At 71.3% G+C, this 56,755-nt stretch carries 48 protein-coding genes and 3 pseudogenes (1 of these 51 cut by a window edge); 19 read left to right on the plus strand and 32 right to left on the minus strand.

Going from position 1 to position 56,755, the window contains the following annotated elements; all coding sequences use genetic code 11:
* Positions 1 to 81: 81 nt before the first annotated feature.
* The 5 genes from ACIRVK_RS15590 to ACIRVK_RS15610 all read right to left on the minus strand — a co-directional run bounded on the left by ACIRVK_RS15590 (position 82) and on the right by ACIRVK_RS15610 (position 3,228).
* A complete protein-coding gene (locus ACIRVK_RS15590; RefSeq protein WP_404247128.1) occupies positions 82 to 732 on the minus strand; it encodes a GGDEF domain-containing protein in 651 nt (216 codons plus the stop codon).
* Entirely contained in the window at positions 729 to 1,730 is a 1,002-nt protein-coding gene (locus ACIRVK_RS15595; protein ID WP_404247130.1) for a DUF2637 domain-containing protein, read from the minus strand. The genes ACIRVK_RS15590 and ACIRVK_RS15595 overlap by 4 nt, the downstream gene beginning before the upstream one ends.
* Entirely contained in the window at positions 1,727 to 2,074 is a 348-nt protein-coding gene (locus tag ACIRVK_RS15600; RefSeq protein WP_404247132.1) for a hypothetical protein, read from the minus strand. Before ACIRVK_RS15600 ends, ACIRVK_RS15595 begins: the two co-directional genes overlap by 4 nt.
* A complete protein-coding gene (locus ACIRVK_RS15605; protein ID WP_404247134.1) occupies positions 2,071 to 2,364 on the minus strand; it encodes a hypothetical protein in 294 nt (97 codons plus the stop codon). The genes ACIRVK_RS15600 and ACIRVK_RS15605 overlap by 4 nt, the downstream gene beginning before the upstream one ends.
* 99 nt (positions 2,365 to 2,463) lie before the next feature.
* The gene (locus tag ACIRVK_RS15610; RefSeq protein ID WP_404247136.1) at positions 2,464 to 3,228 is read right to left on the minus strand and encodes a DUF4097 family beta strand repeat-containing protein; all 765 of its coding nucleotides are present in this window, start codon (positions 3,226 to 3,228) and stop codon (positions 2,464 to 2,466) included.
* Positions 3,229 to 3,727: 499 nt separating this feature from the next.
* Between ACIRVK_RS15610 and ACIRVK_RS15615 the strand changes: the two genes are divergently transcribed.
* Both ACIRVK_RS15615 and ACIRVK_RS15620 read left to right on the plus strand, forming a co-directional pair.
* A complete protein-coding gene (locus ACIRVK_RS15615) occupies positions 3,728 to 4,063 on the plus strand; it encodes a winged helix-turn-helix domain-containing protein (RefSeq protein ID WP_387862559.1) in 336 nt (111 codons plus the stop codon).
* Between the two features lie 158 nt (positions 4,064 to 4,221).
* Positions 4,222 to 5,469: an XRE family transcriptional regulator gene (locus ACIRVK_RS15620; RefSeq protein ID WP_404247138.1), complete on the plus strand. Its 1,248-nt coding sequence runs from the start codon at positions 4,222 to 4,224 to the stop codon at positions 5,467 to 5,469.
* A 56-nt stretch (positions 5,470 to 5,525) separates the two neighbouring features.
* On the opposite strand, the gene ACIRVK_RS15625 is transcribed toward ACIRVK_RS15620, so the two are convergent.
* Together ACIRVK_RS15625 and ACIRVK_RS15630 are read right to left on the minus strand one after the other, a co-directional pair.
* A complete protein-coding gene (locus ACIRVK_RS15625) occupies positions 5,526 to 6,779 on the minus strand; it encodes a helix-turn-helix domain-containing protein (RefSeq protein WP_404247140.1) in 1,254 nt (417 codons plus the stop codon).
* Positions 6,667 to 7,299, minus strand: a complete 633-nt coding sequence (locus ACIRVK_RS15630; protein WP_404247142.1) for a hypothetical protein — start codon at positions 7,297 to 7,299, stop codon at positions 6,667 to 6,669. The genes ACIRVK_RS15625 and ACIRVK_RS15630 overlap by 113 nt, the downstream gene beginning before the upstream one ends.
* A 521-nt stretch (positions 7,300 to 7,820) precedes the next feature.
* Between ACIRVK_RS15630 and ACIRVK_RS15635 the strand changes: the two are divergent.
* The 6 genes and pseudogenes from ACIRVK_RS15635 to ACIRVK_RS15660 all read left to right on the plus strand — a co-directional run.
* Positions 7,821 to 8,045 (plus strand): annotated as a pseudogene (locus ACIRVK_RS15635) (restriction endonuclease); the annotation flags it as partial.
* A gap of 2 nt (positions 8,046 to 8,047) precedes the next feature.
* Entirely contained in the window at positions 8,048 to 8,326 is a 279-nt protein-coding gene (locus ACIRVK_RS15640) for a CopG family transcriptional regulator (protein WP_404247144.1), read from the plus strand.
* The gene (locus ACIRVK_RS15645) at positions 8,323 to 8,748 is read left to right on the plus strand and encodes a PIN domain-containing protein (protein WP_404247146.1); all 426 of its coding nucleotides are present in this window, start codon (positions 8,323 to 8,325) and stop codon (positions 8,746 to 8,748) included. The genes ACIRVK_RS15640 and ACIRVK_RS15645 overlap by 4 nt, the downstream gene beginning before the upstream one ends.
* 122 nt (positions 8,749 to 8,870) lie before the next feature.
* Positions 8,871 to 9,248, plus strand: a complete 378-nt coding sequence (locus tag ACIRVK_RS15650) for a nuclear transport factor 2 family protein (protein ID WP_404247148.1) — start codon at positions 8,871 to 8,873, stop codon at positions 9,246 to 9,248.
* 90 nt (positions 9,249 to 9,338) lie between these two features.
* Positions 9,339 to 9,503: pseudogene (locus ACIRVK_RS15655) on the plus strand (transcriptional regulator); the annotation flags it as partial.
* Positions 9,504 to 9,875: 372 nt separating this feature from the next.
* Positions 9,876 to 10,832, plus strand: a complete 957-nt coding sequence (locus tag ACIRVK_RS15660; protein ID WP_404247150.1) for a hypothetical protein — start codon at positions 9,876 to 9,878, stop codon at positions 10,830 to 10,832.
* Here the strand turns inward: ACIRVK_RS15660 and ACIRVK_RS15665 are convergent.
* From ACIRVK_RS15665 to ACIRVK_RS15705, 9 genes are all read right to left on the minus strand, one after another.
* The gene (locus ACIRVK_RS15665; protein ID WP_404247152.1) at positions 10,722 to 11,945 is read right to left on the minus strand and encodes a serine hydrolase domain-containing protein; all 1,224 of its coding nucleotides are present in this window, start codon (positions 11,943 to 11,945) and stop codon (positions 10,722 to 10,724) included. The two genes, ACIRVK_RS15660 and ACIRVK_RS15665, sit on opposite strands and share 111 nt — an antisense overlap.
* A 143-nt stretch (positions 11,946 to 12,088) precedes the next feature.
* Positions 12,089 to 13,306: an MFS transporter gene (locus ACIRVK_RS15670; RefSeq protein WP_404247154.1), complete on the minus strand. Its 1,218-nt coding sequence runs from the start codon at positions 13,304 to 13,306 to the stop codon at positions 12,089 to 12,091.
* A gap of 62 nt (positions 13,307 to 13,368) precedes the next feature.
* The gene (locus ACIRVK_RS15675; protein WP_404247156.1) at positions 13,369 to 14,760 is read right to left on the minus strand and encodes a sensor histidine kinase; all 1,392 of its coding nucleotides are present in this window, start codon (positions 14,758 to 14,760) and stop codon (positions 13,369 to 13,371) included.
* Positions 14,757 to 15,494 carry a response regulator transcription factor gene (locus ACIRVK_RS15680; RefSeq protein WP_404247608.1) on the minus strand — a complete coding sequence of 246 codons (738 nt, stop codon included), beginning with the start codon at positions 15,492 to 15,494 and terminating at the stop codon, positions 14,757 to 14,759. Before ACIRVK_RS15680 ends, ACIRVK_RS15675 begins: the two co-directional genes overlap by 4 nt.
* 102 nt (positions 15,495 to 15,596) lie before the next feature.
* Positions 15,597 to 16,142, minus strand: coding sequence for a hypothetical protein (locus tag ACIRVK_RS15685; protein ID WP_404247158.1), 546 nt, complete (start codon positions 16,140 to 16,142; stop codon positions 15,597 to 15,599).
* Positions 16,143 to 16,176: 34 nt separating this feature from the next.
* Positions 16,177 to 16,590, minus strand: coding sequence for a PepSY domain-containing protein (locus ACIRVK_RS15690; protein WP_404247160.1), 414 nt, complete (start codon positions 16,588 to 16,590; stop codon positions 16,177 to 16,179).
* Between the two features lie 156 nt (positions 16,591 to 16,746).
* Positions 16,747 to 21,633: a DNA repair ATPase gene (locus ACIRVK_RS15695; protein WP_404247162.1), complete on the minus strand. Its 4,887-nt coding sequence runs from the start codon at positions 21,631 to 21,633 to the stop codon at positions 16,747 to 16,749.
* Positions 21,634 to 21,731: 98 nt separating this feature from the next.
* On the minus strand, positions 21,732 to 23,810 hold the full coding sequence (locus ACIRVK_RS15700) for a flotillin family protein (protein ID WP_404247164.1): 2,079 nt from the start codon (positions 23,808 to 23,810) through the stop codon (positions 21,732 to 21,734).
* Positions 23,811 to 23,852: 42 nt separating this feature from the next.
* Entirely contained in the window at positions 23,853 to 24,485 is a 633-nt protein-coding gene (locus tag ACIRVK_RS15705; protein WP_404247166.1) for a hypothetical protein, read from the minus strand.
* 211 nt (positions 24,486 to 24,696) lie between these two features.
* Here ACIRVK_RS15705 and ACIRVK_RS15710 point away from each other — a divergent pair, with 211 nt between their 5' ends.
* The 3 genes from ACIRVK_RS15710 (at position 24,697) to fxsT (ending at position 31,806) form a co-directional block, all read left to right on the plus strand.
* Positions 24,697 to 25,755, plus strand: a complete 1,059-nt coding sequence (locus ACIRVK_RS15710) for a PucR family transcriptional regulator (RefSeq protein WP_404247168.1) — start codon at positions 24,697 to 24,699, stop codon at positions 25,753 to 25,755.
* A 273-nt stretch (positions 25,756 to 26,028) separates the two neighbouring features.
* Positions 26,029 to 27,513: a hypothetical protein gene (locus ACIRVK_RS15715; RefSeq protein ID WP_404247170.1), complete on the plus strand. Its 1,485-nt coding sequence runs from the start codon at positions 26,029 to 26,031 to the stop codon at positions 27,511 to 27,513.
* A 351-nt stretch (positions 27,514 to 27,864) separates the two neighbouring features.
* On the plus strand, positions 27,865 to 31,806 hold the full coding sequence (gene fxsT / locus ACIRVK_RS15720) for an FxSxx-COOH system tetratricopeptide repeat protein (protein ID WP_404247172.1): 3,942 nt from the start codon (positions 27,865 to 27,867) through the stop codon (positions 31,804 to 31,806).
* Positions 31,807 to 31,832: 26 nt separating this feature from the next.
* Here the strand turns inward: fxsT and ACIRVK_RS15725 are convergent, their stop codons facing one another.
* The 5 genes from ACIRVK_RS15725 to ACIRVK_RS15745 all read right to left on the minus strand — a co-directional run bounded on the left by ACIRVK_RS15725 (position 31,833) and on the right by ACIRVK_RS15745 (position 37,031).
* Positions 31,833 to 33,689 (minus strand): HEXXH motif domain-containing protein, encoded by a 1,857-nt coding sequence (locus ACIRVK_RS15725; protein ID WP_404247174.1) that lies wholly within the window; start codon positions 33,687 to 33,689, stop codon positions 31,833 to 31,835.
* A 38-nt stretch (positions 33,690 to 33,727) separates the two neighbouring features.
* Positions 33,728 to 33,892 carry a hypothetical protein gene (locus tag ACIRVK_RS15730; RefSeq protein ID WP_404247176.1) on the minus strand — a complete coding sequence of 55 codons (165 nt, stop codon included), beginning with the start codon at positions 33,890 to 33,892 and terminating at the stop codon, positions 33,728 to 33,730.
* A gap of 147 nt (positions 33,893 to 34,039) precedes the next feature.
* The gene (locus tag ACIRVK_RS15735) at positions 34,040 to 35,098 is read right to left on the minus strand and encodes a trypsin-like peptidase domain-containing protein (protein ID WP_404247178.1); all 1,059 of its coding nucleotides are present in this window, start codon (positions 35,096 to 35,098) and stop codon (positions 34,040 to 34,042) included.
* A 44-nt stretch (positions 35,099 to 35,142) separates the two neighbouring features.
* Positions 35,143 to 35,931, minus strand: a complete 789-nt coding sequence (locus ACIRVK_RS15740; RefSeq protein WP_404247180.1) for a TIGR03943 family putative permease subunit — start codon at positions 35,929 to 35,931, stop codon at positions 35,143 to 35,145.
* Positions 35,928 to 37,031 carry a permease gene (locus ACIRVK_RS15745; RefSeq protein ID WP_404247182.1) on the minus strand — a complete coding sequence of 368 codons (1,104 nt, stop codon included), beginning with the start codon at positions 37,029 to 37,031 and terminating at the stop codon, positions 35,928 to 35,930. Before ACIRVK_RS15745 ends, ACIRVK_RS15740 begins: the two co-directional genes overlap by 4 nt.
* Before the next feature lie 184 nt (positions 37,032 to 37,215).
* Here ACIRVK_RS15745 and ACIRVK_RS15750 point away from each other — a divergent pair, with 184 nt between their 5' ends.
* Complete coding sequence (locus tag ACIRVK_RS15750) at positions 37,216 to 39,129, plus strand: potassium channel family protein (protein WP_404247610.1); 1,914 nt, start codon at positions 37,216 to 37,218, stop codon at positions 39,127 to 39,129.
* A 149-nt stretch (positions 39,130 to 39,278) separates the two neighbouring features.
* On the opposite strand, the gene ACIRVK_RS15755 is transcribed toward ACIRVK_RS15750, so the two are convergent.
* Positions 39,279 to 41,102: a prolyl oligopeptidase family serine peptidase gene (locus tag ACIRVK_RS15755; RefSeq protein WP_404247184.1), complete on the minus strand. Its 1,824-nt coding sequence runs from the start codon at positions 41,100 to 41,102 to the stop codon at positions 39,279 to 39,281.
* A gap of 114 nt (positions 41,103 to 41,216) precedes the next feature.
* Here ACIRVK_RS15755 and ACIRVK_RS15760 point away from each other — a divergent pair, with 114 nt between their 5' ends.
* A complete protein-coding gene (locus ACIRVK_RS15760; protein ID WP_404247186.1) occupies positions 41,217 to 42,080 on the plus strand; it encodes a class I SAM-dependent methyltransferase in 864 nt (287 codons plus the stop codon).
* A 55-nt stretch (positions 42,081 to 42,135) separates the two neighbouring features.
* Positions 42,136 to 42,942, plus strand: coding sequence for an SURF1 family protein (locus tag ACIRVK_RS15765; protein WP_404247188.1), 807 nt, complete (start codon positions 42,136 to 42,138; stop codon positions 42,940 to 42,942).
* Here the strand turns inward: ACIRVK_RS15765 and ACIRVK_RS15770 are convergent.
* The 4 genes from ACIRVK_RS15770 to ACIRVK_RS15785 all read right to left on the minus strand — a co-directional run bounded on the left by ACIRVK_RS15770 (position 42,915) and on the right by ACIRVK_RS15785 (position 47,544).
* A complete protein-coding gene (locus ACIRVK_RS15770) occupies positions 42,915 to 43,958 on the minus strand; it encodes a hypothetical protein (RefSeq protein ID WP_404247190.1) in 1,044 nt (347 codons plus the stop codon). The two genes, ACIRVK_RS15765 and ACIRVK_RS15770, sit on opposite strands and share 28 nt — an antisense overlap.
* Before the next feature lie 125 nt (positions 43,959 to 44,083).
* Positions 44,084 to 44,659 (minus strand): SigE family RNA polymerase sigma factor, encoded by a 576-nt coding sequence (locus ACIRVK_RS15775; RefSeq protein WP_404247612.1) that lies wholly within the window; start codon positions 44,657 to 44,659, stop codon positions 44,084 to 44,086.
* A gap of 549 nt (positions 44,660 to 45,208) precedes the next feature.
* Positions 45,209 to 46,267, minus strand: a complete 1,059-nt coding sequence (locus ACIRVK_RS15780; RefSeq protein WP_404247192.1) for an aspartate-semialdehyde dehydrogenase — start codon at positions 46,265 to 46,267, stop codon at positions 45,209 to 45,211.
* The gene (locus ACIRVK_RS15785; RefSeq protein ID WP_404247194.1) at positions 46,267 to 47,544 is read right to left on the minus strand and encodes an aspartate kinase; all 1,278 of its coding nucleotides are present in this window, start codon (positions 47,542 to 47,544) and stop codon (positions 46,267 to 46,269) included. Before ACIRVK_RS15785 ends, ACIRVK_RS15780 begins: the two co-directional genes overlap by 1 nt.
* Before the next feature lie 152 nt (positions 47,545 to 47,696).
* Between ACIRVK_RS15785 and ACIRVK_RS15790 the strand changes: the two are divergent.
* The 3 genes and pseudogenes from ACIRVK_RS15790 to ACIRVK_RS15800 all read left to right on the plus strand — a co-directional run.
* Positions 47,697 to 47,903, plus strand: a pseudogene (locus tag ACIRVK_RS15790) (response regulator); the annotation flags it as partial.
* Between the two features lie 110 nt (positions 47,904 to 48,013).
* Positions 48,014 to 48,781 (plus strand): sulfite exporter TauE/SafE family protein, encoded by a 768-nt coding sequence (locus ACIRVK_RS15795; RefSeq protein WP_404247196.1) that lies wholly within the window; start codon positions 48,014 to 48,016, stop codon positions 48,779 to 48,781.
* A 40-nt stretch (positions 48,782 to 48,821) separates the two neighbouring features.
* Positions 48,822 to 49,658: a PhzF family phenazine biosynthesis protein gene (locus ACIRVK_RS15800; RefSeq protein ID WP_404247198.1), complete on the plus strand. Its 837-nt coding sequence runs from the start codon at positions 48,822 to 48,824 to the stop codon at positions 49,656 to 49,658.
* A gap of 2 nt (positions 49,659 to 49,660) precedes the next feature.
* Here ACIRVK_RS15800 and ACIRVK_RS15805 read toward each other — a convergent pair whose 3' ends face one another.
* The 3 genes from ACIRVK_RS15805 to ACIRVK_RS15815 all read right to left on the minus strand — a co-directional run bounded on the left by ACIRVK_RS15805 (position 49,661) and on the right by ACIRVK_RS15815 (position 51,348).
* Positions 49,661 to 50,323, minus strand: a complete 663-nt coding sequence (locus ACIRVK_RS15805; RefSeq protein ID WP_404247200.1) for a DUF5063 domain-containing protein — start codon at positions 50,321 to 50,323, stop codon at positions 49,661 to 49,663.
* Entirely contained in the window at positions 50,316 to 50,915 is a 600-nt protein-coding gene (recR, locus tag ACIRVK_RS15810) for a recombination mediator RecR (protein WP_404247202.1), read from the minus strand. The genes ACIRVK_RS15805 and recR overlap by 8 nt, the downstream gene beginning before the upstream one ends.
* 88 nt (positions 50,916 to 51,003) lie before the next feature.
* A complete protein-coding gene (locus tag ACIRVK_RS15815; protein ID WP_404247204.1) occupies positions 51,004 to 51,348 on the minus strand; it encodes a YbaB/EbfC family nucleoid-associated protein in 345 nt (114 codons plus the stop codon).
* 272 nt (positions 51,349 to 51,620) lie between these two features.
* Here ACIRVK_RS15815 and ACIRVK_RS15820 point away from each other — a divergent pair, with 272 nt between their 5' ends.
* Positions 51,621 to 52,376 carry an SLATT domain-containing protein gene (locus ACIRVK_RS15820; protein ID WP_404247205.1) on the plus strand — a complete coding sequence of 252 codons (756 nt, stop codon included), beginning with the start codon at positions 51,621 to 51,623 and terminating at the stop codon, positions 52,374 to 52,376.
* A gap of 3 nt (positions 52,377 to 52,379) precedes the next feature.
* Here ACIRVK_RS15820 and ACIRVK_RS15825 read toward each other — a convergent pair whose 3' ends face one another.
* The 3 genes from ACIRVK_RS15825 to ACIRVK_RS15835 form a co-directional block, all read right to left on the minus strand.
* Positions 52,380 to 54,275, minus strand: a complete 1,896-nt coding sequence (locus ACIRVK_RS15825) for a protein kinase (RefSeq protein ID WP_404247207.1) — start codon at positions 54,273 to 54,275, stop codon at positions 52,380 to 52,382.
* 87 nt (positions 54,276 to 54,362) lie between these two features.
* The gene (locus ACIRVK_RS15830; RefSeq protein WP_404247209.1) at positions 54,363 to 54,851 is read right to left on the minus strand and encodes a MarR family winged helix-turn-helix transcriptional regulator; all 489 of its coding nucleotides are present in this window, start codon (positions 54,849 to 54,851) and stop codon (positions 54,363 to 54,365) included.
* A complete protein-coding gene (locus ACIRVK_RS15835) occupies positions 54,848 to 55,453 on the minus strand; it encodes a type 1 glutamine amidotransferase family protein (RefSeq protein ID WP_404247210.1) in 606 nt (201 codons plus the stop codon). Before ACIRVK_RS15835 ends, ACIRVK_RS15830 begins: the two co-directional genes overlap by 4 nt.
* A gap of 169 nt (positions 55,454 to 55,622) precedes the next feature.
* On the opposite strand from ACIRVK_RS15835, the gene ACIRVK_RS15840 reads away from it, so the two are divergent.
* On the plus strand, positions 55,623 to 56,755 hold the 5' portion of the coding sequence (locus tag ACIRVK_RS15840) for an aspartate aminotransferase family protein (RefSeq protein WP_404247211.1). 223 nt of this gene lie beyond the right edge of the window; 1,133 of the gene's 1,356 nt are visible here — the first part of the coding sequence; the start codon lies at positions 55,623 to 55,625; the stop codon falls past the right edge of the window.

Raw genomic sequence — 56,755 nt, forward strand, 5'->3', positions numbered from 1 at the left:
CAACGTCCTCTACGCCATCCTCCGCGACCGCCAGCCCTACCAGGCCCGGCCGCCCCTGCATCTCGTGGCTTGACAACAGCATTAGGCAGCCACCCCCACCAAGGGCGCGTCGGTGCGGGAGCCCATTCGGCCGGCACGCCGTCCGGTGACGGTGGCGAACAGCCAGCCGAGCCCGGCACGGCGCATTCCGGCGCGAGCCTGCTTGGCCGCGTACATCGCCTCATCCGCGCGCCGCAGCAGGCCGGACAGGTCATCGGCGGGGAAGTCCGCGGCGCGCACCCAGCCCAGCGAGACCGTGGTGCGCACGTCCGGGTTCTGGCCGTCGACTGGCCGGGCGAGCACGCCGTGCAGCACGGCGAGCAGATCAGCCGCACTGCCGTGGTCGTCGATGAGGACGGCGGCGAACTCATCGCCCCCGAGCCGCCCGGCGACCCCGCTACGGCCGACGTGGTGGGCCAGTCGTTCGGCGGTCGCCTTCAACAGGGCGTCCCCGGCCGCGTGCCCGTGGGTGTCATTGATCTGCTTGAACTTGTCGACGTCGGCCAGCACCACGACCGCGCGCGGGTCCTTGAGCAGGGCCGTGGCGCGGCGGGTGAAGCCGTCGCGAGTGCGTAACCCGGTCAGCGGGTCACGCCGGGCGGTGTTCAGGCAGCCTCGCAGCCACCACACATGAACCGCCCAACCCCCGACGAGCGGCAGCGCGGACAGCAGGACCGTGGCCAGGGTGTTCACGCTGCCACCCCCTCGGCGCCGTCGCCGGACGCGTCCGGCTCGGGGTTGTCGACGGGGCGCAGGGCGCGCCCGTCAGCCCGCTCGGCGAGCAGGGCGTCACGCACCTGCCGGGCAGGGCCGGAGCCACAGTGCAGCTCCTTGCGCAGCGCCTCGGCGTTGATCGCGGCGTCCGTCCAGTCAGCCGCGATCGTGCGCGCTGCGGCAAGCAGTTCGGCCGTCGTGCGCTGCGCCGTCTTGGCCTTACCGGTCGTCGGCCGCTTGCGCGGCGGCTTCGACGCCTCCCGCTTCGGCTCCTCCGGGGTTTGCGGCGGCTCCGGGACGGCGGGCACGTCAGCGCCAGCGGGGGCGAGTTCGCCCATGCGCAGCAGCACCCGCTCACGCCGCGGGGTCCTCCACCGCCACGCCACAGGGCCGAACCGCTCATGCAAGTCCGCACGGGCCAACAGCCGCTCACGCTCGCAGGCGAGGGCGTCGGTGTAGGAGGTGACCTCCCACAGCGTCATGCGCCGCCACAGCGCGAACGTGGACAGCGGCGCCAGCAGCCAGCGCGACCACCGGATCTTGTCCATGCGCCGACCTGTGACGGCACCGATGCGGACGGCGTAGACGTGGGCGCCGATCTCGGAGAACACCACCCACAGCAGCGGCATCGTTCCGTGTGCCACCTTCGCGGACAGGACGTGCCCGGCCGCGACGTTCAGCCAGCACGTGACCAGCGTCAGCACCCAGGGGACGAACCGCACCCACGCAAGCGCCATGTCCAGCCGGATCAACAGCAGGTTGGCCAGGGTGAACACCGGGATGGCGATGTCGATTGCGATGGGCAGGGTGTGCGGGTTGCTGAATCCCCACCGGGCCGCGGCCAGGGACACCGCGTCGAAGGACGAGTACAGGCCCAAGGCGCCGACCGCGGCGGCGGCGAGCGCACCGACCGCAGCAAGCCACACCTCAGGGAACGTCAGCTTCGGCACTGACCGTGCCGTCTCGATGCCGCTCACGCTGCGCCCACCGCCTCAAACAACCGCAGGTCGGCGGGAACGGGCATGTATCCGGTCAGCTCGATGTCGGCACCGCCATAGGAGATCTGCGCCTGCATCACGCCGGTCCGGCCGTCGCACTGCACGTGGAAGCCGACCGCGTCCGGGTCGATGCCGAGCGCGGCCCGCCACGCCTCGAACGCGGCGAACCCGCCGTTGAATTCGTGCCACGCCAGGGCCAGCCGGTTCGGGTAAATCGGGTTCACGTCGGCGTTCGGAGCCGGGAGTCCCGGGAAGTCCACCGCCAGCAGCCGCAGCGCAGCCAGCGGCGCCGACAGATTGGCCAGCGAGAGCACCGTGCTCATGCCGCTGCCCCCTTCTGGGAGGGCCGACGGCGCCCGGCCGGGCGGGTCAGCGGGACGACGTTGAACAGCTCCGGGGCGTGCGCCTCGATCACCTCGGCGGCGATGCGGGCCACGTCGTCCGGGAGTTCCGGGTTGTCGGCGAGGATGTCGCACGCCGCGTCCTTGCGGGCGGCGCGCTCTTCCTCGCTCTCGCCCTCCTCCCCCAGCCACAGCTCCGGCGGGGTGCCCAGGGCAAGTTCGATGAAGTCGTTGACGGAGACGGCCTGATGGCCGCCGATGTACGTGCGCATGGCAAGGCTCCTGAATTGGAGGGACAGAGAGCCGGAGCAGCCGCAGGCGTGTGGTGAGACGGCGACTGCTCCGGGAGAAACGGGCGATGGTGCGGGAGGTCAGCGGCGGACGCGGCCGGAGACGCTGTCGGCGGACACGCTCAGGTGGCGGGCGCCGGAGATCCGGACGTTGCCGGAGATGCTGTGCGCGCTCATGTGCCCGGAGGCGGCGCCGGTGGCCTGTACCTCGATGTCTCCCGAGGTGGTGTTCAGGGTGGCCGCGGTGCCGTCGTACAGGCGTACCTCGATATCACCGGAGACCGAGTGCGCGGTGACGCGCTCGGTGACGCGGCCGACGTTGATGTCTCCGGAGGTGGTGTTGGCGGTGAGCTGCCGGACGCCGTCGGCGTCCAGGTCGCCGGAGACGGAGCGGAACTCCATCCGGTCGACGTAGCCGAACACCTCGGCGTCCGCGGACGTGCCGGCGAGTCCGAAGGACGATCCGGCGGGCAGGGAGACGACGGCTTCGATGGGGCTGATGGTCGGCATGTTGCCCATGCCGCCGGAGACCACCCGGCCGTTGATGCGGACCGTGCCGCCGACGATGCTCATGTTGCCGACGCTCTGAATCACCGTGCCGCGGTTGCCTCGCACGATCACACCGTTCGGCATCTCCGGCACCTCGATGCCGAGCACCTGGCCGTTCTGCTCGCTGCGGGCCCGGTTGACCGCGTCGGCCGCGGGCCCCGTGCTGTCGTCGGTACGCAGCGTCACGCGGGCGGTGATCAGGCTCTCGATGATCTGAACGCGAACGCTGCCGACCGGCAGCGACAGGCCCAGCACGATCGGGCCGGAGGTCTTGGAGTCAAAGGTGCGCTCGGTCATGGGGTTGCTCCCAGGTCGTTGGAGTGGGACACGAAGTGCGCGAAGAGCGGGACGGCCGCGGCAGTGAAGTGGTGAGACGGCGCCGTCCCGCAGCGCCCCGGCCGGGAGTCGAACCAGGCCTACGACCATCGGGGCGGTTTGGGGGCGGGCGGGTCGACGGCATGAAGCGCCAGGTCAGGCCCGCCCGCAGGATCAAGTGCGCGGGTCGTGCTCCGCGCGGACCGCCTTCTTGGTGCTGAGGACAGGCGGTAGATCCTCGGTCCACTGTTCAGTTCTCAATGTGCGATCAGCGCGGGGCCCGTGGCGCGCGGCAGAAGCCGCCTTCCGACCACCGCAAGCGGTAGCCATACGGGCAATCCCGAGCCATTCGTGCAGCTCAAGCGGTTGTCGCCCCGAGGTTCGGGATGACCGCTCGTCGACTAGCTTGCACTAGTCTGCTGTGGTGCACAACCCCTGTGAGTGATGCGCCCTAGTTCGCTGTGGTGGGTACGCTCAGAGCATGACTGTCACAGGAGGGCCAAAGCCGAAAGCGGCGCAGGTCGCGGACGCACTTCGCGACGACATCAAGAAGATGAAGCCGGGGGAGAAGCTCCCGTCACAGCGCGAGTTGATGGACCGGTTCGGCTTCGCGAGCCAGACCATCCAAAACGGCTTGGCCGCACTCCGAGCCGAAGGGCTCATCGTCTCGGCCGGGAACCTCGGCAACTTCGTCAGCGACGGGGCTGCCCCCACCAGCGACGTGCGCGACGACATCAAGGAAATCCGCTCCCAGATTCAGGCGTTGGCTGAACGGGTCGCAGCGCTCGAAGAGCGTTCCGCCCCGGGTGGTGCGTGATCTGCAACCAGCATGCGAGGAACAGAAGGTGTGACGTAAGTGACAGCCAGGGGACGGCGGAGCGGAGGTGGGGACATGTCCAGTGACACCCCTGTGTCCCCTTCCCTGTCCCCCCGGCGCGCGGGTGAGACTCGGAGTAGGCACTCGGAGGAGGGCACATGACCGACGACAGGCCCGCATGGGCGCGGCGCATCGCTGCCGAACGAATGGCGCGCGACTGGTCGCAGCGTCAGGCAGTGAGGGCACTGCGGGCGCACGCTCCCACGGAGCTGCCCGCGGAAGACAGCATGATTCGCCAGTGGAAGCGCTGGGAGTCAGGCCAGATGCCGAACGACTTCTACCAACCGATCATCGCGGCCCTCTTCGGCACCGTGACGCACGCGCTCTTCCCGGCGCCCTCACGTCGGGATGGAGACAGGGAGATCTTGGCAGCGTCCGGCATGGAGACGCTGGAGATCGTGAGCCGCCTCAACCGGTCTGACGTCGACAACGCCACGCTTGACGCCCTGCGGATCACGTTGGATCGGCTCGCCTCTGAGTACCCGTTCATGCCGAGCGAACAGCTCCTCATCGAGGGGCGGCAGTGGCTCCGCCGCGTCGTCGAGCTTCACACGAAGAGCCTCACGCTCGCGCAGCACCGCGAGGTGCTCGCACTGTCTGGTTGGCTCGCGCTACTCGTCGGCTGTGTCGAGTACGACACGGGCGCACGCCACGCGGCTGAGTCGACGCGACAGGCGGCGCTCTCGCTCGCGACCGAAGCGGACCATGCGGAAGTCGCCGGGTGGGCGCACGAGATGCGGGCATGGTTCGCCCTCACGACCGGCGACTATCGCGGCGTCATCGCGGCGGCGCAGGCCGGAGCCGAGACGGCACAGCACCACGGCGTGGCCGTGCAGCTCGCAGCCCAGGAAGCCAAGGCGTGGGCTCGGATCGGGGACCGCCGGCAAGTCGAGGTGGCCTTGGACAAGGGGCGGCGGTTGCTCGAAGGAATGCCGTACCCCGAGAACCTGGACAACCACTTCGTGGTTGACCCAGCCAAGTTCGACTTCTACGCGATGGACTGTTACCGCCTGGTCGGCGAAGACAAGCTTGCGCGCACGCTCGCCGAAGAGGTGCTGAGGGCGGGAACCGACTTCGACGGCACCGAGCGATCACCGATGCGCAACGCGGAAGCGCGGGTCACGCTCGGAGTCACGGCGGCGCGTGAGGGCGACTTGGAGCAGGCCCTCATCATGGGTGACCGAGCTCTCGAAGGAGACCGTCAGTCTGTCCCGTCGCTCATCATGACCAGCCGCGAACTCGCTGCCGAGATGAGGCGCCGGTACAGCTCAGAGCCTGCGGCGCAGGACTACCTGGCACGGCTTCACTCGCTCGCTGAACAAAAGCCAGGATTTATGCCTCGCTAGTTCACATTCCACTGTCGCAGAAGAAATGTGGGCCCGCTCCGCGAGCGGGCCCACATTTATAAGGCTTTGAGGCGTGCGACACGCTGACGACGCTCACCTAGACTAATCACATTGGCATCTTTTTTCGGAGCCGGATTAGCAGCATTTTCGGGGGCAAGCGACCTCATTAGGACAGGATGAATACCCAGGTCCTCTGATGCTTGGAGAACAGCGGGTGGCTCGTTGTAGCGGCGAGCCAACATTGCTCTCATCAACGATGGCTGCTCAGGATGGACAGCAACAGGCTCATTAGTGCGCCACCCGCGAGCACCAATCTGCTTATATAGGCTTTCCCTGCGATCATTATCAACGTATCCGAGGTCGTAAGCTCGCTGGATCAGCGCCTGGATAGAGACACCCCAACGCTTCTTAAGTGCAGCGAAGTCTCGAAGCATTAGAGGACCGGAGAACGCCTCGTCAGCCCGCACACGGGGGAGCAAGAAGGCTCCAGCGAACCGATGAGCTTCCGCCTCCGCCTCCTTCGGGGAAAGCCCTGCTCTCCTTGCCGGGTGCAACACCAGATGACCGAGCTCATGAGCCACTGTGAATCTCTGCCGATCGCCACTGCCAGCCGAAAAGTAGCTGATGAGCGATGGCTCTGCCTGACCCCGCCAGCAGGAGACTCCCGAGTGCCCGACAACGATATCTTCCCCGTGCCCCTGAGCGTCGACAAGCACAAGGGGTACGACGGGAATTCCCGCTCGCTCACAGGATCGGATAACGTGCCCAAGAACACCATCCTGGGCAATACCCAACGCATCTCGCGTTGCAGAGGCAAGGTCCTCAATGGCGTCAGGAGAGATTTTCCCCTCTGCCCTAGGCAAAGTTGTTCGGCGCACCCGCGTCTCGGTGAGGAGTCGTGCCGCAACCCGATAAGCCTCACGAACAGTCGCTTCGACCCGACCAACCTCACGAACTGATGCGCTTGCCTTCTTACGGAACAGAAGGGTGTCAGTCGGCAGGTCAGTCGGGTCGACATCGAAGAATGAGCGTGGTGTTCCCGTTGCCTCAGCGATCCGCCCCAACAGGTCGTCAGTGACACCCTTGGTGCCCTTCTGGATCTGCGAGATCATCGGCTGAGACACGCCTGCGGCCTGTGCCAACTCCCCCTGGGTCAACCCCATGAGGAGCCGGAGCGTCCGGATCCGCTCCGCAGGATCATGCACCACTTCCTTCACCCTCTTCGCGCTCGTCTTCGTCGAACTCGAAGGGCAGCACAATGCCCTTGTCGTCCGGCACGAACTCCCAGTCCGTGAACGCTTCAGTCTCACGCGGCAGCTCGAAATCGAGGTCGAACTTCGGCGGCCGACCGGGCTTCCATTCCCCGATCGGACGCACGATGCGCACAGAGATCTCCCCACCCTCTTCGCGGGGTGACAGCCAAACGGCCAGGAGGTTGCTCGCTTCGACACCGAACAGGTCAACCGCTCGATTGTAGTAGTAGCTGATGCGAGCCTTGTTCCGCCCCGGGGCAGGGACCAGGTCGTAGGGCGTTGCATGCAGGATGCGCAGAGTGAGCATGCCGTTGCGCAGGTGGAACCGCCCGCTGGAACCGTTGATCGGCTCCCACCCACCGAGGTGCTTCCGATCACCGTGGAGACGCTCCACGTACCGACGCGCATGGTCCCGCGCGAGGTCGGTTCGCCCCTTCGAGTACCCGTCTCCCACCATGCCGTGCTCGTCGAAGTGCGCGTGCGCGGCGGTGTAGCCGTCGTCAAGCGCAGCGTAGAGAGGTTCGGAGAGGCCCTCGGTTGCGGCCGTGATGAATGACGCGTCTTCAGGTGTGAGCATAGCGGTTATTTTATAACCGCCGATCACACACCTGCAACGACCTTGGGCCGCGTGGCCCAGGAAAGTTGGCGGGGAGAGTGCTGAAGACAGACCGTGCGGGAGAGGGCCCTTGAAGCGCGCAGCGGGGGGCCAAACAGGGGGCCAAACGGTGCGACCGAACCTAGACCGCCCCGGACGCTAGTGGACGATGCCGGAGCCGAGATGGGCACGCCAGTGCCCCCATAGCAAGGTCGCGAGGGGCCCCATCGCGTTCGGGACGAAGAGGTCGTGGGTTCAAATCCCGCCACCCCGACGCTGGTCAGAAGCCACTGGGTAATTTGCCCAGTGGCTTCTTTCGCGCCCGGGGGCACCGGCTCGTGCGACTGCGCCTACTACGTCGAGGTCGCGCACTTCATGCCCGGTCTTCCGCTTCCCAAGCACACCACGCGAGCGCGGTGGTGTCCGGGCGCCGTCTGGGAGTCGACCCGCTCCCCAAGCCCCTTCGAAACCACCGCACCCCAACGCCACTACGATCGCCGGTCATGGACTGGCTGGAGCGCACCGCGAAGCTGAGGCAGTGGAGCAGAAGCGGGACCCGCGCTCCGCACAAGCCACTGTTGTTCCTGTACGCGCTCGGCCGGTTCCAGCAGGATGCCGCCGGCGAACTGCGGTACAGCGCCGTGGAGAACGACCTCAGCCGGTTGCTGGCCGAGTACGGACCGCCCATGCCACTGGTAAGGAGTGTGATACCAGGAGTATGGTCGCTTGTATGGCGACCAAGAAGGTGACCGTGACAATTCCCGAGGACCTCCTGGACGAGATCCGCGCGGAAGCGGCAGAGCGGGGCCTGTCGGCGTACGTCGCCGAAGCGCTGCGCTTCAAACTCGACCGGGACCGGCTCCGGGAACTGATCGACTGGCTGCAGGAAGAGCACGGTCCCGTCACCGAGGACGAGCATGCGGCAGCGCTAGACGCGTTGGAGGAACTCGACGCCGAACACGAGCGGCGTCGAACCGCCGGAAAGCATAACGCCGGAGAGGCTGCGTGAAGCAGCGGGCTGGTGAGCATGGACAGCGGCCCCTTCGTGTCTTCGTACTGGACTGTGAAGCCCTGTCCCTGGCGGTCCGCGGCGACCGGAAGATGATCGCCTGGCTGGACCTGGCGGCACGAGGGGAAGCCGAGGTGGTGACGTCCCCGATGACACTGGTCGAGGCGTACGACGGCAGAACGACCGAGCAGCGCTGGGACTGGGTACTGTCCCGGCTCCAGGTCGTCGACATCGGGAAGGACGAAGCCCGCCAGGCGCGTCGACTCCTGGCCGACGCCAAGTTGCACGGCCACAAGTACGCGATCGACGCCGTGCTCGCCGTCATCGCGCGACAGCAGCAGGGGCAGGTCACCGTCTTCACCTCGGACGTCGACGACCTGGAGAAGCTGGTCCCGGACACGATCGTCGTCAAAAAGGTGTGACCCGACCCGCGCCTCTCCGGCGCCCACACCAGGCTGACTCTTCTCCAGCACCATCCAGGCAGCAGACTTGGGAGCCATCGGGGAGCCACCTGCTCCCGCGAAACGGCTGGTATTACTGGGGCATGCAGGAAGAGATTGCACGCTCCGCGATCGACACGTTCATCTCCGCGTTCAACGCCTCGGACGACAGCTATGTGACTGCCCTGCTCTCCCAGGCTCTGACCTCGGACGTGGTCCTCTGGGGACCGTTGGGTCGCAGCGAAGGAATCGCGGCGGTCGAGCGTTTCGTGCTGGACATCCGGCGCCACCCGGCGGGGACCGGCACGATGGTGCGCTGCTCGGCGGTCGACATGCCTGACGAATGGGCCCGGTACCAGTGGGTGTTCACCACGCCGGACGGAGGTCCCGCCCTGGCGGGAACAGACGTCGTCCATCTGCGGCGGAGCCTCATCGACCAGGTCATCGTCTTCGCGGGGGACATCGAAGCGTCCGCCTCCTGAGACATTCCGCTGTCGCTGTCCTTCTCGCCGCGCTCGCCGTCGGCGACATGCCCTCTGGCTGTGGCTGTGCTTCACCGCGTTCGGCACCTCACGGAAGGGGCGCACCACGGCCAACTCGTCGATGATCGGGACGAGTTCAAGCATCATTCGCTGGCCTACGATCGGCTGCGGGCGGAGGCCCTTCCCCCACTCATGTCACTCGACACGATCCGATCCGTGCCGGAGGACAACCGCCGTGGCTCGAATCTCCCGTCATAGGGCCCGCACGGTCCGGCGCTGTGTTTCGAAGCCGCCGCCTGGGCCGCCTTCATAGGCGAGTTGAAGGCTGACGACCACCGTCGCTGAGTCCGCCGGGCGCTGGTCGCCGTCCATGTCCCGGGCACGCCGGACCCCCGTCCGCGAGGCCCCGGCAGGCCGCCGGCCTCCTCAAAGAACCGGGGGAAAGAACTACCCGCCCACCCACCCTCCTCGGCCGCGAAGGCCTCGTCACCCGTCCGAGTGACTGGCTTGCAGACGCGGGATGCGGGCGGTTACGTTCGCCGCGACAACCGCACACAGACATCGGCCCCCGGCCGGGACGGCAATCCCGATCGAGGGCCTGACCGATCAGGAAGCGAACCCTTCCCGATGGCTGACTCGCAGTCTAACGCGCCCCTGCGCGCCGACGCCGGAGCACCGACCTCCGGTGTGATCCACGTCCGCACCCGCCTCACCGCCGACTTCACCGTGATCTCCAACGCCCTCGCGCAACGGCGCGGCAGCGCGGTCACGGTCGGTGTCGCGGCGTACATCGCCTCCGTGCCCGACAACTCCTCCGTGACCATCGCCGCCCTGTGCGACCACTTCAGCGAGGGCGAGATCCTTATCTCGCGGGCCCTCAGAGAACTGGAGGAGGCCGGGTACCTGGAGCGTCGACGCGAGCGGACGCCGACCGGGCAGGTCCGTACCCGCACGTACTTCTACGACGTTCCCGGCGGCGAGCCCGAACCCGACCCGGAGAACCCGTCCAGGCGGTCCCCATCGCGTCGACCCCGCAAGCGGCCCACCACTCCCGCGCTCACGCCCGCACCAGCGACCGGGCAGAAAGCGGCGCAAACCCCCGCCCCGGCGAAGACGGAGACGGAGACGGAGACACCGGTCCAGGTCCACCACGCCGACCTCGACCCCAAAGCCGTCGCCGTGCTCGCCGCCCTGCGCCGGGTCGACCCCCGCCTTGTCCTCTCCGAGCAGGATGCCGCCCGCCTCGCTCCGGGCGTCAGCCGTTGGCTCACGGCGGGCCTCCTGCCCACCCAGATCACGGACCACCTCACCGCAGGCCTTCCCGACCGGCTCCTGACCCGCCCGGCCGGCATCCTCGCCTACCGGCTCAAGGCGACTCCCCTGCACCACGCACCGGCCGGAAGCACAGCACCTCCGGAAGCTCCGGCCATCGCACCCATGCAGAACTGCGACGGTTGCGACCGGGGATTCCGCTCACCGGCGCCCGGCATCTGCCGCGACTGCCGCCGTCAGCAGGCGGTTGGCCAGCGGGGTCGGAGTCCCGAAGTCGAGGCTCAGGTTGGAGACCGAGTAGATGCCGCGTAGGGACAGGTCACGCGTCGCGAACATGCCGTTGGCGTAGCCGAGGTCGTGACCGGTCTTGCCCCAGAGGAGGCCCCCGTTGGGCAGCGGGGTGGACATGAGGGCGGCGCCGAAGCATGCCACCTTCTGGCAACTGGTGCCGATGAACGGGACGGGCTTGCCGTCGTCGCCCTTGGGCAGCGTGAACATCTCGTCAAGTTGCCCGGGGGGCAGTAGGCGGCCCTGGAACAGGGCGGTGATGAAGCGGTCCAGATCAGCCGGGGTGGAGATCATGTTGGACGGGTCGCCGCCCTGCTCGCTGACGTCCACCGCCCTCCCGTGGCTGTCGGTCACGTATCCGTGGAGGTAGGGCCGGGGCATGACGGGGTCGTCTTCGGGCACCGAGGTCTGTTCGAGTCGCAGCGGCCTGAGGATGCGTTTGGTGACCTCCTCCTTGAAGGAGTGGCCGGCGATCTGTTCGATGAGCCTGCCCGCTATCCGGAAACCGAGGGAGTTGTACTCCTGCTCGGTTCCGGGCGCGAAGTGCGGACCGGGCCAAGGGCGGTGGGCGGGGCGCAGGGTGCTCCGGATGATCTCGTCGAAGGTGCGGTACTCGTAGCGGTTGATGATCGTTTCGTCGGCGCTCGGTGCGGGCTTGCCCTCGTCCACGTCCGGAAGCCCGCTGGTGTAGTTGACGAGTTCGCGGACGGTGATCGGCTGGAAGGTGTGCGGGAGCAGACCGGGCATGTACTGCTGAACGGTCCGGTTCAGGTCGAGCCGGCCTTCGGCGGCGAGTTGCAGGACGACGGTGGTCTCGAAGACCTTCGAGATGCTGCCGACGTGGAAGTGCGCGTTCGCCGGGATTTTCCGCCCGGTCTGGCTGTCGACGGTCGACCCCTTCCACAACTGGCCCGGCTCACCGACTCTGGCGATCGCACCGGAGGCACCGTCGGTCGGCCGGGTCTCGATGGCGGCTTGGAGCGCGGGCGGGTCCAGCGACGGTAATACGTTTGTGATGTCGGGACGAGCGTCACTCACGGCGAGAGCCTGCGCGGTAGAACCGGCACCGATGCCGATGCCGAGGAGAGCGGAACCGACGAGGCCCAGGGCGGTGGCGCGGCGAGCCAGCATCTTCATCTGAGACTCCGTGAGATTCGTTGCGGAGATGGGAGATTGGTCTGTGTCGACCCGATCAATCCTGCTCGGCCGCCGACCGACCAGGCATCGGGATCAACCCTGATCCGACCCTGAGCTCACCCCGAGTCGACCCTCGACCACCGCTACCGCCGACCGGCTCTCGTCGCCCACAGCAGCACCAGCGCCAGTGCCTGGATGACGACCACCGTCGTGATCAGGGCCGGGATCGAGTAGCCGTACAGGCCGCCCGTCAGGGCGCCGCCGGTCAGGCTTGCCGCGCCGATCACGCCGGCGAACAGGCCGTAGGCCGTGGCTCGGCGGCCGCTGGGGACCAGGTCGGCGACCGTGGCGCGGAGGGTGGATTCCTGGATGCCCATGGCGGCGCCCCAGACGAGGGAACCGGCCACCGCTACGGCGAGGGTGTTGGTGAAGGCCAGGGCGGCGACGGCCGCAGTGAGGAGGGGGAGGGCGATCAGGACGCGGGGGCCGTGGTGGTCGTAGAGCCAGCCGGTGGCCAGGGCGGCGAGGGCGTCGACGGCCATCGCGGCCGCGTACAGGACGGGGACCCAGGCGGCGGTCAGCAGGTGCCGTTCGACCAGGTGGTAGGAGAGGACGCCGAAGGTGGCGAAGCCGGTCGTCGTGGCGGCCGTGAAGGCGGCGTAGGTCCAGAAGGCTCTGGGGAGGGGGGTGGGGTGGGGCGGCTCCTGGGTGGGCGGGACCGCACCGGTCACCTCGCGTTCGTAGGTCTCCGGGTCGGGGACTCGGGACTTCAGCCAGAACAGGAGGAGCAGGACGGCTGCTCCCGGGGCGGCCAGTACGCCCAGGGCGGCGGCGTAGTCGTTGCCGGTCAGGGCCAGGACGCCGGCCACCACCAGGGGGCCGACCAGGGCTCCGATCTGGTCCATCGCCTCGTGGACGGCGAAGCCGCGGCCCCGTCCGGTGGCAGCCGTGGCGTGCGAGAGCAGCGTGTCCTTCGCCGGGGAGCGCACCGCCTTGCCGACCCGTTCGGCGACCACCAGCGCGCACGCCGCCCACAGCACGCCCACCACGCCGAGCAGCGGTACGGACACGACGGTGAGGGCGTACCCGGCGATCGCCAGCCCCCAGAAGCGACGTGTCCGGTCCGCCAGCGGGCCCGACACGAGCCGCAGCCCCAGGGCGGCCGCCTCGCCGGCACCGGTGACCACGCCGACGACCAGGGCGGACGCGCCCAGTGACGCCAGCAGCGGGCCGGTGATCGAGCGGGCACCCTCGTACACGAAGTCGGCGAGCAGGCTGACCGTGCCGAACCAGACGACGAACCGCCACGGTCCCATCGCCGTCGGCCGTCCGCCCGTGCCGGGCCCCTTCCCGTCGTCCACAGCGCCTCCGTCAAGGTGGCGTAATCACGCCGCCGGTGTCAGCCTAGCGGGGGCGTCTGGGGTCAGAGTGCCGTCACTCTGGCGCGTGGCCTGCGGGGGGATCGAGGGCCGGTTCCTGGTGCGGGGCGCAGGATGATGCGGGCGTCGAGGCCGCCGCCCGGTGCGGTGTCCAGGGTGATCTCGCCGCCGGAGGCGCGGACGAGATGGCGGACGATGGGCAGGCCGAGGCCGGTGCCGTCGTGGTGGGAGGTGGACGCCCGCCAGAAGCGGTCGAAGGCACGGGCGCGGTCGGTCTCGGACATGCCCGGTCCCTGGTCGACGACGTGCAGTTCGGGGCCCGGCGCGCGGGCCAGGACGATGGTGGTGCCGGGCGGGGAGACCCGCAGGGCGTTGGCGAGCAGGTTGTCGACGATCTGCTCCAACGCCCCCGGGATCGCCCAGACCCGGCCGGCGGCCGGCCCGGTGACGGCGAGGGCGACGTGCTGTTCGGCCGCGAGCGGCTCCCACATGGTGGCCCGTTCGGCGAGCACGGCGTCCAGGTCGACCGGTTCGGCCGTGGTGGCGCTGTTCTCCAGGCGGGCCAGCGCGAGCAGCCCCTGCACCATGCGGCCGAGGCGTTCGACCTCGCCGATGCTCTCCTCCAGGCTGGCGTGGGCGCGCGGGTCGAGGTAGGGCTCGAAGTTCTCCAGGCGCAGGCGCAGGCCGGTCAGCGGGGTCTTCAGCTGGTGGGAGGCCTCGGCGGCGAAGGCGTGCTGCGCCTGGAGCAGGTGCTGGAGCCGGGTGGCCGTACGGGTGAACGAGGCTGCCAGGCGGCGCAGTTCGGGCGGGCCGATGGTGTCGTCCGGCGGGCTCGCCAGCCGGCCGTCGGCGAGCTCGGCGGTGGCGGCCTCCAGGGTGCGCAGCGGGCGGGTGATCCAACGGGCGAGCGTGAAGGCGACCAGCGCGACCGCGACGAGGACGCAGACGCCGGCGAGTGCCAGGGCGCCCCAGACGCGGTGCACCCGGGCGGTGACCTCGGCCATGGGGTACGTCAGTCGCAGGGCGGCGCGCACGGTCGTACCGGAGGCGCCGGGCATGGTCGCCGACAGCGCCTCGGCGCCGGTGGCCACGGTGGGCCGGTTGCGCAGGGCGCGGGCGACGTCCGGCTCGGCGGACAGGTCCGTGCCGGTGGTACGGCCCCCGGAGTCGGCGAGGACGACGCCCCGGCGGTCGGTGACGACGACCCGGCCGCCGGTGCGGGTGGCGTAGTCGCCGACCACGTCGGGCAGCGCGGCGAGGTCGCCCTGCTCGATCTTCTCCTCGGTGACCTCGGCGAGCATCGAGGCGTCGCGCTCGACGCCGCGCGTGGCGCGGGTGACCTCGCCGCGGGCGTAGATCCAGCCGAGCGGGATCTCCAGGCCGGCCAGCACGAGGAGGGCCAGGCCGAGGTAGCTCAGCAGCAGGCGGCGGGTCATCCGGTCCCCTCGGGTCCGGTGTCCGGACCGGGGACGGTGAGGCGGAAGCCGACGCCGCGGGCCGTGGTGATCCAGGCGGGGTCGCCGAGTTTGCGGCGCAGGGCGGCGACATGGGCGTCGAGGGTCTTGGTGGGGCCGAAGAAGTGCGGGTCCCACACCGTGTCCATGATCTGCTGGCGGGAGTACACGGCCTCGGGGTCCTGGGCGAGGTAGGCGAGCAGGTCGAACTCCCGCGGTGTCAGGGCCAGTTCGTGGCCGTCGAGGTGGACCTGGCGGGTCCGGCGGTTGATCTCCAGCGGGCCCAGCCGCTGCGCGGGAGCGGGCGGTCTCGCGGCCTGAACGGGTGCCTCCGGGTGCTCGGACCCGGTGTAGGGCAGGGCGCTGGTGCGCCGGGTGACCGCGCGGATACGGGCCACCAACTCCCGTACGCCGAAGGGCTTGGCGAGGTAGTCGTCGGCGCCGAGTTCGAGGCCGACGATGCGGTCGGCCTCCTCGCCGCGCGCGGTGATCATGATGATGGGGACGGCGGAACGGGCGCGCAGGCTGCGGCAGACGTCCAGGCCGTCCATGTCCGGCAGGCCGAGGTCGAGCAGCACCATGTCCGGGGAGCCGGTCGCGTCGGCCAGGCCCGCGGCGCCGGAACGGACGTGGTCCACGGTGAAGCCGTAACGCCCCAGTCCCTCGGTGAGCGGGCCGGCGATGCGGTCGTCGTCTTCGATGAGCAGCAGACGCATGGCGCCAGGCTCGCACAGCTGTGCCACATGGGTCGGGGTGTTCATGAGAAGCCGCCTGGGGCTGAGGAGCTCACGGTCGCGACCGGGGGTGCGGAGGGGTGGTCAGTGGTCGTCGGCGCCCTTGCCGTCGTCGCGGGCCCGGTCGTCGCGCGCCCGGTGCTCGTCGTCGTGACGGTCGTCGGGGACGGTGCTGGTCGGCGTCGGTGCGACGGTCACGCCCGTGTTCGGGGGCGGTGAGGCGGTGGGCGGCAGGGGGTCGGTGGACGGGGGCTTCGGCGCCGGCACCTTGGCGGTGCCGGCGGGGCGCGGGTCGGAGGTGACCGTGCTGCTGACCGCCGACAGGGCGAAGCCGAAGCCGCCGAGCGCCACCAGCGCTGCGGCGACCGCGAGGACCGGCCGGTACGGGAGGAGCGGCCCGTGTCGCAGGGCCGCCCGTTTCCGGCCGCTCGGCTCACCGGAGCCACCCGACTCGCCCGACCGGGGCACGGATTCATCCGGCTCGACGCGCGGCGGCGTCTCCGCGGCGGACCACGGTTCGGTGGCGGGCGGTGTGGTGGGGTAGTCGAAGGCGTCCTCGTCGAAGCGGCCTCCGTAACCGTCCTCCTCCCGACTGCTCTGCCCTCGGCGCCGATCCGGATCGGTCGGCATCGGGTCGTCCCTTCGGCGGTCGTTCGTTCGACGGTCAGCCGGCGTTCTTGCCCTCCTCCGTGCCCTCCTGCTTGGTGCCGGTGACGGTGTAGGACTTGTCGAGGTACACCTCCACCGACGTGCCGTCGGCCTTCTTGACCTCGACGGCGTACATGCCGGGCTTCTCGGCGTCCTCCTCGGACTTCACGACCGTGCCCGGGTACTTCGCCAGTGCCGCGGCCTCCGCCTTCTGCTTGATGTCACCGGTCAGCGGCGGCTCCTTCTTCTTGTCGGCGTCCTGGCCTGCGCCCGCGGCCTGCGCACCGCCGGCGTTCTCGGCCTGCTGGGTGTCCGCGGCCTTCGAGGCACCGGACCCGGAGTCGGAGCCGCCGCCGCACGCGGTCAGCGCGAACAGCAGGGCGGCGGCGGGAGCGGCGGCGGCCAGGGCACGGCGGGGCAGAACACGCATCGGGTCGTCTCCAGACACTGGGGAGTTCGGAGGTCCGGGGAGCCGGACTTCCGGGGGACGACGACGAATCTAGGGAGCCGACCTCAAGAGCCCGCCCAGCAGAAGGAGAGAGCGGGACCAGCAGACGGCCAATCTTTCGCCACCGCCACCGGAGACTCAGCTCCGCTCCCCCGCCTCCCTGATCGCCGCCTCCACCGCCCCCAACCGTTCCGCCAGCAGGCCGAGGGCCGCGACCGCGCGGGCGAGCGCGTCGGTGTCCGGGCCGCCGAGGGCCTGGGTGCGGACGTACGTGTTCCGCACCTCCCGCCAGCGGTCCGCCTGTTCCGACGTCAACCTGCCCCGCATCTCCGCCAGTTTGAGCAGGTTCGCCTCCGCGCCCGTCGCCAACGTCTGGGCCTCGGCGCGGTAGTGGTCGTCCACGAGGGCCGCCAGTTCCTCGGCGTTCATGGCGGGGCGGATGCGCTGGGCGATGCGGTTCAGGTTGCGGTAGGAGCCCTGGAGGCGGAAGGGCGGCTCGGTGCGGTCGCTGTCCGAGCGGCCCGCGGAGTCCCGGTACGCCGCGTTCACGGCGAGCACCGTGTCGCGGGCCGCGAGGAGATGGCGCAGGACCGCGAGGATCTGGGTGAGTTCGGCGGGGACGTAGGGGTGGGTGAGGCGGTCCGGGCGGGCCGTGGGATCGCCCTCGGCGAGGCGGATCAGCAGGTCCAGGTCGGTGCGGTCGCGGCCCGCGAGGGGGGCCAGGACCGGGTTGGCGGTCAGCGCGTTCTCGACGAAGCTGACGGCGAACTGCTCGCCCTTGCCCGCCAGTACGTCGCCCAGGTTCCAGACGTCGGCGCGGTTGGCCAGCATGTCGGGGACGTGGAAGCCGGTGCCGGACTCGGTGTACGGGTTGCCGGCGAGGCAGACGGCGAAGCGTTTGCCGCGCAGGTCGTAGGTGTGGGGTTCGCCCGACCTGACGCCCTCCACCCGGCGCGTGCTGTCGCACAACGGGACGAACTTCTGCAGGAGTTCGGGGTTGGTGTGCTGGATGTCGTCCAGGTACAGGAGGGTGTTGTTGCCCGCGGCCAGGGCGAAGTTGATCTTCTCCACCTCCTGGCGGGCGGTGGCGTTCGGGGCCTCGGCCGGGTCCAGGGAGGTGACCGAGCGGCCGAGCGCCGGGCCGTCGGCCTTCACCAGGAGGAGGCCGAGGCGGTCGGCGACGTACTCCATGAGGGTCGTCTTGCCGTAGCCCGGCGGGGAGAGGAGCAGGAGCAGGCCGCCGGTCGCGGGGTGGCCCTCCGGGCCGGTCGTGCCGAGCTGTTTGGCGAGGCTGTCGCCGATCAGGGGCAGGTGGACCTCGTCGACCAGGCGGTTGCGGACGAACGTCGTCATCACCCGCGGACGGTGGTCGTCCAGGCGTATGCGGGTGCGTTCGGCGGTCAGCAGGGCGGCCCGGCGACGCTGGTAGGCGCGGTGGGCGGGGACGGAGCGGGTTCTGAATTCCTCGGTGCGGGCCAGGAATTCGTCGATGCGGAGGGTGAGGCGGCCGGCGGTGACGCGGGGGTGCGTGCCGAGGAGCCCGTCGACCGTCGCGGTCAGCGGGGCGTGCGAGGTGTAGCGCGGCAGACCGGGGCAGAGTTCGGCGGCCACCGCCTCCGCCAGGTCGCCGGGGGCCAGGTCCGAGGCTCCGCTCGCGGTGGCGTAGGCGGACAGCCAGGCCTCCACCAGTTGGGTGCGGGCGGCCGGGTCGTCGAGGGTGGCGAGATCGTCGTCGTAGGCGGAGATTCCGGCCGTGCGGCGGAACTTGTCGAGGAACTCGCGGGTGCCCGCGTTGATCACGAAGCCGTCCGGGTCGGTGGTCAGCTCCTCGAAGAGGTACGCCGCCGCCCCGGACGCCACCTTGTCATCGTCCGTCGGTGCGGAGTCGGCGGTGCTGATCGCCGTCGCGAGTTCGGCGAGGAAGTCGCCGACGGCGGGCGGGAGTCCGAACGTCTCCCTCGCCCGGGACAGCGAACGGGCGCGGCGGGTCCAGGTCTGGCGGGTGTCGGCCGTGGTGCCGTGCGTCCAGAAGAGCTGGGCGGCCGCGCGGGCGGCGGGTCGGTGGCGCAGGGGGCCGGCGGAGGCGTGCAGGCGCAGCAGGGCGGTGAGGAGGGCGGTCGCGTCGTGGTCGTGGACGCCGCGTTCGTAGCCCTCGTCGTACGAGTCCTCGGCCGCGCGGCGGACCAGGGGTGCGAGGTCCGTGCCGGTCAGGGCGGCGGGGCCGTGTTCGTGCAGGAGGCGGGCGGCGAGGTGTTCGGCGCGGTAGACCTCGGGGGACTCCGAGGGCAGCGGGCGGTCCCAGTGGGGGCGGGTGGCGGCGAAGTCGGGGTCGGTGACCGGGGCCCGGTAGTCGGTGCCGGTGACGGCGAAGGCCAGGCCGTCGGTGCCGTCCGGGACCAGGGTGAGGGCCGGGGGCTCGGTGTTGACGGCGAAGCGGTGGCGGCCCAGGCGCAGGGTGCGGCCGGCGTCGGCGTACAGGTCGGTGCGGTCGCGCAGTGCGCGGGCGGCCTCCTGGCGGGCGGCGGCGAGACGTCCCGCCAGTTCCTCGGCACGGGCCTGGTCCCCGAGGGCGCGCAGGGCGTCGGCGGTGCGGTGGACCTTGGCGACCAGGGGGTCGGAGGCGAAGTACGCGCCGATCGCGTCGGCGTCCGCGAGGGTGGCCGCGCGCCGGGTCACCGTCTGAAGGACGCGCTGGGCGGAGACGGCCAACTGCTCGGCGCGGCGGGCGCGTTCGTCGGTGAGGGCCTGTTTGCGGTCGGCGAAGGTCTCGTGGATCCCGGCGCGCTGGTCGGCCAGTCGGACGAGGACGTCGTCGAAGTCGGCGAAGCGGGCCTCGAGGTTCTCCAACCGGACCAGCAGCCGGGTGAGTTGGGTGTCGCAGGCGTCGGGGTCGACGCTCGCGGCGAGCGCGCCGGTGACCGACTGGGCCAGCAGGGCCAGCTCGGCGGCGAACTCCGCCCGGCCTTCGCTGTCCCTCAGTTCCCGGCGGCGGCCCTCCAGCACCGCCCGGGCGCGGTTGACGCCGCCCAGCGCCTCGGCGGCCCGTTCCAGCACGGACGTACGGACGGTGGCGTCGGCGATGTCGAGGTCGGTCACGACGTCGGTGACCGTGCGCAGCTGCTCGGCCAGCTCGTCCAGGCGCACGGCGAGGGGCGCCGCGCTCGCGGCCCTCGTCAGCGCGCCGGCCTCGGTGACCAGGGCGTCGATGTCCGCCCGGTAGCCGGCGAAGGCGTCCTCGCGGGCCAGCGCGGCGACCGTGCGCTGACCGAAGGCGGCGAGGTCCGCCTCGACGTCCACCGCCAGGGCATTGACGCGGGCGGTGTCCGCGTACCGCAGCTCCTTCAGGGTGAGCAACCGGCCCTGCGCCCGGCGTAGTTCGGTCAGGCCGCCGACCCAGCCGGCGGCGTCGCGCGGGGCCTCGCCGCGCAGGCGGCGGACGAGGGCGGTGACCTGGTCGGCCGCCGCCGTCACTTCCTCGGCGGCCAGGCGGGTCAGCTCCTGGACGGTCGCGAACTCGGCCAGCACCTGCTCGGCGGTGTCCCGTACGGCGTCCAAGGGGGCGCGCAGGTCGCCGAGTTCGGGGTCGCCGAGCCAGTGGTGGGTGTCGGCCGCCCGGACACAGGCGGCGACCAGCGCCTCGTACACCTCGGCGGTGGGGGTCATGTCCGCCGCCGCGGCCGTGAGGGACAGACAGTCGGAGATGCCGCGCACGAGGTCGGCGTTGCCGACGCGGGCCAGCGGGCCGGTGCCGGCGGGGCACGCGGCGGCGTACGTGTCGGAGACGTACGGGGAGCTCCACCGCTGCACCGGGTGCACACGCGCGGGGTCGTCAGCGTCCCCGCGCAGGACCACCAGCGCGCCGTCCTCGGACAGCGCCCAGCCGTGGCAGGGCAGCGGGGTCGCCACCTCCGTGCGGACCAGGTTGTACGACAGCAGCAGGGCGCGGCCGCTGACGCGCGCCCGGAAGGCGAACAGGAGGTCCTCGCCGTTCGGCGAACGCACCGTCCGCTCGAACTCCAGGTCACCGCTGTCCACACCGTCGAAGATCTTGTAGGCGCCCGTGGCGAGGCAGTAACCGCCGGGGAAGACGATGCCCTGGTCCTCGGGCAGCCGGCGGCAGGACCGACCGACGCCGTCGAGGCGGACGACTGTCCTGGTCAGCGTGTTGAAGACCAGATGGCGGTGGGTGTCCTCGTTGTAGGGCCGCACGCGCAGCAGGATCAGGGCGCCCACGCGCGCGTGGGCGATCTCCGCGTCGGCGAGGGACTGCAGCGGCTCGTGGACGGGCTCGCTGTGGACGCCGTCGGCGGTCTCGGTGTCGTTCTCGGTCTTCACGGTGAGGGCGCCGCCGGTCGTGCCGACGAACACCTCGCCCTTAACGGAGACGTGTGGATGGCGGCCGAGGACGTGGTCCTCGCGGGTCGTCTGAGTCCAGGTGAAGTCGTGGGCGGGCGGCAGGACGTGGTCGCGTTCGCCGCGCGCGTCCAGGAAGGACACCCGGCCGTCCGTCGCGAGCGCCCAGCGCAGGACGCGGAGGTCGTCCGCCTGCTCGCCGATGCGGAACACCGCCAGCAACCTGCCTTCCACGAGCCGCAGTTGGAGCAGGCGCGCGTCGCGGTAGTAGCGGTGGAGCTCGGTGAACTCCCGCACGAAGGACGGGTCGTCGAGCAGGCCCGGTACCGCGTCCTCGGGCAGGCGGTTCAGGTCGCGGTCGTGGAGGGTGAAGACGTCGGGGACCGTCACCTCGGCGGTGTGGCCCGGGGGTGGGGCGCAACCGAGGAGCAGGGCGTCGCCCACGGCGACGAGGTCGCGGGGCAGCCTGCTGTGCTCGGTGCGCAGCTGGCCGGTGCCGGTGAGCTCCAGCCGTACCGAACCGAACTCCTCGGCGCGACGGGTGTTCAACTCCTCAGCACGGCGGGCGAGTTCGGCGGCCTGGTAGGCGAGGCGGTCGCGCAGCACCTCGTACGTGCCGTCGCGCGGGCCTTCCTGGGAAACGGGCGTACCGGTGTCCGGGCCGGTGGTCATGGATGCCTCTCAGCGGGTCGGAAAGGGACCCGGAGCCGCCGTCCCCTGTGCGGCGGCTCCGGAACCTTCGGCGGGCCGGCAGAGCCCGGCGCGGGCCGTCAGGACCTGACGGTGCCGTTCAGGCCCGTGAGCGGGGTGTCCGCCAGGCCCAGCTCGCCTGCCCGGTCGAGCAGTTGCCGCAGCGCGCCGGCCTCCGTGCCGCCCGTCTTCATGAGCTTCAGCAGCAACGCCGAGACGGTGAGGTTCTGCACGTCGGCCGTGGAGACCGAGCCCAGCACGTGGGCCAGGTCGTCGGTGAAGCTGCCGGTGCCGTCCAGCCAGGGCCGGGCGAGCGCCTGCGCCGTCTCGGAGTTCCGCACGAAGCCGTCGACGCTCTTGCCGAGCCCGACCGCGCCGACCAGCCGGTCGAAGAAGACGGAGTCGCCGCCGACGATGTCGATGTCGGCGTTCTCCAGCCCCGTCGCGAGCACGGTGGCCTGCGCCTCGGCGATCTGCCGCTGCATGTCGAGGCCGGCCAGCCGGACCTCCTTCTCCGCCTGCAGCCGCAGCCGGTACTCCTCGTGGCCGCGGGAGGCGTCGTCGAGCGCGGCCATCGCCGCCGCCTTCTCGGTCAGGCCCTCGGCCTCCGCCTTCAGCTTCTCGCCGATCGCCGTGGCCTCGGCGAGCGCCTTGGCCCGCGCGCCCTCGGCCTCCGCCCGCAGCAGCGCCCCGGTGCCCTCCGCCTCGGCCCGCATCCGCGCCTCGGTGGCCACGGCCTCGGCACGCCCGGCCTTCTCGGTGACCTCGGCCTCCTTGTCGCGGACCTGCACGGCAGCGAGCCCCTCGGCGGCGGCCTCCGCCTGGAGGCCCTCCGCGAGCCGCAGCTTGGCCCGGGCGTCGAGGTCGGCGGACTTGAGCCGGGCCTCGGCGAGCGTGAGTTGCTCGGCGGCGCGGTGCTTGGCCGCGGACTCGGCGGCCTCTGCGGCCTTGATGTCCTTGACCAGCTTCTCCTGCGCCTCGGCCTCCGCGGCGATGATCACCGACTGCCGCCCGCGCTCGGCCTCCTCGACCACCCGCAGCTTCTTGATGGCCTCCTCCTGCTCGGCCACCGTACGGTCCACCGCGATCCGCTCCCGGACCACGTCCGCGACCTCGCGGCGCTCGGCCTCGACCTCCTTGTCCTTGGCTATCTGGGACAGCGAGGTCTCCCGCTCCCGGGCGATGACCTCCAGCAGCCGGTCCTTCTCGATCCGCTCGTTCTCGACGGCGATGACCCGCTCGCGGTTCTTCTGCGCGACGGCGATCTCGCGGGCCTGGTTCTCGCGCTGGACGCCGAGTTGCTCCTCGGTGCGCAGGAACGCCGTCTGCGCGCCCAGGCGTTCCTCCTCCTGCACCTTCGCGGTGGCCGCCTCCTCCTTGGCCCGCAGCGTCTCGACCTCCCTGCGCTGCCTGATCTCGGCCTCGGCCTGGCGGCGTTCCAGTTCCAGGATGGTCTCCCGGGCCTCCACGTCCTGCCGGGTGATCTCCTTCTGCTCGGTGCGCTGGTACTCGTTGGTGCGCACGTGCTCGACCGTCGTCAGCTCGGTGATCTTCCGGATGCCCTGGGCGTCCAGGATGTTCGCCGCGTCCAACTGGGTCAGCGGGGTCTGCTCCAGGAAGTCGATGGCCGCGTCGTCGAGGTGGTAGCCGTTGAGGTCGGTGCCGATGACCTGGATGATCCGGTCCCGGAACTCCTCACGCTTGGTGTAGAGGTCGACGAAGTCCAGCTGTTTGCCGACGGTCTTGAGTGCCTCGGAGAACTTCGCGGCGAAGAAGTCCTGGATCGCCGCCGGGTCGCTCGCGGTGTGCGTGCCGATGGCCTGGGCGACCTTGATGACGTCCTCGACGGTCTTGTTGACCCGGACGAAGAAGCTGATGTGGATGTCGGCGCGGATGTTGTCCCGGCAGATCAGGCCCTCGCGGCCGGTGCGGCGGATCTCGATGGTCTTCACCGAGATGTCCATGTACTCGGCCTTGTGCACCACCGGCAGCACGACCGCCCCGGTGAAGGTGACGTCCACCTTCTTCGTCCGCGAGATGATCAGCGCCCGGCCCTGCTCCACCTTGCGGAACAGCCTGCCGACCACCAGCAGCGAAGCGAGCGCGACGAGCAGGACGACGGCGACGAGCACGCCGATGCCCAGGGTGATGGCGTTCATGACATGAGTCCTCGAGACCTGGAGTGAGTGAGAGGGCCGGGATCAGCCGGAGTGGGGGCGCGGGTCGAGCGCGCTGTCGTAGGGCGCGACCCAGAAGAACTCGCCTGCTTCGTCGTAGGCGTAGAGCAGTGCGGTGCTTCCGCTGGTGAGGGCGTCCCCCGTGCGGCGGGCGTCCTCGCCCGTCTGCCTCACCTGCACCACCGCGCTGGAGCCGTCGGCCGCCCGTACCTCGGCCTGTCCGAAGCCGTCGTCCACCCGTCCCGTGCGGACGGTGCAGACCAGGCCGACGAAGTCCTGCCGGGAGGGGCCGGGCGTGTCCGGGAAGAGGCGGCGCAGGGGCCGTACCAGCAGCCGGGTCGCCCACCAGGCGACGAGCGCCGCGCCGGCCAGCACCGCGAGCCCCAAAGCCATCCGGGCCGGCCCCGACGGGAGGAGCGGGTCCAGCAGCACCGTCGCGCTCAGGCTGACGAACCAGCCGACCGCCGTCAGCAGCGAGAAGGCGACCGTCAGCGGCACGCCGCCCATCCCCCAGGCGTCGACGTGCTGGTGTCCGTGGAAGCCGTGGTGGTCGGCCGCGCCCAGGGCGGTCAGCAGCCAGAAGACGACGACCACGGCGAGGGCCGAGCTGAACAGGACGGTGGGAAACCCCGCGGCGGCCGCGAGAAACGCCCCCATGATGCCCGACCCCCCCGTCCAGGGGCCCCGGTGCCGACTCCTTGCGTTCCACGAGTCGGCACCGGGGCCTTCCGTTGTGCTCCCCTGGGGCTCATGGTGCGCGCGCCGCGCACGCCCGCGCATTGCCGGTTTCCGGCAGTGTTCACTAGGGTTTCGATGCCGGGCACCGCTAAGAAACCGTCACCGGCGCGTCAAGAAAACGGGGGACGAGGTGGCGGAGCACGAGATACCCGACCAGTATCTGGCCGGGTATGCCCAGCTGCTGGCCGACGTCTGCGCCACCGGCCGCCGCCTGACCCGGGACGAACTGGAGCTGCGGCGCGCCCTCGGCGAACAGGCCGCCGAGGCCGGTCACGGGCTGCGCGCCCTGGTCGGCGCCCACCTCGCCGCCACCCGCGAGGCCTGGCCCTGCCCGTCCGGCTCGGCCGACAGCACGCTGGGCGCCGTGCAGCAGGTCGTCGACGCGTTCACCGAGGGCTACGAACGGGCCCAACTGCTCGCCGTACGGCGGGAGGAGGCGGCCCGCCGCGAGTTCATCGACGACCTGCTCTACGGCCGCAGCGACCTGGGCCGGCTCGCCGAGCGCGCGGAACGCTTCGGCCTGCGCCTGTCCCACGCCCACGCCGTCGCGGTCGCCGAGAGCCCCACGGCCTACGACGAGGCGGCGCCGGTCCCGCGCCGCGTGGAACGCTCCCTCAACGCCCGCTTCGGCGAGCGCAACATCCTGTTCACCACCAAGGACGGCCGGATGCTGTGCGTCGCGCCGGGCGACCAGGACGACGTCCTCACCCACTTCGCCAAACAGGCGTACGCCGCCACCGACGGCGGCCGCGTCGCCATCGGTCGCCCGCAGCACGGGGTCGGCGGGATCGTCCAGTCGTACGAGGAAGCCCTCAACACCCTCGAACTGGCCGCGCGGCTCGACCTGGAGGGCCCGGTGCTGCGCGCCGCGGACCTGCTCGTCTACCCCGTCCTCACCCGGGACCGGCAGGCCATGACCGACCTGGTCCAGGACACCCTGGGCCCGCTCACCGCGGCACGCGGCGGCGCCGAGCCCCTGCTGGCCACCCTCACCGCCTACTTCGACGCCGGCTGCGTCTCAGCGGAGGCGGCCCGCCGCCTCTCCCTGAGCGTGCGCGCCCTGACCTACCGCCTGGACCGCATCCACCAGCTCACCGGCGCGAACCCGTCCGACCCGGCCCACCGGTACATGCTGCAGACGGCGGTGATCGGGGCGCGGTTCTTGGGGTGGCCGGGGAGCGGGGTGTGAGCCCCTTCGAGGGTGCCTGGTGCCGCAGCCGGGTAGTTTCCCTTGTCGGACCGGGGGATGATTGAACTCACCGTCTCAGTACGGGAGTTGCTGCAGGAGCCAGGACGCTGTGCGGGCGGGTCGAGGAAGGGCGGAGCTCTGAGCGAGGGGTTCACGGAGCGTGCGCGTTCTGTCGCGCAACCCACTGACGTGGGTGTAGGGGGGGCCGTACCCTGGGTCGGCACCGGCACGCCGAACTCGAGGACGGCAGGCGGCGATGGGGAGGTCACGGGGGTGGAGGGGCGCAGCAGAGCGCGGGTTCAACACGAGCTGAAGGCCGAGATCGTCACCGTGCTGCAGAACTCGGACACCATGCGTCACCAGAACAGCGTCGACCTGTTCGTGACCATGCTCGGCCAGGAGCTCGGCTCCGCGGTCGAACTCGCGCGCAGCGATGTCCTGCGGCCCTGGCTGCTCCAACTCGTCAACTTCTGCGAGCTCCGCCCCGACGGCCTGCCCTGTCTGCTGCGGTGTCTGGAGTACGTGGAGCAACGAAGCACCTCGGTCGCCGCCCTGGGGCGTCTGGTGGACGAATGGGAGGCCGCGAGCTTTTTCGAGTGGGCCGATCTGCACCCGTTGCGGCCGATCCTGATGGAACTGAGGTCGTCGTCCCACCTGGCACGGCTCGCCCGCCAGGCCAGCCGCTCACGCACCCAGGAGCTGCCCTGGTGGTGCGACACCGGCTGGGCGGTGTTCCTGCGGCTCGCGGGGAACAACTCGGCGAGCAAGGAACCGCCGGTGAGCATGACGTTCCTGGCCCTGGCCGCGGACCACCTCATGGAGGAGGGCAGGGCGGAGGCCGCCGAGCAACTGCGCCGCTGGAACCGTGACCAGGCCCGTGCCTGGGGGTTGGAGGACCGGATGGCCGAATGGCGGGTCAGCGGCGTCCACTCGGAGCCGAGTTCGCCGATGGCGGCGTACCTCATGATCCAGTTCGAGCCGGACGGCGTGGACTCGGACGCCTACTACCTCTCGCACTGGAGGCAGTCGGACACGGAGGGCTGGCACCCGATTCCGGGCGAGACGCTGCATCTGCGCCGCGCCGAACTGCCCGCCGAGGTCGAGCGCCTCATAGAACAGACCGAGGAACGCTGGTCGGACCTGCGGCAACCGATCGTCCTCGAGTTCATCCTGCCGTGGGAGTTACTCGGGGAACCCGTCGAGTGGTGGCACAAGGAGTCCGATTCGGACTCCCCCACGCCCCTGGTGATGGACTACACCGTTTTCGTGCGGAGTTTCGAGCGTCTGCGGAAGGCGGCCTGGCACCGTCCGTGGCACAACAGGTGGCGCCAGTTCAAGGAGCAGCCGGCCGACAGCCACGTGTACCAGAACCGGCAGGGTCACTCGCACTTCCACCTGGAGAGAACGCTGAAGGAGGACGAGCAGGCGGTCTGTCTGGTGCTCAGCGAGCCTCCGGGGGGTGAATCACCGTCCAGCCGACAGGAGTTCATGGCCGGCTTGCGCGCGGGTATCCCCGCGATGATCTGGCACCGCGGCGACTGCTCCGATCCCGCCTTCAAGGAAGCGGTCTCCGACATCCTGCAGGACCGGGCTCTGGGGAGCCTCAGGGACTGGAGCAGAAAGTGGCGCAAGAACGCGCTGGCCGAGGGTCCCGAAGGGTGGGACAACCACGTGGGACGCCATTTGGCGATCCTGCTCGACGATCCGGAGCGCAAGCCGGGGCCTCCAGGGCCCGATCACGCACCGGTGCAGCAATGACCCCGGCTGAGGAGGAGGTCACGTCCCGGGCAGCGTCCACCGACGGCGAGAGGGGGTACCGACCGACCATGAGCCCTCGTGCCACCGGGATGCGCTCACATGCCCCGGAGACGAGCCCGGCCGGCCGTGGGATGACCCTGTGTGCATCGACAGGCCAGAACCGGTTCCGCCCCGGCCGCTCTGCCACTAGGGTGCTCCTGCGCGCTCTTCCTATGAACTGCTTGACGCAATTACCGCACTTGCCTCCAAACTGGGCGCGCTGCAAGGCTCTACCCGTGGATGTCACGCACGCTCGGGGTCTGCGCGACTCCGCACTCCTCTCGCCGTCAGGTCGACGCCTTGAGAGCCCCCATGCACCATGACGACGGTCAGCGACCGGCACAGGCAGCACGGGCACGGCGTGAGGCGGCGCACGCCCTGAGCCGACTGGGGCAACCGGACAGCCCGGAACCCGCCGAGGCCCTTCTCGTGATCGACACCCATCCCTCGATGAGCGTCTGGGCCGAGGTCGTCGAGGACCTGGCCGCCGAACTGCGGCGGACCGGTGACTTCGTCCGGGTCCGGCTGGTGCGGCTGCTGGGGACCGACGAGACGGATCCGGCACGGGTGAGCGTCGAGGAGCCGCTGGGTGGCGTCCCCGCCGACGTACGCCGGATGGTGCTGGTACTCACCGACGGCCTGGCGGTCGGCTGGCGGCTGGGTGCCGTGCAGCCGCTGCTGCGCCGCTGGGGACTCTCCCAGCCGGTCGCCCTGGTGGACCTGCTCCCCCAGCACCTCTGGTACCGCACGGGCCTCGACGTGTCCCGCGTCCGTGTTCGCGCCCCGCACGCCTGGGCGGTCAACGAGGCCTGGGAATGGGCGGAACGCGACGCCCAGGCCGCTCTGCGCGACGTCGAGGAGCACGAGGACGAGGCGGAGCCCGTCCTCGTGCCGGTACTCGCCCTCACCGACCGCTGGGCCAGGGCACTGACCCGTCTGGTGGCCGGACCGCAGCCCGAATGGCTGGATCTGTCCGCGATCCAGGCGCGGGAGTGGAAAAGCAGGCCCGACGCGGCGCGCGCCCTGCCCTGGGCCGAGGACGTGCCGGACCCGCACAGCACGGTGCCCGCAGCGGTACGCGTCTCCGACTTCCGCGCCGCCGCCAGCCCGACCGCGTTCACTCTCGCCACCCGGCTGGCCGCCGCCCCACTGAGCCTGCCGGCCATCCGCGTCGTGGTGGCGGCCACTCCCGGCGCGGGGCCGGTACACGTCTCCGAACTGCTGATGAGCGGTCTGGTCCGGCCCACCCGGACGGACACCGAAGGCCTCACCGACCTGGCCTTCACCTTCGCGCCGGACGTCCGCGAGGAACTGCTCGCTCTGGGCCGACGCAGCGAGACGACCCGCATCCTGCAGGAGGTTCGTGCGTTATTCGCCAGGGATCCGGCGACCGCCGGACTCATGCCGCCCCCGACCGAACCCCTGGACACCTTGGCGACGCCGGTCCCCACCCACCGCAACGTCGCCTTCCTCCGCGTGGAGCTGACCGCTCTGCGCGCGCTGTCGGGCCGGTACACACCGCGTGCCGCCCGCCTTGAGAACGACCTTAATTGGCACGATCGACACTATGCGGTCAGCCTGGACAAAACACAACGAAACCGGACAGGGTATGCGCCGTCGGGTCCGTCCCCGCTGACGGTCGGGCGCGAGGCCACGCCCCCCTCTCCGACCGCCGCCGAAGGAGCGCCTCACATGTCGACAACACCCCAGCGCGTGGAGGGGGACCGCACGGCACAACCACGTGTCTGGGGGAATCTACCGCCGCGGAATTTCAACTTCACCGGTCGGGCCGCCCTGTTGGAGCTGCTCGACCAGCGGCTGCGGGAAGGCACGACCGCGGTGCTGCCCGAGGCGATCCACGGCATGGGCGGCGTCGGGAAGACCCAGCTGGCCATCGAGTACGCATACCGCCACCAGAGTGAGTACGACATCGTCTGGTGGATCCCGTCCGAGCGACCCGGTCAGATCACCCAGGCCCTGGTGGAACTGGCCGGGCGGCTGGGCCTCAGCACCTCGACCGAGGCCAACATCGCGCTTCCCGCGGTCCGGGAGGCACTGCGCGAGGGACGGCCGTACGCTCGCTGGTTGCTGATCTTCGACAACGCGGACAGCCCGGAACAGGTCCGCCACCACTTCCCGCAGAGCGGCAACGGCACCATCCTCGTCACCTCCCGCAACCGGCGCTGGGGGCAGGTCGGCCGCTCCCTCGAGGTGGACGTCTTCACGCGCGAGGAGAGCAAGGAGCTGCTGCGCCGCTCGGGCCCACCGCTCAGTGACGCGGAGGCCGACGCCCTGGCCGACGCGCTGGGCGACCTGCCGCTGGCCCTCGAGCAGGCCGCCGCCTGGCGAGCGGAGACGGGGATGCCCGCCTCCGAGTACCTGCGGCTGTTCGAGAGCAAGCGCATCGAACTGCTCGAGGTCGCTCCGCCGCCCGAGTACCAGCTCCCGGTGGCCGCCGCGTGGAACGTGTCCCTGGACCACCTGGAGACCCGCAGCCCGGCCGCGCTACGGCTGCTCCAGCTCTGCTCCTACTTCGCCCCCGACCCGATCTCCCGATCCATCTTCACCGGTCTCGGCAACAGCAGCATCCACCCCGAGCTGGACCCGGCGCTGAACGATCCGATCGGACTCGCGCGCGCGATAAGGGAGGTGAACCGCTATTCACTCGCCCGCATCGACCACCGTACGGAGTCCATCGAGATGCACCGTCTGGTGCAACTCGTCCTGAACAACCGCATGAACCCCGAGGAGCAGTCGCGCATGCGCCGAGGCGCGCACACCCTGATGGCCGCCGCCGACCCCAAGGCGCCGATGAACCCGGCGAACTGGCCCCGGTACGCGGAGCTCTACAGTCACATCATCGCCTCCGAGGGCATGAAGTCCGATCAGCCCTGGGTACGCCAGCTGGTACGGAACATCGCCGAGTACCTCTACTACTGGGGCGACCACGAACTGTCGCTGGAGTTCTCCGAGCAGGCTTGGGAGGCCTGGCGGACCATCTTCGGCGAGGAGGACCAGCAGACCCTGCTGATGGGGCAGTGGCTGGCCTTCGTGAACTGGGCGCTGGGCAGGTTCGACGAGGCGGCCCGCCTGGTGGCCGACCTGAAGCAGATCTACGAGCGCACCACTCCCGCCGACGGCGAGGACACCCGTGAGGACGCGCTGGACGCCCTTCAGCTCGAGGCCGCCGTACGACGCGCTGAAGGCAGGTTCGCGGCCGGCGCCGAACTCGACAAGATCGCCTATGAGCGGGCCCGCAGGGCCTTCGGCGAGGACGACCCGACCACGCTCAACATCGCCCACAACGTCGGAGTGAGCCTGCGGCTGGCCGGCCAGTTCCGCGAGGCCCTCGAACTCGACCGCCGCACACTCGACCTGAAGCGCCGTCTGTTCCGCGGGGACGACCGGAGAATCCTGATCACGGAGTACAACCTCGCCGTCGACGTGCGCGAGACCGGCGACTACGTCGGCGCACGCGAGCTGCACGAATCGGTGCAGGAGTCCTACCAGGCCGCCTTCGGCATCGACAACCCCTCCACCGTCGAGGCCGTGCGCCAGCTGAGCGAGTCCTGCCGCAAGGAGGGTGACCACGTACGCTCGCTCGAACTGGCCACCGACGCGCACGCCAAGTTCGTCCGCCGCTACCCCGAGGCCCACCCCAGGTCGCTGGCCGCCGCGCTGACCCTGTCGGTCGCACTGCGGCAGAACGGCGATCTGCAGGCCGCGCGAACCCGCGGCGTCAAGGCCTGCGAGGGGTACCGGGAGGTCTACGACCCGCGCCATCCGCACGTCCTGTCCGCGGACGTCGACCTCGCCGTCACCCTGAGGCTGCTCGGCATGGCGGAGGAGGCGCACCGGCTCGACGAGGCGGCGCTCGTCTCGCTCACCGACCGGCTCGGCGAGGGCCACCCGCTCGCCCTGGTCTGTGCCATCAACCTGGCCAGCGACCTGGCCGCCCTCGGCCGGCACGAGGAGGCGCGGCACAGCGGCGAGGCCACGCTGGCGCTGTGCCGGATCACCTTCGGGGAGGACCACCCGACCACGCTGGCCTGCGCCGGGAACCTGGCACTCGACCTCATCGCCACCGGCGCCCAGGAACAGGGCAGGGCACTGCGCGAGGACACCCTGCACCGCATGGAGCGGGTGCTCGACACCCCCCGCCTGCAACGCCCCTCCGGGACCCCTCACCCGGCCACCGTCCAGTTCCGTGAAGGCCGACGCGCCAACTGCGACATCGACCCACTGCCGCTGTGACGGGGTGGCGGGGCGCCGGTGGGGGCTCAGTCACTCGGGCGCTCCGGTTGCTCCCGTCCGGCCAGCCAGGTCGCCAGCCGTACGGGATCGGCTCCCCGGCCCGTCGCCGCTTCCAGGGCGTCCTGGACGGCGCGGGCCCGCTCCGGGAAGGCAAGGAGGAGCCCGGCAGCCGGGTGACCGTGGGGCAGGGACCGGCCCAGCCCCACCCAGGCGGCGACCGGGGCGCCCTTGGCCGCGAGGCGGGCGGTGAAGGCGGCGCGAGCGGCGACGCGGTCGCCGGTGGCGAGCAGGATGTCACCCTCGTCCGCGCCCTCGACTCCGCCCACCCCCGTGGTGCCGTACCGCCAGTCGCCCTCCGGGTCGGCGAGCAAGTGCCGGGTCAGGACGGCGGCCGTGTCCAGAAGGCGCACCTCGGTGTCGGGGGCAACCTCGGGCCGCGTGGCCAGGGCGGCCGGTGGGTGCGGGGCGCCGCGCTGCCAGGCCCGGACCGTCTCCTCCACCGCGTCGGCCGGCGGCCGCAGATGGTGGGCGCGCCAACGGGCCCGGTGGTCGGCGGCGGCCTCTTCGGCCAGCTGCAGCTCGGTCGCGGGAACCTCGTCACCCAGCCACTCCTGCAGCCGCTCGTCCAGGGACTCCAGGACGCGTCGCCCCAGAGGCGTCAGCCGGTCGCAGTCACGCACCTCGCTCAGGGTGGCCCACACCTGCGTGCGCCACAGGGCGAACTCGAAGTGGGCCAGCGGAGCGCAGGCGCAGTCGGCGGCAGTCCGGTGGGCGCGCCAGAAGCGGGTCACGCCGTGGAAGGCGTAGATGCCCTGGATCAGACCCCCCAGCGGACGGGGGTCGTCGCGCCAGGGGGCGTAGAACAGTTCGCCGTCCTTCACCGGCGCGCTCAGCGCTCCCAAGTGCATCAGTCCGCCCAGCTTCGTGTGCTGGAACTCGTGCACCAGCGTGGCGGCGAGCTGCGCGGCGTCGTCGGGCCGGGACGCGGTCACCCCGCCGAACGCGTCGCCGGCCGTCCCGCTATACGGCCGAAACCTTTCTCTCGTCGGGGTCGGCGCGAGCGACATCAGCCCGCGCCGCATCGCCCCGGCGCTCTCCGGCTCGTCCCGCAGCAACATCTCCCAGGCATCGGCGAGCATCGATTCCCAGTCCGCGGCCTCCGCGGAGGACAGCAGTCGGGGTTCGCTGGGACGGGGGAACGTGCGGTACGGATCGAGTTCGTCCAGAACCAGTCGCTTGGCCGACGCGCCCGCCCCGAGGCTCAGCCGACGCAGCGGAAGCCACCGCGGGCCGCCACCGTCCCTGAGCGGATCGACCTCGACCTCCCCGCTCGCGCCCACGACCCGCAACCGGCCCCCGTGGGCCACCACCCGAGCCGTGCTCCACCGCTCCGTCACCGGAATCCGTGCGCAACCGAGCGTCGGCAACGGCACCAGCCCGCGTCGCACCGGAACGGTGATCTCGACATCCAGGCCCGCCCGCACCCCCGCGGCAGCGGCGAGTGCCGTCAGATGCCCGGCAACCACCCACAGCGGGGCGTCCTCGTAGGGGCGACCCCTGAGCCGGCGCAGGGCGAGGGAGACCCACATACCGGTGGCCGGGGACATCAGGACGTCCTCGAACACCTCGGGTGCCTGCCGCTGGACACGTTCCAGCAGCTCCCACGCCTCGGCGTACGGCAGCGCCACGCCCTCGTCCGGTAGTTCGCCGTCGGCCAGCCCACGGTCCAGCGCCCGCAGCAGCAGGAGGCGGCGACTGCGCTCCGCGCCGAGCAGTTCCCCCACCACCGCGGCGTCTCCCTCGCCGCGTGCGAGCGCCAGGGTGGCGGCGGGCGAGAGCCGGTGGAAGGGCAGGCGATTGTCCGATGTCGTGGCGTCAGCCACGTGTCCTCCACCGCACCGTGCCGGTCCCCTCGGTCGAGTCAGTCGAAGCGGGACGGGTTGTACGACACCGTGATGGCCTGTGGGCCGTCGATGTGGTGCAGCAGGTCGTCCAGCGACTCGGCGACGGCCGTGTCGTCCATGGAGCGCAGCGCCTCAAGAGTGACTCCCGAGAGATCGACGAGACCGGACTCGACGGCAGGCATCGTTTCCTCCACGGCTGCCAAGTCCCCTCCCATGCCCACGAGTCAGCGCTCCCAGTCCCTCAACCATCATGACCCAGCGGGCCAGTGGGCGAAACCCCACATCCAGGCCGTGCCACGAGATCGAGTCAGCCGCCCGCCCCGAGTGGATCAGGAGTACCGCCGGGCCAGTCCCTCCGCCGCCTGGTCCACACGCTCCGCCGCCACGGACGGCCCCTCCAACAACCGCACCGCTTCCAGCAGCTGATCGAGCGTGCCCGGATAGCGCAGACAGGTGCGCACGATGCCGTACACCTCCATCCGCAGCCGGGGGTCACGGGGGCGGTTGGCGGCGATCTCGGCGCTGATGCTGTCGAGGAGGAGTTCCGTGCCGTTGCCGTTGCGCAGGATCGGGAGGGCGGTCAGCGCGTCCACGAGCGCGGCCAGTTCACGCAGGGGCATATCCACGGGCAGGGCGGCCAAGGAAGGGACCGGTTGTGCCGTTTCCGCGCCCTGGGCGAGCCCGACGTCCGTCCGCCGTGGCAGCCCCGCATGGTCGTGGAGCCGTTCCAGATCGGCTGTCGGCAGCGTGGTGTACCAGTGCTCCACCCTCCGCGCCGCCAGTCTCCCCAGACCGTCCGCGCGGTGGTGGGTGCTCACCACTCCGACCAGGGCGCCCTCGCACCAGACCGCGGCGCCGGACATGCCCTCCCAGGGGGAGCGTTCCGGTTCCACGTCCTCGGAGGGTGGGGGGACGGCCAGTTCCAGGGTGCCCTCGCGCCGGTTGGACAGGACCGAGATCCTTCCCGAGACATGGCACGAGTCGCGGTACAGGGCCTGCCCCGGCCCCTGATCCCTGCGGAGTTTGAAGCGCGGGAAGCCGACGGCGCTGAAGGGCAGGGTGACGTCCGCTTCGGGCAGCACGGCGTAGCGCGGCGGCTCGGCGGGCAGCAGGCCGGGCGGGACCGGCGTGAGCTCCAGCAGGGCGAGGTCCGCCGCCTCGGCCAGCAGGACCACCCGGGCTTCGGCGCTCCACTCCCCCGGCAGATCCGCGTCGAACCGCACCCGGACCGGGGCGGACGGGCCCGCGACCACGTGCGCCGCCGTCAGGACGTACGCCTCGGCCACCCGGTAGCCGGAGCCGCGTCGGCCGGGCCGTGTGGCCGTCCGCTCGACCAGTACCTCGGCCACCCGCGCCGGCTCCAGCCCCCGTGCTGCCAACTCCCCCATGCGGGGCCCCTACCCGGGGCGGGAGGGGCGTACGCGGGTGGTGGTCACTGGTTCCAGCTCTCGTCGTACGGGTCCGACGGCGTCGCCACCGGCTTCGCCGAGGTGACCTTCAGATACGGGATGGGGCCGTTGTTCACCGGGTCCTTGATCTGCTGGGCGGTGTACGTGCCCGTCACCTCCAGCCACTTGTCCGGCTGGAGAACCGGCGGGATCCTGCCCGTCAGGCCGATCTTGACCGGCTGGGCGTCGGCGGCGCAGCAGTTGAGGGCCATGCGGACGAGGTAGGGGGCGCCCGTGTGGTCCACGGCCACGAAGCCCGTGATGTTGATCTGGCGGCCCGCTATGGAGCGGCCGTGGGTGTAGACGGCGCGGCCCGCGTAGTCGACCACCGTGAGGTTCAGCGGACCGGCCTTGGGCAACGGGTTGTAGCCGTACGGCTGTTGCAGGGCCGTTCCCGTGCGCATGGCGCTGTAGGAGCCGAGGGCGGGTGGCGCGACCAGGATCAGGGCGAGGAGGGGGAGGATCAGGAGCCAGGAAATGCGGGGTTCGCGGTGCTCGTGGTCGTGCGCATGCGCAGGCTGGTGTTCATGCTCGTGGTCGTCCGAAGACTCGGGCGCGTGGTCGTGGGCTATGGGGTCGGTGCGCCTCGGATTTCTGTTGCGCCACTCGTACCACACCGTCGCCAGCGCCGTGACGATCAGGATCGCGCCGGACGCCAGCAGCAGGGGTTGCAGGCCCGCCTTGACGTAGCGCAGGTAGAGGTTGGTGAGGCCGGCGTGCAGCAGGGCCGCGCCGGTCAGGAACAGGATCGCTGCCTGGGCCTGGCGGTTCACAGCAGCACCGCACCGGTCAGGACCGCGCCCGCGATCGCGAGGGCGAAGGTGGCGGGGGCGAAGCGCAGCGCGAAGCCGCGGCCGAAGGTGCCGGTCTGCATCGCGAACAGCTTGAGGTCGATCATCGGGCCCACCACCAGGAACGTCAGTTTGGCCGTCAGCGAGAACTGGGTCAGCGAGGCCGCCACGAACGCGTCCGCCTCCGAGCAGATGGACAGCAGGACGGCGAGGACGGCGAGCGCGAGGATCGCCACCAGCGGGTTCTCCGCCGCCGTGCGCAGCCAGCTCGCCGGGGCCACCGCCTTCAGCGTGGCCGCGGCCATCGCGCCGACCACCAGGAAGCCGCCCGCGTGCATCACGTCGTGCCGGACGGAGTTCCAGAAGGCGGCGCCCTTGCTCGGGCCCTCGTAGTGCGAACTCTCCGGTGTGCGCAGCCAGTCCGTGCGGCCCAGGCGTTGCCACAGCCAGCCCATCACGCAGGACACCAGCAGGCTGGCGACGAAACGGCCCAGCACCATCTCGGGGTTGCGGGGAAAGGCCACCGCGGTCGCCGTCAGCACGATCGGGTTGATCGCCGGCGCGGAGAGGAGGAAGGCGAGGGCCGCGGCCGGGGTGACGCCCCTGCGGACGAGGGCCCCGGCCACCGGGACCGAAGCGCACTCGCAGCCCGGCAGCATCGCGCCCGCCATGCCGGCCACGGGAACGGCCAGCGCCGGGCGGCTCGGCAACGCGCGGGCGAAGAAGGACGCCGGCACGAAGACGGCGATCGCCGCGGAGAGCAGCACGCCGAGCACAAGGAAGGGCAGTGCCTGCACCAGCACGGCCACGAACACCGTCATCCAGCTCTGCATCACCGGCACGGACAGCGCCCCGCGGATGGGGCCCTGCAGCAGCACCAAGCCGAGCAGGAGGAGGGTGAGGATCAGGGGGGACTTCGACTCGCCCGGGTCGGCGACGGCGTCGGGGGCGGCGACCGGGGCAACCGGCTCAACGGGGGCAGCCGGGTTCTCGGCGGACCGCTTCGGCGCCGGCTGTTCCGGAGCACGGCCTACCGGCTCATCGCTGTCCGGCCCTCTGGGGGCTGCTTTGGTGATGGCCACGGGCGAGGTACCTCCGGTGGTGCCGTGTGGTGCCGTAGGGCGCTGGTTTCCCTCCCCTTCACTACGCCGGGAGGGCCGTGAACGTTCAGCGTTCGCTGGAACCGCCTGTCTCTTTGGGGCAGTCTTTCCCCTCGTGGCGAGCGTTCCGAATCAAGGTGTGCCGAGTGGTGACCTGTCCGCGCACATGGTGGTCTGCGGTGACGACGGGCTGGCACACCGGCTCGCAGGCGAGTTGCGGGTGGTGTACGGGGAGCAGGTCACCCTCGTCGTGCCGCCCGCGGAGCGCAGTGTGCGGCCCCCGGTGGTGGGGCGGGCCCGGGCGACCACGGCGGCGCTGCTCGACCGGGTGACCGCGGCGGTGAACCGGGCCGGAGCGGGCGGTGAGCCCGTCGGCGGCGAACGGGTCGTGGAGGCCGCCGAGCCGAACGAGGAGGCGCTCGCCGCCGCCGGCGTGGAGCGGGCCGCCGCGCTGGCCCTGGTGTACGACGACGACGAGACCAACATCCGCGCCGCCCTCACCGCCCGCCGCCTCAACCCCCGCCTCCGCCTCGTCCTGCGCCTGTACAACCGGCGCCTGGGCCAGCACATCGAGGAACTCCTCGACCAGGCGGCCGCGTTGGCCGCGGGAGGCGGCGACGGGTCCGGGTCCGACGCCTCCACGACCGTGCTGTCCGACGCCGACACGGCCGCACCGGCGCTGGCCGCCACCGCCGTCGCCGGCACCAGCAAGGTCGTCCAGACCGACGGGCTGCTGCTGCGGGCGGTGGAGCGGACACCGCGGCCGGGGCAGGTTGCAGAGCCGGGGCTGGCCACGCTGGCGCTGCTGTCCGCGAACGGCAACGGGGGCGGCGGTGCGGAGGGATCCGATCTCGACGACGAGCAGGGGCCCCTGCTGCTGCCCGACGCGGCGGCCGTGCGGGGCGCGACCGGGCGCGGGACCGTCGTACTGGAGCAGGTCTCGTACTCCGGGCCCGCGCTGCCGCCGTCGCGCGGGGCGGTGCCGTTCGCGTCGCTGTTCTCGCGGCGGCTGCGGTGGTCGCTGGCCGGCATGGTGGGGTGCGTGGTGGCGCTCGCGGTCGCCCTGTGGCTGGTGACCGGGGTGCATCCGCTCAGCGCCTTCTATCTGACGCTGCTCGACCTCTTCGCCATCGACAACCCCGCCATCGGCGAGTCCGTGGGCCGGCAGATCCTGCAACTGCTGTCCGGGCTGGTCGGGTTGCTGCTGCTGCCGGTGCTGCTGGCCGCCGTGCTCGAGGCGCTGGGCACCTTCCGGACCGCCTCCGCGCTGCGCAAGCCGCCTCGGGGGATGGGGGGTCATGTGGTCCTCCTCGGGCTCGGCAAGATCGGTACGCGGGTGATGACCCGGCTGCGGGAACTGAACATCCCCGTGGTGTGCGTGGAGTCCGACCCCGACGCGCGGGGACTGGCCACGGCCCGGCGCCTGCGGGTGCCGGTGGTGCTCGGGGACGTCACTCAGGAAGGCGTGCTGGAGGCGGCGAAGATCCATCGCGCGCACGCGCTGCTCGCGGTGACCAGCGCCGACACGACGAACCTCGAGGCCGCCCTGTACGCGCGGTCCGTGCGGCCGGACCTGCGGGTGGTGCTGCGGCTGTACGACGACGACTTCGCGACGGCCGTGTACCGGACGCTGCGGGCGGCTCATCCCCGGGCGTCCACGCGCAGCCGGAGCGTGTCCCACCTGGCCGCTCCGGCGTTCGCCGGGGCGATGATGGGGCGGCAGATCCTGGGGGCGATCCCGGTGGAGCGGCGGGTGCTGCTGTTCGCCGCGGTGGATGTGGGGCGGCATCCGCAGTTGGACGGGAAGACCGTCGCGGAGGCGTTTCGGGCGGGGGCGTGGCGGGTGTTGGCCTTGGACAAGGGGGACTTGCCGGGTAGGTCGGGTAGGGGTCTTTCCGGTGGGGGGTCGCGGGACGAGTCGGCCTCGGACGAGGGGTACGAAGACGGGCGACACTCGGGATTGGTGTGGGATCTGCCGGACTCCTACGTGCTGAGCGGGGCGGACCGGGTGGTGCTGGCGGCCACGCGGACGGGGTTGGCGGAGCTGCTGGGACGGCGCCGGGAGCGGGCCGGGGCCTGAGCCGGGGGTGGGTCAGCTCGCCCGCGCTGGCGGGGTGCCGCTGCGCCCACCCGTGCCGCCCTGGGGGCACCTCCCAGGCCCTTAAGGCACTGGGGGAGGCACGACTGTCCGCAGCGGCGGCCCGCGCGAACTCAGTCCAGGTACCGCCGTCAGCCCAGGTACCGTTCCGCGAAGTCCAGTTCCAGGCGGACCTGTTTGATCCGTTCGTCCACCACCAGGGACCCGTGCCCGGCGTCGTAGCGGTACACCTCGTGGGTCGCGCCTCTGGCCTCCAGGCGCTCGACGTAGTTCTCGATCTGGCGGATGGGGCAGCGGGGGTCGTTGACGCCGGCCGAGATGTAGACCGGGGACTTGACCTTGTCGACGTAGGTCAGCGGCGAGGACGCCTCGAAGCGCTCGGGGACCTCCTCGGGGGTGCCGCCGAGGAGCGTGCGGTCCATGGCCTTCAGCGCCTCCATCTCGTCGTGGTACGCGGTGACGTAGTCGGCGACCGGGACCGCCGCGATGCCCAGCGTCCACGCGTCCGGCTGGACGCCGAGGCCGAGGAGGGTGAGGTAGCCGCCCCAGGAACCGCCGGTCAGGATCAGCCGGTTGGGGTCCGCGAGCCCCGAGGCCACGGCCCACTCCCGCACCGCCTCGACGTCCTCCAGCTCGATCAGGCCGACCCGGTGCTTGAGGGCGTCGGTCCAGGCGCGGCCGTACCCCGTCGAGCCCCGGTAGTTGACGCGGACCACCGCGTACCCGTGGTCGACCCAGGCCGCCGGGCCCGCGGCGAAGGCGTCGCTGTCGTGCCAGGTGGGGCCGCCGTGGATGTCGAACACCGTGGGCAGCGGGCCGGTGGCGCCGGCCGGTTTCTGGACCAGGGCGTGGATGCGGCCGCCCGGGCCCTCGACCCACACGTCCTGCACCGGGACCGAGCCGGGCGACTTCATGCCGGGCGGGTCGAGGACGACCTTGCCCGTGGTGGAGCGGACCGCGGGCGGCTCGGCGGCGGAGGACCAGAGGTACTCCACGCTGCCGTCGGGGCGCGCCGTCGCGCCGGAGACCGAGCCGGGCGGCGTCGGGACCCGCTCCAGGGCGCGGTCGGTGAGGTCGTACCGGAAGAGTTCGCTGCGGGCCTCGAAGCTGTGGACGACGAGCAGGCCCGTGCCGTCCGGATACCACTCGGCGCTGACGTCACCGGGCAGGTCCAGGGCGAGGTCGGTCTCCTCGCCGGTGGCCACGTCCCACACCAGCGGCTCCCAGCGGCCCCGGCGCTGGTGGCCGATGAGCAGGCGGGTGTCGCCGACGACCGGCGCGAACCCGAGGACCTCCAGACCGAGTTCCTCGGTGCCGCCCTTGGTGTCGTCGAGTTCGGCGACCGCCGTGCCGTCGGGGCGCAGGACGCGCAGCGCGGAGTGCATCGCGTCGCCGTGCTCGGTGTGCTCGACGGCGATCAGGGTGCCGTCGTGGGAGAGGTCGCCGACGCCCGCGGACTCGCGGTGCCGGTAGATCTCCACGGGCTCCTCGCCGGTGCGCACGAGGTGGATCGTCGTACCGTCCTCGTCCGTGGAGCGGCCGACGACCGCCGTGCGGCCGTCCCGGCCCAGGGCGAGGCCCGCGGGGTAGGAGGCCGCCAGGCCGGGGGCGGCCGGTTCGTGCGCGCCGCCGCCGAAGGGCTGTTTGCGCCAGACGCCGAACTCGTCGCCGTCCTTGTCGTCGAACCACCAGACCCAGGCGCCGTCCGGGGAGAGCACGCCGTCCGTCGTGCCGTTGGGCCGGTCGGTGACCTGGCGTTGCTCGCCGGTCGACCGGTCCCAGGCGTACAGCTCGTACGTCCCCGTCGCGTTCGACACGAACAGGGAGCGGTCGGGTGCGTCCTCCGCCCAGTCGGGCAGCGACACCCTCGGCGCCCTGAAGCGCTTCTCCCAGTCCGGAATATCCTCGTTGTTCACTTGTCGATCCGGCGCGTCGGGCCCGTTGCTCTCAGTCATGGCCCCATACTGCCCGCCTTCACCGACAATTCGCTGGCCCGGGGCCCAGCCTGTGGATAACTTCTACCCGGCACTTACCGAACGCCCGTCCCAGCAGGTCAGGAAGTCGAGATCGTGTCCTCCCCCATCAACTCCGCCAGCTTCTCTCCCGGGCCCTCCCGAGCCCCCGCCGACTGGCGTGAGACCAACCGCGCCAACTGGGACGAGAGGGTCCCGCTGCACACCGCCGGCGACTTCTACGACCTCGACGGCTTCCGGTCCGGCAAGGAGGCCCTGCGCCCCTTCGAACCGGCCGAGGTCGGTGACGTGACCGGCCGTTCCCTGCTCCACCTGCAGTGCCACATCGGCACGGACACCCTCTCCTGGACCCGGCACGGCGCCGCCCGGGTCGTCGGCCTGGACTTCTCCGCACCGGCCGTCGAGGTCGCCCGCTCCCTCGCCGCCGACCTGGGCCTCGGTCCCGAGCGGGCGTCCTTCGTGACGTCCGACGTGTACGACGCGGCGAACGCGGTGCCGGAGCCGTCGTACGACATCGTCTACACCGGAACCGGGGCCCTGTGCTGGCTGCCCGACCTCCGACGCTGGGCCGAGACGGCCGCCTCGCTCGTGGCGCCGGGCGGCTTCCTCTACCTCGCCGAGTTCCACCCGCTGACCGACGTCCTCGACGACGAGACCGGTACACGCGTGGTGCGGGACTACTTCGACCGGGCCGCGCAGATCTACGACTACCCGGGGACGTACGCGGCCGACAGCACCGACACCGTCCACAACAGGACCGTCGAGTGGCAGCACCCGCTCGGTGAGGTCGTCTCCGCCCTCGCCGCGACCGGCCTGCGGATCGAGTTCCTGCACGAGCACGATGTCTCCGCCTTCCAGCGCTTCGAGACGTTCGAGCGCCACGACGACGGCTCCTACCGCTTCCCGGCGGACCGGCCGCGCATCCCGCTGATGTACTCGCTCCGGGCGCGCAGGGACTGAGCGGTAGCGAACCCCGCTGCCCTGCTCGGCGAAACGGCGCCGTACCGTGGAAGGCGTGTACCGGTTTCTGCTGACGCCCCGTTGGTGGGGGATCAACGTCTTCGTGCTGCTCGCCATCCCCTTCTGCATCTTCATGGGGTCCTGGCAGCTGAGCCGGTTCGAGGGCCGGGTGCAGGACCACCGCAACGCGACCGAGCGGGTCACGACGGACCGGCACGAGGCGCCGCGGCCGCTGCGCGAGCTGCTGCCGGTGGACAAGGCCACCTCCGGCAAGCAGGCCACCGCGACCGGCCGGTACGGCAAGCAGCTGCTCGTCCCCGACCGCAAGCTCGACGGCAGGCAGGGCTTCTACGTGCTGACCCTGCTGCGCACCGACGGCGGCGAGGCACTGCCCGTCGTGCGCGGCTGGCTGCCCGGCACCGCCGACGCGGCCAAGGCGCCCGCCCCGCCCACCGGCGAGGTCACCGTCACCGGCGCGCTGCAGGCGTCCGAGACACCGGGCGACAACGGGGTGAGCGCGCAGGGCGGCCTGCCGGCCGGGCAGACCGCTGCGATCAGCTCGGCCTCGCTGGTCAACCTCGTGCCGTACGACGTGTACGACGCCTGGGTCACGCTGAACCAGGGCGACTCGGGGATGAAGGCCGTACCGGCGAGCGCGCCCCCGGACTCCGGCCTGGACATCAAGGCGTACCAGAACCTCGGCTACACCGGCGAGTGGTTCGTCTTCGCCGGGTTCGTGGTGTTCATGTGGTTCCGCCTGCTGCGCCGCGAGGTCGAGTTCGCGCGGGACGCGGAGATGGGGCTGGTCCCGGACGAGGAGACGGTGGCGGACGGTCAGGCGCCGGCCAGCAGTCCCGTGTAGTAGACGACGCCCGCGCACGCGTTGGAGACGGTGGCCGAGACGGTCGGCGAACCCGCCTCCGTGGTGTGGGAGACCGAGACGGACCCCTGCGCCGTGCCGCCCTCGGCGAGCATCTGGGTCGTCACCCCGCTGGTGGTCCCACTGGTCGTGGAGCCCGAGGTGGTGCCCGCGTCCGGTGTGGGGGTCGGGCTGGCGGTGGCGCCGCCGTCGGTGCTGCCGCTCGAGCCGGTGCCGCTGGTGGGGCAGGTCTCCGAGGGGATCCAGGCGAACTTGACGTCGTAGGCCGCGCCCGGCGCGAGCAGCAGCGAGGTGACCTCGGTCGCCGGGTCGGGCAGACCGGTCGCCGCGTCGCCGGAGACGTGCCGGGCGGCGCTGATCTTCGTGGCGTCGGCCGCGCCCCGCGCGAGCGTGCCCACGGTGCCGGGGCCGCTGACGGTACAGGCGGTGCGGGAGACGTTGACGACGCGGAAGGTGCCGTACACCGCGCCGGAGCTGTCGGGGGCCGCGGTCGTCCCGGTGGCCGAGCCCAACTGGGCGGCCGTGCAGGTGGGAGTGGTCGCGCTGCTGGCCGAGGGGCCGGTGCCCGCGCTGCCGCCGGGCCCCGCGCCCGGGGTCTTGCCCTTGCCGTCGCCCTTCGTGCCGCCCTTGCCCTTGTCCGGGACGGCCCCGAAACCGCCGCCGGAGGTGCTCTCACTGCCGTCGGCGTTCTTTCCCTGGCCCGCCCCGCCCTGGGCCTGCGAGGCCTGGCCGGCGACGGACGGGTTGACGTCGGAGCCGGTGGAGTCGGAGACGTGGATCAGGGCGGGGACGGCGGTGCCGATGAACAGGGCCGCCGCCGCCATGCCGACCATGGCCTGCCGCTTGCGGGCCCGCCGGGCGGGCACGGCACGGCGCAGGTGGTCCAGGGTGCCGTCGCGCGGCTCGACCGTCTGCACCGCCTGGTGCAGCAGCCTGCGCAGCGCCTGCTCGTCCGAGTCGAGCCCTTCGGGACTCTGGTCGTCGAGGCCGTGGTTCACAGTTCCGTTCCCAGCATGCGATTGCCTGTGCTCTTGCTCGTGCTCTCGTGTCGGCTCGTGCCACGCGAAGGGCTCATGGCGCTCGTGGGAGCCGTGCGACTCGCCACCGTCCCTGTCGATGCCGGTCATGCCGGCGCCTCCATCGCGAGACGGAGCGCGGCGATGCCCCGCGAACCATAGGCCTTCACCGAACCCAGCGATATACCGAGTGTCTCGGCGACCTGGGCCTCGGTCATGTCCGCGAAGTAGCGCAGCACCAGGACCTCGCGCTGGCGGCGCTGCAGGCCCTTCATCGCCTTGATCAGGGAGTCGCGCTCGAGCTGGTCGTAGGCGCCCTCCTCGGCGCTCGCCATGTCCGGCATCGGTTTGGACAGCAGCTTGAGGCCCAGGATGCGGCGGCGCAGGGCGGAGCGGGAGAGGTTGACGACCGTCTGGCGCAGGTAGGCGAGCGTCTTCTCGGGGTCACGGACCCGTTTGCGCGCTGAGTGCACGCGGATGAAGGCCTCCTGGACGACGTCCTCGCAGGAGGCGGTGTCGTCGAGCAGGAGGGCGGCGAGGCCCAGCAGCGAGCGGTAGTGCGCGCGGTAGGTCTCGGTGAGGTGGTCGACGGTGGTCCCGGCCGCCGCGGCGTCCTCGACGCCGTCGCGCTGGTTCGGTATGCGGGTGGGCCGCGCTGCGGGCATGGGCGCGATCACCGGCATGCCGCCGGGCGCCCCGGGCACGCGGGGCCGGAGGGCCGCCACGCGGGGCCGCAGGGCCGTACCGCGGGTCGCCGCACTGAAGTCGAGAACCTCTGCCACGCCAGTTGGACACGTTCACCCCCGTCAGGGTTGTACTGCCGCGGCGTGCCCGGTGTCACATGTGCGTCATGTGCCGCAATCCGTCTCGTTCTCTCAGGCAGCGCAACTGACCGTGCGTCGAACGCCCTCATGCGTACCCGCTCTTCCCCTATGTCACGAATGACCGAGACGTCCCCACGCCTCGTGCCGCGTCCCCGCCACCCCCTGAAGGGCGTTCGCAAAGACGCTCCCCGCTCTTCGCGCGGTTGCGAAGAGCGGGGAGGGAAATCCTCGGACGCCCGGGCGGCTCTCGGCAAGTGGTACGGACCAATTGGTCGGGCCACATGTCGTCCGTAGATCCTACAAACCGACCGGCCCTCGGCCAGGACTTTTCCGGCAGCAACCCCTTACATCGGGATGTGTCTCGCGCAACACGGCAGGTCATGGGAGCGCGACCATGGTCACGCACCGTCACCCGAGCTCGGCCGCCACCAGCTCCGCGATCTGTGCGGTGTTGAGGGCCGCACCCTTGCGCAGGTTGTCACCGCAAACGAACAGTTCGAGCGCCGTGGGGTCGTCGAGGGCCCGGCGCACCCGGCCCACCCACGTGGGGTCGGTGCCCACCACGTCGGCCGGGGTGGGGAACTCCCCGGCGGCCGGGTTGTCGAAGAGGACGACCCCGGGCGCGGTGGCGAGGATCTCGCGGGCCCCGTCGACGCTCACCTCGCCCTGGAAACGGGCGTGGAGGGTCAGGGAGTGCGTGGTGATCACGGGCACCCGTACGCAGGTGACGGCGACCGGCAGCGCGGGCAGCCCGAGGATCTTGCGGGTCTCGTCCCGCACCTTCATCTCCTCCGACGACCAGCCGTCCTCGCGCAGCGACCCGGCCCACGGCACGACGTTCAGCGCGACCGGCTCCGGGAACGGCCCGGTGTTGTCGCCCACGGCCCGCCGCAGGTCACCGGGGCTGGTGCCGAGCTCGGTGCCGGCGACCAGCGCCAGCTGCTGCCGGAGCGTGTCGACACCGGCCCGCCCGGCCCCGCTCACCGCCTGGTACGAGGAGACGACCAGCTCGCGCAGCCCGAACTCGGCGTGCAGCGCGCCCAGCGCGACGATCATCGACAGCGTGGTGCAGTTGGGGTTGGCGATGATCCCGCGCGGCCGGCGGCGGGCGCAGTGCGGATTGACCTCGGGCACGACCAGCGGCACGTCCGGGTCCATCCGGAAGGCACCCGAGTTGTCCACCACGACCGCGCCCCTGGCGGCGACGACCGGCGCCCACTCCGCGGACACCTCGTCGGGCACGTCGAACATGGCGACGTCGACCCCGTCGAAGGCGTCCTCCGACAGGGCCGTCACCTCGACCTGCTCCCCGCGCACGGCCAGCTTGCGGCCGGCCGAGCGCGGGGAGGCGATCAGACGGATCTCACCCCAGATGTCCGCGTGCTGGGACAGGATCTGGAGCATGACCGTGCCGACGGCACCGGTCGCCCCCACGACCGCGAGCGTCGGCCGGGTCTTCCCCGACATCAGCGTCCTGTGCCCCCGTAGACGACCGCCTCTTCGGAGTCGGAGTCCAGACCGAAGGCGGAGTGCACGGCGCGCACGGCCTCCGGGACGTCGTCGGCGCGGGTGACGACCGAGATGCGGATCTCGGAGGTCGAGATCAGCTCGATGTTCACGCCCGCGTCGGACAGCGCCTCGAAGAAGCCGGCCGTGACCCCCGGGTTGGTCTTCATCCCCGCGCCGACCAGGGAGATCTTGCCGATCTGGTCGTCGTAGCGCAGCGAGTCGAAGCCGATGCCCGTCTTCGCCTTCTCCAGGGCGTCTATGGCCTTGCGGCCCTCGGTCTTGGGGAGGGTGAAGGAGATGTCGGTCAGCCCGGTGGACGCGGCCGACACGTTCTGCACCACCATGTCGATATTGATCTCGGCGTCGGCGATGGCGCGGAAGATGACGGCGGCCTCGCCCGGCTTGTCCGGCACGCCGACGACCGTGATCTTGGCCTCGGAGGTGTCGTGCGCGACACCCGAGATGATGGCCTGCTCCACCTTCTTGTCCCCTTGCTCGATCGGCTCACTGCTGACCCAGGTGCCCTGCAGCCCGCTGAAGCTGGACCGGACGTGGATCGGGATGTTGTAGCGGCGGGCGTACTCCACGCAGCGGTGGAGCAGCACCTTGGAGCCGGACGAGGCGAGCTCCAGCATGTCCTCGAAGGAGATCCAGTCGATCTTCTTCGCCTTCTTCACCACGCGCGGGTCGGCGGTGAACACGCCGTCGACGTCGGTGTAGATCTCGCACACCTCGGCGTCGAGGGCGGCGGCCAGCGCGACGGCGGTGGTGTCGGACCCGCCACGCCCCAGCGTGGTGATGTCCTTCTTGTCCTGCGAGACGCCCTGGAAGCCGGCGACGATGGCGATGTTGCCCTCGTCCAGCGCCGTCCTGATCCGGCCCGGGGTCACGTCGATGATCCGGGCTTTGTTGTGGACCGAGTCGGTGATGACGCCTGCCTGGCTGCCGGTGAACGACTGGGCCTCGTGGCCCAGGTTTTTGATCGCCATGGCCAGCAGGGCCATGGAGATACGCTCTCCCGCGGTCAGCAGCATGTCGAACTCACGCCCGGCAGGCATCGGGGATACCTGCTCGGCGAGATCGATCAGCTCGTCCGTCGTGTCGCCCATCGCGGAAACGACGACAACCACCTGGTTGCCGTTCTTCTTCGCTTCCACGATCCGCTTGGCGACGCGCTTGATGCCCTCGGCATCGGCTACGGAGGAGCCTCCGTACTTCTGCACGACAAGGCCCACGTGCGCTCCTCGCTCGGTCCGTGTGTGTCGGCTCAGTCTATCGAGCGCCCGAAATCCACCTCCGCGGTATCGCATGGTGAGATTCGCACGCCCAGGTCAGCGCATGCCCAGACCGGGGCGCCGGGAAAAGTGCAGCGCGTCACAAGAGGCGCGACTGGGTCACGACGGGCGCCGCGGCACTCGCCCACGAGGGCCCCTACGACGTCGTCCTCCTCGATCTCGGCCTGCCCGACACCGACGGCCTCGACGTCTGCAAGGCGCTGCGCGGACGCGGTGACATGCCGGTCATCATCTCCAAGCCCTTCGAGGTCCGCGAGGTCATCGCGCTCACAAGGGCGGTGATGCGACGAGTCCAGCCCGCCGACCTCGCCGCATCGCCCTGCTGCTCGGCAACGGCGACACCAGGTGCGGATCGGGCGGTTGATGTGCCTCCAGACTGCCTTTTCGCTGGTGAGGACCCGTGCAGGCGATGTACAACGCAGGTCCAGGACGCATCCAATTCACGGGGAGTGGTCGAGTGCTCACGGACGTACTGCTGGCGGGGGCCGTCCTCCTCGGTTCCTCGGTGCAGTGGCTCACCGGCATGGGCTTCGCCCTGGTCGCCGTGCCCGCGCTGGTGCTGCTGCTGGGGCCGGCGCAGGGGGTGGTCCTCGCCAACTGCGCGGCCGGGGCGATCTGCCTCGTGGGCCTCGCGGGCGGCTGGCGGCGCGTACGGCCCGCCGCGATGGTGCCCCTGTGCGTGGCGGCGGCCTGCACGGTCCCGGCCGGAACCTGGCTGACCCGCCAACTCCCCGAATCCTGGCTCCTGTTGGTCATGGGAACCCTGGTCACCATGGCCGTCCTGCTCGTCATGCGGGGCGCGAGGGTGTCCACCCTGCGCGGCATCCGGGGCGCGATCGCCGCCGGCGCGGTGGGCGGCTTCATGAACTCCGCGGCGGGCGTGGGCGGCCCGCCCTTCTCCCTCTACGCCGTCAACGCCGACTGGACCGTGCGGGAGTTCGTCCCGAACGCGATGTTCTACGGCGTGGTCGTGAACGCCTTCTCGGTGGCGTCGAACGGCGTGCCGGAACTGAGCACACGGAGGTGGGTAGCGGTGCTCGCGGCGATGACGGCGGGCGGCTTCATCGGCCGCGGCCTGGCCTCCCGCATACCCGAGCGACGGGCCCGCTCGCTGGTACTGCTACTGGCGCTGACGGGCGGGGTCACGGCGGTGGGCAAGGGATTTTGGGGGCTGTGATCAGTCCGTGAACTCGGGGATGAGCCGCTACCGTCGGCGGATGGAGATTCTGCGCTACGTGGCCTTCAGCAGCGACCCCGCGGGCGGCAACCCCGCGGGTGTGGTGCTGGACGCCACCGAGCTCGACGACGCGACGATGCAGGTCATGGCGGCCGAAGTGGGGTACTCGGAGACGGCGTTCGTGGTGCCGGGCGCCGACGGCGTCATGGGCATCCGATACTTCAGCCCGCTCGCCGAAGTGCCCTTCTGCGGCCACGCGACGATCGCGACGGCCGTCGCCCACGCGCACCGCCACGGCGTGGGCTCGCTGGTTCTGCACACCAAGGCGGGTGAGGTTCGCGTCACCACGTCACTGGCCGAGGACGGCTCCCTCGTGGCCTCCCTCGTGAGCGTGGCGCCACGATCGGTGGCCGTCTCCGCGTCCGACCTGTCCGAACTCCTCGAAGCCCTGCGCTGGTCCGCCGACGACCTCGACCCGGCTCTGCCGGTCCGTGCCGCCTACGCGGGCGCCTGGCATCCGGTCGTCGGCGCCGCGAGCCGGGAGCGACTGGCCGACCTCGACTACGACATGCCCGTGCTCAGCGACCTGATGCGCCGCAAGGACTGGGTGACCGTCGCTCTGGTCTGGCGGGAGCGCCCGACGGTGTTCCATGTGCGCAACCCCTTCCCGCCTGGCGGAGTCGTCGAGGATCCGGCCACCGGGGCGGCGGCCGCCGCCCTCGGCGGATACCTGCGCGAGCTGGAACTCGTCGAGACACCCACCACCTTGACGATCCACCAGGGCGCCGACATGGGACGACCGAGCACCATCACCGTCTCGGTGCCGCGGGAGACGGGAAGCGGGATCAGGGTTTCGGGGACGGCCGTGCAGATCTGACTCTACTTCCCCGGCCTCATCCTCAATGGCCCCCCGATCTCCTCCGCCATCACCCGGCCCGCCTCGAATTCGAGGGTCTCGTCGCCCATCGGCGTCTGGTCCGTGTCCAGGCCGTCCAGTTCCGCCAGGGGCTGGTTGAGGCGGACGTGGATGAGGACGGACTGCAGGGCGCGCAGGGCGGCGGAGGCCGTCGGGCCCCAGTTGGAGAAGTAGGAGAACTGCCACCACCACAGCGCCTCGGTGACGCGGCCGGCGCGGTAGTGGGCCATGCCGTGGCGGAGGTCGGTGATGACGTCGGTGATGTCGTCGGAGAGGCGGGCAGGGACCGGCGCCTTGCGGGGCTCGTAGGGGTCGAAGACCTCCGAGTAGACGTCCACCGGGTCCAGCAACCTCGCCAGGTTCTCGCGGAGTTCGTCCACGTCGGCGTCCGGGCCCGTGTCCGGCTCGTAGCGTTCGTCGGGGACGATGTCCTCGTGCGCGCCGAGGCGGCCGCCCGCCAGCAGGAGCTGGGAGACCTCCAGGAGGAGGAAGGGCACGGCCGAGTCCGGCTCGTCGCCCTTCGCGACCTCGGTCACCGCTACCAGGAAGCTCTCCACCTGGTCCGCGATCTGAACCGCGAAGTCGTCCGGGTCCTGCGTCGCGTCGTGCAGTGTGGCGTCAGACATCTAGGAGTCGTCTCCCCTCGAAGGCGCGGCCGAGGGTCACCTCGTCCGCGTATTCCAGGTCGCCACCCACCGGGAGGCCGCTGGCCAGGCGGGTGACCTTGAGGCCCATGGGCTTGATCATGCGGGCGAGGTAGGTGGCGGTCGCCTCGCCCTCCAGATTCGGGTCCGTGGCCAGGATCAGCTCCGTGACCGTCCCGTCGGCCAACCGCGCGAGAAGTTCCCGTATACGCAGGTCGTCGGGGCCCACGCCCTCGATCGGGCTGATGGCGCCGCCGAGCACGTGGTAGCGGCCCCGGAACTCCCGGGTGCGCTCGATCGCCACCACGTCCTTCGGTTCCTCCACCACGCAGATGGCGGAGGCGTCGCGGCGCGTGTCACGGCAGATGTTGCACAGTTCCTCCTGTGCGACGTTGCCGCAGGTCGCGCAGAAGCGGACCTTCGCCTTGACCTCCATCAGGGCCTGCGCGAGCCGCCGTACGTCCGTCGGTTCCGCCTGCAGGATGTGGAAGGCGATCCGCTGGGCGCTCTTGGGACCGACGCCGGGCAGCCGCCCCAGCTCGTCGATGAGGTCCTGCACCACGCCTTCGTACACGGACTGCCGTCCTTCCCGGGGTTCCTTACACACGTACGGTAGTTGGCCGACGCCTCTCTTCGAAAGGCGGGCCGGGTCTCGGAACGGCTCAGAAGGGCAGGCCCGGGATGCCGCTGCCGCCGCCCAGGCCCTGGGCCAGCGGGCCGAGCTTCTGCTGCTGGAGGTTCTGGGCGTTCTCGTTGGCCGCGTGGACGGCGGCGACGATCAGGTCGGCGAGGGTCTCAGTGTCCTCCGGGTCCACCGCCTTGGGGTCGATCTGCAGGGCGCGCAGCTCGCCGGCGCCGGTCACGGTCGCCTTGACCAGACCTCCGCCCGCCTGCCCGTCGACCTCCGTCTGCGCCAGCTCCTCCTGGGCCTTCTGCAGGTCCTGCTGCATCTTCTGGGCCTGCTGGAGCAGCTGCTGCATGTTGGGCTGGCCACCACCGGGAATCACGATCACTCCTGGATTCGTCGTTTCATCCGTTGTGTTTTCCGTTGTGCACGAGCCTACGTGGTCCGCGCAGCCATCGCCCCGCCACTCTTTCGAGTGAGATCACGGTGACTCGCCTACCTGATCAAGGCCCTCTTGCGGGCGGAAAACCGGCGAAAGGCACGCCCGTGCCACCCATTGGGCGGTAGGAAGGGTCCCGCCGGGCGGTGGTGGGGGGCCGCGCCCGCACGCGATGTCACGCAACGTGAGCGGCCGTGATCAGTAGGGAGTGCCGGGTGGGTCAGCCGGAGATGCAGCCCGAGGGTCCGCCTCAGGACGGGTGGGGCGAGGGCGCGGCCGGCTTGCGGCCGGGCGATCTGGTCGGGCGGTCCTTTCCGCTCGGGGACTGGGGCGAGCCGGCCGAGCGGCTGCACGAGCTGTACCGGTGGGTGGAGCGCGGGGCGCTGGAGACGGCGGCCTGGTACCTCGTGGACCGGGTGTGGAAGCGGCGGGGCGCGCGGGTGCTGCGCGCCGGAGCCGCGGCGGGGGCGGTGACCGGGGCCGCCATGCCGTTGCTGGATCTGACGGGGCTGCTCGGCGGGGCCGCCGCCTGGGGGTATCTGGCGCTGCTGCTCGCCGTGGCGTGCGTGGCGGTGGACCGGTTCTTCGGCGTGACCTCGGGCTGGATAAGGGACGTGGCCACCGCGCAGGCCGTGCAGCGGCGGCTGCAGGCGTTGCAGTTCGAGTGGGCCTCGGAGAGCGTGCGCGAGGTTCTGGGGCCCGCCGAGGGGACGGCCGGGGAGGCCGCCGAGCGGTGCCTGGGGGTGCTGCGGAGGTTTGCCGAGGACGTGACGGAGCTGGTGCGGACGGAGACGGCGGACTGGATGGTGGAGTTCCGGACCGGCTCGGCGCCCATGGGGATCCAGTCGGCGGTGTCGGGTTCGGCGCGGGCGGCTGTGGACGGGTCGAGCGCCAACGGGCGGTTCACCGGGCCGCCCGGGCCGGGGGCACGACCGAACATGCCCCGACAGCGGCCGCCCGAGCCCAGGTGACGCTCACTGGCGCGTGTAGTCCAGTTTCTCGCCGTTGCTGGTGTTGACGCGCTGCAGGGTGCCGTTGGGCAGCAGGCTGATCTCGGTCGCGCCGCCCGGTTTGCAGTAACCGGAATCGCCCTGGGTGACCGTGGACGGGCCCAGCTCCAACGGGCCGTTGCCGCCCGGGTCCGCGGTGAGCTGGGCCTGGAACACGCAGTGGTAGTTGCCGCTGGTAGTGGGGCCGTCCGCGACGAGGGTGAGCAGCGCGTCGCCCACCTTGCCCTGCCGGATGGTGAGTTGGCGGGTGTTCGCACCGTCCTTGTTGGTGATCGTGGCCGTCCAGGTGCCCAGGTAACCCGACGGGACCGCGCCGCCCGAGGCGGCGGAGGCACTGGCGGAGGCGGTGGCCGTCGGGGGCGGCTGGGAGGTGTTCGGGCCGGAGGTTCCGGGGGCGGTGGTCGGGGCCGGGCCCGCCTTGTCGTCGCCCTTGTTGCCGCCGCCCCCGTTCATGAGCGCGTAGACCGACCCACCCGCCCCGAGCGCGACGACCAGCGCCACGACGACCAACAGCGCGGTGGAACGGCCGTTCTTACGGGGCGCTTCGGGCGGCGGCGCCATCACCGGGCCGCCGTAGGAGGGTCCGTAGGGCGGGGTGGAGCCGAGGCCGCCGTACGGGCCGGGTTGCTGGGGGTAGCCGTAGGCGGCGGGCTGCTGCGGATAGCCGTACCCGGGATGCTGCTGCGGGTGGCCGTAGGCCGGGTGGGCCGGGGGCGGGGTCTGGCCGTGGGACGGCGGGGGCGTCTGGGCACCGCCCTGACCGGCCACGACCGTCGGCAGGTGGTCCAACGGGGTGGCGGTACCCGGCTGTTCGGGGGCGACCCGGGCTCCGGAACCGACGCCGGCATCCGCACCGCCGCCTGCCCCCGCACCCTTCCCGTTCTTCTCGAGCGAAGGCCTCCCCGAGCCCCCACCCCCGGCCGTCCCCTCCCCCGACTGATCCGGGTCCTCCGTGTCGAGCAACTGCACGGCGTGGCGGCCGAGTTGGGCCACCAGGGCGCTCGGGAGCCAGGGGTCGCGGGAGCGGCCGTCCAGGACCGTGTCCTCGGCGCCCGTGCGCTCCAGCACCTCGTCCAGCGTCGGTCGCGCCCCCGGGTCCTTCTTCAGGCAGTCGCGGACGAGGTCGGCCAGGCCCTCCGGCACCCCCTCCAGGTCGGGTTCCTCCTGAGCGATGCGGAACATCAGCGCGTGCACCCCGCTGTTGGCGGTGCCGAAGGGCAGGGCGCCGGTGGCCGCGTACGCCAGGACGGAGCCGAGGCAGAAGACGTCGCAGGCCGGTGTGATCCGGTCGCCGCGCACCTGCTCGGGCGCCATGAACCCGGGCGAGCCGACGAGGGCGCCGGTCCGCGTCAGGCCCCCGTCGGTCACCGTCTCCAGGGCGCGCGCGATGCCGAAGTCGATGACGCGGGGTCCGTCGATGGTGACGAGCACGTTGGACGGCTTGAGGTCGCGGTGGATGATCCCGGCGGCATGGATGTCCTTCAGTGCCTGCGCGAGCCCGGCGGCGAGGATGCGCACCGACCGCTCGGGCAGCGCGCCGTGGTCGTGCCCGACGACCTGCTGCAGGGTCGGCCCGGCGACGTACCCGGTGGCCACCCACGGCACGGCGGCCTCGGTGTCGGCGTCGAGGACGGGTGCCGTCCAGTGCCCGCCGACCTGCCGTGCGGCCTGCACCTCCTGCCGGAACCGCGCCCGGAACTCCTCCTGCGCGGCCAGTTCCCGCCGGACCAGCTTGACGGCGACGGTCCGCCCCCGGTCCGACCGGGCGAGGTACACGAACCCCATCCCGCCCGCGCCGAGCCGCCCCAGCAGCCGGTACGCCCCGATCCGCTGCGGATCTCCCGCCCCGAGCTTCTCCATCGCAGGCCCCCCGAAATCCCCCGATACGCCCCTGTACGACAGCCCCACGATAGTGCGGGCGAGGAGGGAGGAGGACGGGAGCGGTGTCTACGGTTCCGTAACAGGCGGTCCCAGCTGGTCGAGCACCTTGGACAGCCGTTCCAGTGTCTGTACGGCCTCCGCGAGTTCGGCTTCCCCGAAGGCCTCCGCGAGCCGGTCGGCGAAGGCGGCGTGACCGGGGTTGATCCGGTGGATCGCCGCGCGCCCCTCCTCGGTGGGCGCGAGTAGTTTGGCACGGCGGTGGGCCGGGTTGGGCCGGTACTCGGCGAGGCCGCGCTCCACCAGCAGATCGGCGATGCGCTGCACGCTCTGCCGGGTTCTGTGCTTTCTGGGGGACACCCCCAGACCCCCGTCCATAGCCCGGGCGATCCCGGCGACCGTCAGCGGCTCGGCGAGCACCGCGCCGAGCACCTGCCACCAGGCAGCCGTGAGGCCGGAGGGCTTGGCCAACTCCTCTGCCACGCCCAGGAATTGGCCGTTGAGCCGGAAGACCCCGAGCGCGCTGCGGCTGAGCAGGTCCTGTCGTTCCCGGCTCATCCCGCGGCCGCCTTCCGCAGGACGGCGAAGGCCTCCGGGTCCGAGTCGTGGAACAGCCGGTACCAGGCGTCGAGGAGCTCACCGTCGTACACCCCGAGCAGCCGGAAGATCTCGCGCGCGAAGGCGACGGGTTCGGTGGGTCCGGCGGTGACCAGTGTCCCGCCGGTGACGGCGTCCGCGTCGACGTACCGCCCGCCGCCCTGGTAGCCGGTCGCGGCGAGGTAGAAGGAGACGGCGCTGGTGTGGTCGCGGTCGTCCAGCAGTCCCTCACGGGCGAGCCCGGCGGTGGCCCCGCAGATCGCGGCGACGGGCGTTCCCGCGTGGAGGAACTCCCGCGCCTTGCGGGCGAAGGGCGCGAGGTCCTCGCCTACGTCCCAGGCGTCGGCGCCCGGCAGGATCAGCAGGGAGCTGTCCTCGGGGCGTACGTCGGCCAGGGCGAGGTCGGGCTCGATGCGCAGGCCGCCGATGGACCGGACCGGTGCGGGCGTCGGCCCGACCGTACGGATCTCGTAGCCGGCGCGGGCGAGGTACGCGGTGGCGTGTCCGGTCTCCCAGTCGGCGAGCGTGTCGTAGACGGCGAGGTGCACTGGCTTGCGGCTCATGGCTGCTCCTCCGGGTGAGACCCTATGACAGCAGGCTGTCGCTTGGACAGGATGCTGTCAATGGTTGGCCCCAGACACTCTCACCGTCGACAACCTGTCGCGGAAACCCCCGCACCGCAGACAGGTCGCCGATACCGTCCCTTCGCACCCCGCCCCTACGCTCGCCGCCATGACCCCTCAGCCGAACCCCCAGGCCGGCGCCGCCGTGAAGGCGGCGGACCGGGCGCACGTCTTCCACTCCTGGTCAGCGCAGGAGCTCATCGACCCGCTCGCCGTCGCCGGTGCGGAGGGGTCGTACTTCTGGGACTACGACGGGAAGCGGTACCTCGACTTCAGCAGCGGGCTCGTCTACACGAACATCGGCTACCAGCACCCCAAGGTCGTCGCCGCGATCCAGGAGCAGGCCGCACGCCTGTCCACGTTCGCGCCGGCGTTCGCCATCGAGGCCCGTTCGGAGGCGGCGCGGCTGATCGCCGAGCGGACGCCCGGTGATCTGGACAAGATCTTCTTCACCAACGGCGGGGCCGACGCCGTCGAGCACGCGGTGCGGATGGCGCGGCTGCACACCGGGCGGGCGAAGGTGCTGTCGGCGTACCGGTCGTACCACGGCGGTACGCAGCAGGCCGTCAACATCACCGGGGATCCCCGGCGGTGGGCCTCCGACAGCGCCGCCGCCGGCGTCGTGCACTTCTGGGCGCCGTACCTCTACCGCTCCCGCTTCTACGCGGAGACCGAGGAGCAGGAGTGCGCGCGGGCGCTGGAGCACCTGGAGACGACCATCGCCTTCGAGGGGCCCGGGACGGTCGCGGCGATCATCCTGGAGTCCGTTCCGGGGACGGCCGGGATCATGGTGCCGCCGCCGGGATACCTCGCCGGGGTGCGGGAGATCTGCGACCGGTACGGGATCGTCCTCGTCCTGGACGAGGTCATGGCCGGGTTCGGGCGCACCGGCGAGTGGTTCGCGGCCGACCTGTTCGGTGTCACGCCCGACCTGATGACCTTCGCCAAGGGTGTGAACAGCGGCTATGTGCCGCTGGGCGGGGTCGCCATCTCGGGAGCCATCGCCGAGACCTTCGCCAGGCGGCCGTATCCCGGCGGGCTCACCTACTCCGGGCACCCGCTCGCCTGTGCCGCCGCTGTCGCGACGATCCGCGTGATGGCGGAGGAAGGGGTCGTCGACAACGCGCGGCGGCTCGGCGAGAGCGTCGTCGCGCCCGCGCTGCGGGAGCTGGCCGAGCGGCACCCGAGCGTGGGTGAGGTGCGCGGGACCGGCATGTTCTGGGCGCTGGAGCTGGTCAAGGA

This window comes from Streptomyces sp. NPDC101152, assembly GCF_044768275.1.
In the GTDB taxonomy this organism is placed as follows: Bacteria; Actinomycetota; Actinomycetes; order Streptomycetales; family Streptomycetaceae; genus Streptomyces.

Coding starts and splice junctions, on each gene's coding strand:
- ACIRVK_RS15600 (WP_404247132.1), bottom strand. CDS start 2,074: ATGAGCACGGTGCTCTCGCTGGCCAATCTGTCGGCGCCGCTGGCTGCG.
- ACIRVK_RS15605 (WP_404247134.1), bottom strand. CDS start 2,364: ATGCGCACGTACATCGGCGGCCATCAGGCCGTCTCCGTCAACGACTTC.
- ACIRVK_RS15610 (WP_404247136.1), bottom strand. CDS start 3,228: ATGACCGAGCGCACCTTTGACTCCAAGACCTCCGGCCCGATCGTGCTG.
- ACIRVK_RS15615 (WP_387862559.1), top strand. CDS start 3,728: ATGACTGTCACAGGAGGGCCAAAGCCGAAAGCGGCGCAGGTCGCGGAC.
- ACIRVK_RS15620 (WP_404247138.1), top strand. CDS start 4,222: ATGACCGACGACAGGCCCGCATGGGCGCGGCGCATCGCTGCCGAACGA.
- ACIRVK_RS15630 (WP_404247142.1), bottom strand. CDS start 7,299: ATGCTCACACCTGAAGACGCGTCATTCATCACGGCCGCAACCGAGGGC.
- ACIRVK_RS15640 (WP_404247144.1), top strand. CDS start 8,048: ATGGCGACCAAGAAGGTGACCGTGACAATTCCCGAGGACCTCCTGGAC.
- ACIRVK_RS15650 (WP_404247148.1), top strand. CDS start 8,871: ATGCAGGAAGAGATTGCACGCTCCGCGATCGACACGTTCATCTCCGCG.
- ACIRVK_RS15660 (WP_404247150.1), top strand. CDS start 9,876: ATGGCTGACTCGCAGTCTAACGCGCCCCTGCGCGCCGACGCCGGAGCA.
- ACIRVK_RS15665 (WP_404247152.1), bottom strand. CDS start 11,945: ATGAAGATGCTGGCTCGCCGCGCCACCGCCCTGGGCCTCGTCGGTTCC.
- ACIRVK_RS15675 (WP_404247156.1), bottom strand. CDS start 14,760: ATGACCCGCCGCCTGCTGCTGAGCTACCTCGGCCTGGCCCTCCTCGTG.
- ACIRVK_RS15680 (WP_404247608.1), bottom strand. CDS start 15,494: ATGCGTCTGCTGCTCATCGAAGACGACGACCGCATCGCCGGCCCGCTC.
- ACIRVK_RS15685 (WP_404247158.1), bottom strand. CDS start 16,142: ATGCCGACCGATCCGGATCGGCGCCGAGGGCAGAGCAGTCGGGAGGAG.
- ACIRVK_RS15690 (WP_404247160.1), bottom strand. CDS start 16,590: ATGCGTGTTCTGCCCCGCCGTGCCCTGGCCGCCGCCGCTCCCGCCGCC.
- ACIRVK_RS15695 (WP_404247162.1), bottom strand. CDS start 21,633: ATGACCACCGGCCCGGACACCGGTACGCCCGTTTCCCAGGAAGGCCCG.
- ACIRVK_RS15700 (WP_404247164.1), bottom strand. CDS start 23,810: ATGAACGCCATCACCCTGGGCATCGGCGTGCTCGTCGCCGTCGTCCTG.
- ACIRVK_RS15705 (WP_404247166.1), bottom strand. CDS start 24,485: ATGGGGGCGTTTCTCGCGGCCGCCGCGGGGTTTCCCACCGTCCTGTTC.
- fxsT (WP_404247172.1), top strand. CDS start 27,865: ATGCACCATGACGACGGTCAGCGACCGGCACAGGCAGCACGGGCACGG.
- ACIRVK_RS15730 (WP_404247176.1), bottom strand. CDS start 33,892: ATGCCTGCCGTCGAGTCCGGTCTCGTCGATCTCTCGGGAGTCACTCTT.
- ACIRVK_RS15735 (WP_404247178.1), bottom strand. CDS start 35,098: ATGGGGGAGTTGGCAGCACGGGGGCTGGAGCCGGCGCGGGTGGCCGAG.
- ACIRVK_RS15750 (WP_404247610.1), top strand. CDS start 37,216: ATGGTGGTCTGCGGTGACGACGGGCTGGCACACCGGCTCGCAGGCGAG.
- ACIRVK_RS15755 (WP_404247184.1), bottom strand. CDS start 41,102: ATGACTGAGAGCAACGGGCCCGACGCGCCGGATCGACAAGTGAACAAC.
- ACIRVK_RS15775 (WP_404247612.1), bottom strand. CDS start 44,659: ATGCCGGTGATCGCGCCCATGCCCGCAGCGCGGCCCACCCGCATACCG.
- ACIRVK_RS15780 (WP_404247192.1), bottom strand. CDS start 46,267: ATGTCGGGGAAGACCCGGCCGACGCTCGCGGTCGTGGGGGCGACCGGT.
- ACIRVK_RS15795 (WP_404247196.1), top strand. CDS start 48,014: ATGTACAACGCAGGTCCAGGACGCATCCAATTCACGGGGAGTGGTCGA.
- ACIRVK_RS15800 (WP_404247198.1), top strand. CDS start 48,822: ATGGAGATTCTGCGCTACGTGGCCTTCAGCAGCGACCCCGCGGGCGGC.
- ACIRVK_RS15805 (WP_404247200.1), bottom strand. CDS start 50,323: ATGTCTGACGCCACACTGCACGACGCGACGCAGGACCCGGACGACTTC.
- ACIRVK_RS15825 (WP_404247207.1), bottom strand. CDS start 54,275: ATGGAGAAGCTCGGGGCGGGAGATCCGCAGCGGATCGGGGCGTACCGG.
- ACIRVK_RS15830 (WP_404247209.1), bottom strand. CDS start 54,851: ATGAGCCGGGAACGACAGGACCTGCTCAGCCGCAGCGCGCTCGGGGTC.
- ACIRVK_RS15835 (WP_404247210.1), bottom strand. CDS start 55,453: ATGAGCCGCAAGCCAGTGCACCTCGCCGTCTACGACACGCTCGCCGAC.